Raw genomic sequence first — 57,671 nt, forward strand, 5'->3', positions numbered from 1 at the left:
CCAACGCCATCAAGGTCTTTAACGAGGTGGTCATCCCCCGGGGCTACCGGCCGGCGGGCATCCGCATCGACTCGGGCGATATCGCCTACCTCTCGAAAAAGGCCCGCAAAATGCTCGACGAGGCCGGTCTCACCGACTGCAAGATCGTGGCCAGCAACTCGCTGGACGAGTACATCATCCGCGACCTGATCACCCAGGGGGCCAAGGTGGACTCCTTCGGGGTGGGGGAGAACCTCATCACCAGCAAGTCCGACCCGGTGTTCGGCGGGGTCTACAAGCTGGTGGCCATCCAGGAGGGGGAGCACTACATCCCAAAAATCAAGATCTCCGAGACGGTGGAGAAGATCACCAACCCCGGCTTCAAGCAGGTCTGGCGCTTTTTTGACAAGGACACCCACCAGGCCATCGCCGACTATGTGACCGAGTACGGCGAGGAGGTGGACACCTCGAAGCCCATCACCATCTTCGACCCCAACGCCACCTGGAAAAAGCAGACCCTTGAGAACGTCTACGCGGTGCCGGTGTTGGAACAGGTCTTTGCCGGTGGCAAATCCATCTACACCCCCCTCTCCCTGCAGCAGCTGCAAAACTACTGTCTGGAGCAGGTGGACCACCTCTGGGAAGAGGTCAAGCGCTTTGAAAACCCCCACCGCTACTACGTCGATCTCTCCCCCAGACTGTGGCAGATGAAGCGCGACCTGCTCGAAAAGGTCAACACCTTCTAAATAAAAGCCGTTTAGCCAATGAAAAGAGCCCGCCGGAGCAAGTCGTTCCGGCGGGCTCTTTTTTTAGTTGTCAGCAGGGGGGAGAAGCGACTCGAAGGCCGCCGTCGGCAGGGGCGGGGCGTAGAGGTAGCCCTGGATCAGGTCGCAGCCCGCCTTCCAGAGAAAGGCCGCCTGCCCCTCTTCCTCGATCCCCTCGGCCACCGACTCGATGTCCAGCGCCCTGGCCAGGGAGAGGATGGCGCGAACCACTGCCTGGGAGCGGGGGGAGTCCAGACTGCCGGCGAAAAACTGCCGGTCCAGCTTGAGGGCGTCCACCGGCAGGTCCTTGAGCAGACCCAGGGAGGAGTAGCCCGCCCCGAAGTCGTCCAGCGAACAGCGCATCCCCAGCTGGTGGATGTGCCCGATCAGCTCCTGCGACTTCCCGATTTCCCGGGTGGTGAAGAGGACATTTTCCGTCAGCTCCAGTTCGAGCCGGCGGGCGTCGGCGCCGGTGCGCTGCAGGATGTCGCGGTAGCTGTCCAGAAAGTGGGCGGTCTTCAGGTGCTGGCGGGAGACGTTGACCGATATCGGCACCTCTGCCAGCCCCTGTTCCGCCCACTTTTTGAGCAGCAGGCAGACCTTTTCAAAGACCAGCAGGTCCAGCTGGCGGATCAGCCCGGTGCGCTCGCAGAGGGGGATGAATTCGCCCGGGGGGATCAACCCCCGCCCCGGGTGGACCCAGCGCACCAGGGCCTCGGCCCCTGCCACCTCGGCGCGGCCGTCCCTCTGCCGGTATTTGGGCTGCAGGTAGATGCAGAACTCTTCCCTGGCAAAGGCCTGTTCCAGCTCCTTCAGGCGCTCGATCTCCTCCTCCTGGCGGGCGGCAAAGGCGCCGTCGAAGAGGGCGGCGCTGCTGGGGTACTCCTCGGCCACGGTCCTGCGGGCCAGATTTGCCCGGCGCTCGGCAGCCCCCAAATCGGGGGCGGAGGGGTCGACAAAACAGCCGCCCTGGCTCACCCGCAGGCGGCCCACGGCGGTGTCGATGGCCCCCAGCCGGGCGGAGAAGCCCTCCATCCTGGCAGCCAGCTGCTCCTGGGGGCCGCGCGTCAACAGGTAGAAGGTGTCCCCCTCGCCGCGGGCCGCCAACTCGCCCTCGCCCAGCTGCTGCAAAAGGGCGCGGTGCACCTGGCGGAGGAGGTCGTCGCCGCTCTCCTCGCCCTTGACCTCGTTGACCAGGCGAAAGTCCTTTAAGTTCAGGGCGATCACCGCCCAGCCCTCCGCCGGGCGCTGGCGGACGAGCCGCTCCCCCTCCCAGAGGAAGCGGGCGTTGTTGTACCCCCCGGTGACCGGGTCGGAAAAGGCGATCCGCCTCATCTGGGCGCGCGCCCGGCCCTGGTAGATGATCCCGACCGCGCTCAACAGCGCCAGCAGGGCGGCTGCGCCCACGGCAAAGCCGATGGCCTGCCGGGCGTGGAGATCCACCTCCGCGGCGATGAGGTTGCGGGGGATGAGGGTGGCCACATACAGCTCGTAATCGCCGATGGGCCGGTAGTCCAGCCAAATCTCCTCCCCGTCGGCGGTGGAGAGGAGGGCGTTGCCCGCCCGGCCCTGCTGCAGGTCCTCCTGCATCTCCTGCGCCCACCCCTCTGTCTCGGAGTAGTGGGTGGCGCCGATGGAGGCGGAAAAGGGCCGCTGGACGGGGGAGACGAGGACGGTCCCATCGCTGTCGAGGACGCAGGTGCTCCCCTGCCCGTCAAAGCAGTCGTTGTCGACGAGGAGACGCATCTTTGCGTCCGATTTGACGCCGGCCAACACCCCTGTGACCTGCCCGCCGCGGGTGAGGGGGACCAGGTAAAGAAAGCCGTCCTTTTCCGGGAGGGGACAGAAGGTGCGCGCGCCGTTTAGCGCCGACTGAAAGGCGGGCAGTTCGCCCAGGTCGACGGCGTGAGCTTCGGCGAAAGGGGAGTCGCCCGCGGGGCCGACCATCGCCAATTGGTCAAATTTTGCAAGCGAGGCGCGGGCGGGCAGCCCCTCGGGGGAGAGGACGCCCGCCGCCAAGTCCTCGGCGGTGAGGACGAGCTGGCCCATGATGACGTCAATGCGCGAGCGGATGAGTTGAGCGGACTGGTTGGAGACATCCGCCAGGTACTGCTGGGTGCGGCGGTCGACGGCCTGCCGCAGTGCCACCGCGTTCCAGACGGCAATTGTCCCCACCCCTGCCAAGAGGGCGGCCGCCGCGATCAGCGCCCACCGGCGCACCCCCTGCGCGCGTTGTTTTTTCTGTCCCTGCACAGCGCTCCTCCTCTCGGCTGCAGAACGGAAGATGGCTTCGTTAGGCGATAAAAGCAAAAGCCTTTATGTGTACGTACACAGAATGATAGAACCGTTTCTACCATTCTAGCAAAGAGGGGGGTATAAAACAAGAACATATTTGTATACGTATCCATATAGCTGGGACTTTTTTTGTGCTATACTAAAAGGGAAATACCGGGAGGGGAGGAAGGGGTTGTGAACGGGAAAACGACGCTGTTCGCCTACCTGCACGGGGCGCTTGTGGGGGAGATCGAGACCGGCCGCATCCGCTGTGGGGAATCGCTGCCGTCGGCCAAAAAGCTCTGCGAGCGCTACCGCGTGGGCATCCGCACGGTGCGGGACGTGTTGGCCGCCCTGCGCGAAGAGGGCTATATCAAGACCGAGGAGCGCCGCTGCGCGGTGGTGATTTACAGAGAGGATGTCAGCCGGGAAAACCAGCGGGCCATCTGCGCCCTGCTGGCGCGGCGCTCCTCGGTGATGGAGATGTACCAGACGCTGGCCGTCCTGGCCCCGCCCATCTTTTCCTTTGGGGCGCGCTGCTGCGGCGAGCGGGTGTTGCGGCAGCTGCAGCGGGGCTATCAAAAGGCGGGTGCCGACTCCCCCAAGGAGAACTGGCGGGCCTCCTCTGCGGCGCTGCACCGGCTGCTCGCCCACTGCGGCAGCCCCCTTTTGGGGGAGCTCTATTCCAGCATGGAGCTGTACACCCAGGTGCCGGTCTTTGAGGGGTACCAAAACCCCTATTTAGAGGCCATTCGCCACGACCCGGCCGGGTTTTCCACAGCCCTTGCCGCCCTGGCGGAGGGGCCGCCGGAGCGGGTGGAGCAGTGCTTTGCCCAGATGTACCAAAACGTCGGGTTGCAGGTGGGGCAGTACTTGCAGGACCTGGCGGCCGACTACCCCCAGGTGGGGGAGGACCCGGCCAGCGCCTTTCGCTGGGATGCGGAGAAGGGACGGGTCTACACCTACACCGAGATCGGGCGGGACCTGCTGGACGGCATCCGCGCCGGGATCTACCCGGATGGCGGCTTTCTGCCCCCGGCCGCCGTCTTGGCGCAGCGCTATGGAGTCTCTCTCTCCACCCTCCGCCAGGCGCTGGAGATGCTGCGCCAGCTGGGGCTGGTGGAGGTGTACAACGGCCGGGGCACCCAAGTCACCCTGGGGCGGATGCAGTTGAGCGAGGAGAGCATCTGCCAGGCGGGCAACCGGCGGGACGCCCTCCTCTACCTGCAGGGGATGCAGTTCATGGTGCTGGTGCTGCCCCGGGTGGCCCATCTGGCCTTTCCCCACGTGGAGAGGGAGGTGGCCCAGCGGGTGACAGAGGCGGCCAAAGGGGGAGGGAAGAGCCCCCTGGCCCCCCTGATCGTCGCGGTCATCGAAGCCGTTCCCCTGGCCTCCCTGCGGCAGATCGTGGAGCAGACCAACCGGCTGCTCCAGCGGGGCGCCTTTCTGTTCTACCTGCAGGGGCGGCGGGCGCAGCGCAATATACGGGCTGCCTTTCACACCTGTGTCGAGGCGGCGGACGCCCTGCAGGCGGGGGACGAGGCGGTGTTCGTCCAGAAGCTGACAGACAGTTATCGCTTGATCCTCGAACGGGCCCGGCAGCGGTTCATCGAGGCGGGCCTTCCGGGCGCCGCCGAGATCGTCCTGCCCTGAAGCGGCGGCAAAAAAAGAGAGGCGGCGTCGGCCACCTCTCTTTTTTCGTGTGATCTGCCGCTCACAGCTGCAAAATCATCAGTTTTTCGGCGCAGAAGCTGCCGTCGCGAAAGCGAAAGGACCGCTCCCTCAGGCCGTAGTCCTCAAAGCCAAAGCGCTCGTACAGGGCGCTAGCCCGCCGGTTTTCGGCCACCACCTCCAGCTCGATCTGCAGGTAGCCGGCGGCGCGGGCGGCCGCGATGACGAGCGGCAGCAGGGCAGAGCCGATGCCCTGCCCCCAAAACGCCTCCTTGACCGAAATGCCGAATTCCGCCCGGTGGCGGTACTTGTCCAGCCGGGCGACGGGGGCGAGGCCGGCGTTGGCGGCCAGTTCGCCCTCCACAAAAGCGACTGCCATCAGGGCGAGGGGGTCCTCCCCCTGCCGGCGCAGGAGGGCGGCCTCCTCCGCGATGGTCTGGGTGATCTCGTCGGGGTAGCGGGCCATGAACCCGGTCTCCGCCGACGTCTGGCGGAGGTGGGCCAGCACGGCCGCGGCGTCCTCCGCCTGGGGGGAGCGCAACAGGCACTCCCGGCAGTCTTTTAGGAAAATCGTCTGCGGGGTGATGAGCACGGCTTTCTACCTCCTCAAAAAGGGAATGTTGGCCATAGACCGGCGATCGGGGCGGGCGAGCCCTCCTCCGCGCGCTGTGGGGACTACGCGGCGAAGGGAAGCTCCCCTTTCCGAGGAGCGTGTTTTTGCCGGTACAAAAAGACGCCCCTGCGGGCGGCAGGGACGCTTTGAAGCAGATTCAGCAGGGGGGCTGGCGGAGGGAGGCCGCCAACAGGTCTTTGGCGGCCGCCACGCTGGAGCAGGACTCGGCCGTTCCCAGCAGGTAGGCGAGGGCGTCGTTCCACTCGTCGAGGGGATAGCGGTCGTCCGGGATCTGCAGCAGGTAGGGAATGACCTGTTGCCTGGTGGCACCTCGCCGCAGTTCAGACAGGTAGGTGCCGCAAAACTCCGCAGCGGTGTCCAAAAGCCCCATCGACGCCATTTGCCAACGCCTCCTTCAAGATGTTTTTTCCAGTACAGGAACAATTGCCCTGTAATAAAATGCGATTTTATCCACTCTAAAAAGTATATACCACTATTAAATCACAAGTTTTAGTAATTGTAAAGAGTATCTCTTTTCCAATTGGGTTAACAACTCGCCGCCATTTCGATACCCTGTTAAAGAAGGAGTGATAAGGTGGAGAAGGTAGATTACGCCGGCCTCGGCAGGCGCATCCGCTATTTCAGAAAGCGGCGGGGGCTGACCCAGGAGGAGCTGGCCAACCTGGTGGAGTTGACCCAGAAACACATCAGCAATATCGAGTGCGCCCACTCCATCCCCACACTTCAGACCTTTGTCAAAATCAGCAACTGCCTGCAGGTGCCGCCGGACCTGCTGTTGGGCGATTCTCTGGCCTTTTCTTACTCCGGCCGGGCGGAGGAGGTGGCCTCCCTCATCCGGAGTTGTTCTCGCCGCCAGTTGGCGGAGGTGGAGCAGTACATCTTCTACATCCTCCAAAAATGACAGGGCAAAGAAAAAAGCCCCTCTCCGACCCGCTGTGGGGAGAGGGGCTTTTTTGTGTGTCACCCGCCGCCGATCAGGCAGATGCCGATGGCGGCAGGGCGCCGATCTTCACTGGCAAAACACCGGCTTTACCGGCGACGGCGCAGGATCGCCGCCGCGCCGCCCGCCAGCAGAAGGGCGGTGAGGAGGGGCAGGGGAGTGCTGTCCCCGGTATAGGGGCTCCCGCCGCCGGCAGAGGGGGTGGGAGGAGTGGGGGCAGGCGTCGGCTGCTGTTCGCGCGCCTGAAAGGTCACCGCCACCCGGGCCCCTTCCCTGCCCACCGTCACCCGCAGTTGCAGACCGTCTTCCCCCGCCAGGGTCTGTCCGTCAAGCTTCCAGCTCTCCAACTGGTAGCCGGCGGCGGGCAGAGCGGTGAAAAGCACCACCGTCCCCTCGGGGAGCGCGGTGCCGCTCTCCACCGGCTGGCCGTCAGCGGCGGCGGTGAGCCGCCCGTTGGTGGGCTGTTCAAAGAGGAGGGCGCCCTCGGCGGGAGGGGTCTCCTCCGCCTTTTGGGCCAACACGTAGTAGCTGAAGTGGTCGGTCTCAAAACAGGCAAACCCGTCTTTGACCTCAACGGGGTAGGGGACCCGCGCGCCGGTGGGTTCGACCCGGTAGACCGCCAGGCGGTCGGCGTCGTACCCGTCGGGGATGGGGATGCGCACTGCCACCTTGCCCGACGGCTGGATCTTGCTGCCGTCGCAGAGGAGGGAGATGTCAAAGGCGGTGTATCGGTCGGCCACCTCGTCGAGGGCGCTCTGCACCAGCGGCCAGTCCTCCGCCTCTTCTTGCAGCCGTTCGGCCTGCAGGGTCACCGCCGAGGGGGAGACCCCTTCGGGGATGGCCGCGGGCGGGCAGTGAAGCTGCACTTCGGTGCCGGTGTCCTTTAAGTCCAGGGGCTGTTTGGCAAAGGTGATCACCAGCTGGGTGTCGGCGCGCAACTGGGAGAGGGAGAAGTGGTTCCCCTCGAAGGGCACCGGCTCGCCGTCGGCGGTGACCGATTGCAGCGCCCACCCGTCGGCGGGCTGGGCGGTGTAGGTGATGGACTGGTTCCAGCCCACCGTCTGCACCCCGGCAGGGAAGAGGGTCCCTTCCCCCACAACCTGGGCGGTGAGGTGTAGGTCGGGGGCGTGAACGGCCCAGACGGCCTCCTCGCCCGGCCGGTAGTCGGCCGGCCCCTCTTCGGCAAAGGCAAACCACCCCTGCTGCGGCGCGTCGCCCTGGTAGGTGATGGCCGCGTCCCCGTCGGTCCAGCCGCCCTTGAGGGTGACCGCCGCCGCCCCGGAGGGGGCGGGCTCCCAGCTCTGGCCGACGGTGAGGGGGGCGGACAGGGTCAAGTCGGTGACGCCGGAGATGGCGTCGACGGAGACGGCGGCCCCCTCGATGGAAAGGGAGGCGCGCCCGGTGGCGATGGCGGTGCCCGTCTCCTCCACATAGCCCTGGGCGTAGATGGCGCCCCCGTCGGGGAAGGTGATGCCGTCGACGATGCGCACGTCGGCATTCTCGCACTGCACTGCCGCCACCCCGTCGCCGCTGTAACAGCCGCCGCTCACCAGCTGGCGAACGGTGCAGTGTTGCAGGGTGACCGAGGTGTTGCCCGCTGAGACGCTCTTGCTGGAGAGGCCCAGGGGCCCGCCGATGGCGGCGGTGATGGTGCTGTTTCGGATGTCCAACTTGGCGGTGCCGGAGATGTCCACCGAGCCGCCCCCGTTGAAGAGAAAGCCGCCGCCGAGGATGTTGCCGCCGTAGTCCCCGTTGTAGAGGGGGAAGTCGCTGTCGGAGATGGTGACCGAGGTGTTTTGGGAGCAGGCCGAGGCGGTGGCCGTGTCGCAGTGGCCGCCGCCGTAGACGTCCCCGTGGAGGGTGGAGCCTCGAATGGCGATGGAGACCTGGCCGGCGTCGGCGTTGCAGTCGCTGTCCGACGCCATCCCGCCGCCCATGATCTCCCGCTCCGGCAGGTCGGTGCCGAGGATCTCGATTTTGACCGAACCCACCGACACGTCCGCCCCCTGCACATTGGCATAGCCGCCGCCCCAGAGGTAGTCGTCGCTGTGAAAGACGGTGTCGGCATGGTCAAAGGTGACGGCGGCCTGGCCGGTGACCCGGGCCTCGCCCCCGGGCTGGTCTGCCGTTCCCCCGCCCAGCAGCCAGCCGATGCTGCCGCCGCGCACCGTGACCTCGGTGGAGGGGACGGTGCGGTCGAGCCCGCCGCCATAGAGGTAGCGGACCTTGGCGCGGTTGACCGTCAGGGGAACGCCGTTGGCAAAAAAGCGATATGCCCCCAGGGTGTGGTTTTGCCCGTCGCCGCTGTCCAGGGTGAGGGAGGTGATCCCCCGGTCGGCGGGGACCACCAGGTCCCCCTCTTCCCCCAAGTCCTCACTCAGCAGCAGGGTCAAATCCCCCGTGTTTTCGCCGAGGGAGGCGAAGGCCTCGCCCACGGTGGGGAAATCGCCCCCTGCCCCGATGTGTAGGACACTCGTCCCCTGGGCAAAGGGGACGGCGGCCAGCATGGCGACAGCCAGCAGCAGGGAGAGGGCCCAGCAACCCAATCGCTTGTTCACAGCAGTTACCTCGCGGCAGAGAAACCTGCCTCTTTCTGTGCGGTCACGCACATTTTTCCTTGTATATATTTGTGACTTTATTATATGCCTTGTGACAACTTTTTGTCAAACCTTTTCGACAGGGGACAGAGGGAGGCACGCCGGGCAGCGGCAGAGGACACGATGAGCGGAGATAGAGAGCACGTTGGGGGGCGACAGAGACGCGATGAGTGGCAGCAGAGGGCACATCGGTTGGCAGAAGGGGACATGTCGAGAGGAGGAAGAGAAAATGCCGAGCGGCAAGGGAACTCACTGGGCGGAGGAAGGGGGGCGAGGGAAGGAGGGGACACGCCAGGCAGCGGCAGAGGACATGATGAGCGGAGATAGAGAGCGCGCTGGGTGGCGGAAGAGACACGATGAGTGGCGGCAGAGGGCACATCGGCTGGCAGAAGGGAGAGCGCCGGGAGGCCAAAGAGGACATGCCGAATGGCAAGGGAACTCACTAGGCGGAGGAGGGGGAGACCGAGAGATGGAGGGGACACGCCAGGCAGCGGCAGAGGACACGATGAGCGGAGATAGAGAGCGCGCTGGGAGGCGACAGAGACACGATGAGTGGCAGCAGAGGGCACATCGGCTGGCAGAAGGGAGAGCGCCGGGAGGCAAAAGAGGACATGCCGAACGGCAAGGGAACTCGCTGGGCGGAGGAAGGGGGGTGAGGGAAGGGGGGGACACGCCAGGCAGCGGAGGAGGGGATGTCGGACGGTGGAATGGGACCCGCCGGCAGGAGAAGGGGAGAGGGCCCACCGCCGCCTTTTGGGGCGGGTTTTCGGGGCAAAAAAGGACGCCCCCTCCGACGAGGTCAGAGGGGGCGTCTGCCTTACTGAAAAGCCTTACTTGGTGCCAAAGATCCGGTCGCCGGCGTCGCCGAGGCCGGGGACGATGTAGCTGTTTTCGTTGAGGCGCTCGTCCAGGGCGCCCACGTAGATCTCCACGTCGGGGTGGGCCTCCTGCAGGGCGGCAAGCCCTTCCGGCGCGGCGATGACGCACATAAACTTGACCGAGCGGGGGCCGTACTTCTTCACCAGGTTGATGGCGTCGATGGCCGAGCCGCCGGTGGCCAGCATCGGGTCGAGGACAATCACGTCCCGCTCGCTGATGTCGGTGGGCATCTTGCAGTAGTACTCCACCGGCTTGAGGGTCTCGGGGTCGCGGTAGAGGCCCACGTGGCCGATCTTGGCCGAGGGGACCATGTTGAGGATGCCGTCAACCATCCCCAGGCCGGCCCGGAGAATGGGGACAAAGGCGATTTTCCGCCCGGCGATGATGTGGGCCTTGGCGGTGGCAATGGGGGTCTCGATCTCCACGGCCTTCAGGGGCAGGTCGCGGGTGGCCTCGTAACACATGAGCATGGCGATCTCGCTGATGAGCTCGCGAAACTCCTTGGTGCTGGTGTTCTTGTCCCGCAGCAGGGAAATCTTGTGCTGGATCAGGGGGTGGTCCATGATGAACGGTTCTTTTGCCATTTGAAGATCCTCCTTGTATTTATCCCAGAGGCGGCTTGCGGGGGCTGCCCGGCCGCCGGATGTGCGTCGGTGCAAAGGGAGGGTGGGAAAGGGGGGCTGTCAGCAGCCTCCGCCTTCCCACCCTCTCAGGGCCTATTGTTTTTTCTTGTCCAGCTCGGTGAGCATGTCGACCCGGCGCTGGTGGCGGCCGCCCTCATAGGCGGTGTCGAGAAACACGTCCACCAGTTCGCAGGCCAGGCCAGAGGAAATGACCCGTCCCCCCATGCACAGCACGTTGGCGTCGTTGTGCATGCGGGTGTACTTGGCGCTGTAGTAGTCGGAGCAGCAGGCCGCCCGGATGCCAGGGGTCTTGTTGGCGGCAATGGAAATGCCGATGCCGGTGCCGCAGAACAGCAGGCCCCTCTCGCACTCGCCGGAGGTGATGTGGGCGCAGGTCTCGCTGGCGATCACCGGGTAGTCCACGCTCTCCCCGTTGCAGCCGCAGTCGATGTACTCGATGCCGCGCTCGTCCAAATGCTTTTTGACTTCTTCTTTCAGGGCGTATCCGCCGTGATCGCAACCGATGGCTAACATATTCACATTCCTCCGTTTGATTTTTGCCGCTCCTGCCGCTCGCGCTGGGCCTGGGAGAGGCGTATGTAGTGCAGGGCCAGCGCCGCCCCGTCCCCCGCCCGCCGCCGATTTTCCGGCGCGGCGGCACAGGTGGCCACGGCGCTTCCCCTGGTGGAGAGCAGGTGGGGGGGCGCCAGGCGCACCCGCACGTTTCCATTGTGAATAGTATAGCACATCCGGCCGCCGTCTCCAAGTAGGAAAATGGGCATTTTTTCATCGCTGCAAAACCGCAGCGCCTCCTCGGCGGCCACCGCCTCGTCCTCGCTCACCCGCTTCAGCGCGCCGCTGCCGTCGGCGAAAAAGGTGGCGGTGTAGACCTGGTTTCGCCGGGCGTCCATGCAGGGGACCACATAGCCCCGCTCGTGGGCCAGGTTGTAGGCGGTCGCCTCCAGGGTGGAGACCCCCACGCAGGAAAGCCCGGCCCCGGCGCAGAGGCCCTTGATGGCCGCCGCGCCGATGCGCAGCCCGGTGAAGCTGCCCGGCCCGTGGGTCACCGCCAACAGATCGACCGACCCCAGGTCAATCTTGGCCGCCTGGAGCATCCCGTCGATCATGGGCAGCAGGGTCTCGCTGTGGGTCAGTTTGGTGTTGACAAAGCTCTCGGCCAGGATGACCCCCTCCTCCACCACCGCGCAGGAGGCGGATTTGGCCGAACAGTCCAGCCCTAAGATCCGCATCAGCTCTCCCTCCTCTTGTCGATTTGCAGGTTTTCCACCGTGATCCGCCGGCAGTCCTCGCCCTCCGGCTCGATGGTCACGGTGATGGTCTCCGGGGGGAGGATGGCCTCTACGTTCTCGCTCCACTCCACCGCCAGGATGCTGTCCCCCCGCTCCAGGTAGTCAAAAAAGCCGGTGGTCTCCACGTCGTCGATGTCCAGCACCCGGTACATGTCAAAGTGGTAGAGGTTGACCGGCCCCCGGTACTCGTTGACGATGGCAAAGGTGGGGGAGCTGATCTCCCCGCGCACCCCCAGCCCGGCGGCCAGCCCCCGGGTGAAGGCGGTCTTGCCCGCCCCCATCCCGCCCCGGTAGGCCACCACGTCCCCCGGGCGGAGGTGGGCGGCCAGCCGGGCGGCAAAGGCCTCGGTCTCGGCCACGCTGTGGGAAAGGTAGGATGTCATCTGTGCGTTTCCCTCCTTAAAACAGGCCGGTGATCCGGCCGTCCTCGTCGATGTCGATCTGGCAGGCGGCGGGCCGCGGCGGCAGCCCGGGCATGGTCATGATGTCCCCCGCCAGGGCCACCAGGAACCCCGCCCCCGAGGAGAGGCGCACCTCTTTGACCTGCAGGGTGAAGCCCCGGGGCCGACCCAGTTTTTTGGGGTCGTCCGAGAGGGAGTACTGGGTCTTGGCGATGCAGACGGGCAGGTCGTCCCGCCCCAGCTGCTCGATCTGTCGCATCTGCTGCCGGGCGGCGGAGGTGTACTCCACCCCGGCGGCGCCGTAGATCTCCCGGGCGATGGCGCCGATCTTCTCCTCGATGGGGAGGGCCGCGTCGTAGAGGGGGGCAAACCGCCCCGGCTCCTCGCAGGCCCGGCAGACCAGCTGTGCCAGCTCCACCCCGCCCGCGCCGCCCTGAGAGAAGACGTCCGACAGGGCGTAGGGCACCCCCATCTCGTCGAGACAGCGGGCCACCTCGACCACCTCGCTGTCAAAGTCGCCGGCAAAGTGGTTGATGGCCGCCACCACCGGCACCCCGTACTTGCGCATGTTTTCCAGGTGGGCCTGCAAGTTGGGCAGCCCCGCCCGCACCGCGCCCGGGTCTTCCAGGGCCAGATCGCCCTTTTTCACCCCGCCGTTGTACTTGAGGGCCCGCACCGTGGCCACCACCACGATGGCGCTGGGGGCGAGGCCCGCGGCCCGGCACTTGATGTCCAAGAACTTCTCGGCCCCCAGGTCAGAGCCAAAGCCCGCCTCGGTGATGCAGTAGTCCCCCAGTTTGAGGGCCAGGCGGGTGGCCCGCACCGAGTTGCAGCCATGGGCGATGTTGGCAAAGGGACCCCCGTGGAGGATGGCGGGGCTGCCCTCCAGCGTCTGCACCAGGTTGGGGTTGATGGCGTCTTTGAGCAGGCAGGTCACCGCGCCGCTGATTTCCAGGTCCCGCACGTACACCGGCTCTTTTTCATAGGTGTAGCCTACCAGGATCCGGCCGATGCGCTCTTTCAGATCCTTCAGGTCGTCGGCCAGGCAGAGGATGGCCATGATCTCGCTGGCCACCGAGATGAGGAACCCGTCCTGCCGGGGCACCCCCGACAGGGGGCCGCCCAGCCCCACCACGATGTTTCGCAGGGCGCGGTCGTTCATGTCCATGGCCCGCTTGAAGGTGATGCGCCGGGGGTCGATCCCCAGGGGGTTGCCCTGCTGAATGTGGTTGTCCACCGCCGCGCAGATCAGGTTGTTGGCCGCGGTGATGGCGTGCATGTCGCCGGTGAAGTGGAGGTTGATGTCCTCCATCGGCACCACCTGGGCATAGCCGCCCCCGGCGGCCCCGCCCTTCACCCCGAACACCGGGCCCAGAGAGGGTTCCCGCAGGGCGATGACGCAGTTTTTGCCCAGCTTCTGCATGGCCTCGCCCAGCCCCACGGTGGTGGTGGTCTTTCCCTCCCCCGCGGGGGTGGGGTTGATGGCGGTCACCAGCACCAGCTTGCCGTCGGGCCGGTCGCGCAGCCGGTCGATCAGGGGTTGGCCCAACTTGGCCTTGTAGTGGCCGTAGGGCTCCAGCTCCTCCTCCTTGATGCCCAGTTCCCCGGCCAGCCGGACAATGGGCTTCATCTCGCATTCCAGGGCGATCTCGATGTCGCTTTTCACAGTGCGTTTCCCCCTTCTCACCCGCCCGGCTCCCACCGGCAGGGCGGCAAATCTTCATAAAGTATACCACAATTCCGCCTTGAATAAAACGGCGCAGTAGTATACAATATACCAAATAGCGGCCACGGCTTGGGCCGCCCTCTTTTTGTAGCTCCCGCCGGGGTGTGCCCGGCAATTTGACCGCCCTCTCCGCACCGTCTTTCAATATAAAGGAGCCCTGCTTTGAAAAAAGTGATTCGCTCGGTCCACCAGTACATCAAGGACACCGACAAAATACTCTGGCTGCTCTGCATTGCCTGCAGCGCCATGTCTGTGATCACCCTCTGCTCGCAGATGTTTTACGGCTTCATCACCAGCAAGGTGGTCATCACCCAGTCCCTGGCCACCGGCATCGGCATTGTCATGGCCATCATCATCTCCAAGATGGACTACCACATCGGCGCCACCTTTTGGAAGTGGCACGTCGTCCTCTGTGTGGGACTGGTGCTGGCCACCTTTATCTTCGGCATCCAAAACCCCGGCGCCGACGACAAGGCCTGGCTGCCCCTGCCCTTTGGCATGACCCTGCAGCCCACCGAGCTGCTCAAGCTCTCCTTCATCTTCACCTTCGGGATGCACCTGGAGTCGGTGGGGGAGAACATCAACCAGTACAAAAACGTCCTCCTGCTCTGCCTGCACGGGATCGCCCCGGTGGGGCTGGTGGTGCTGCAGGGGGACGACGGCACCGCCCTCTCCTTTGTGGTGATTTTTTTGGCCATGCTCTTTTCCGCAGGCATCTCCTGGCGGTATGTGGCGGCCGGCTTTGTGGCCGCGGGGGTGGGCATCCCCATCCTCTGGAACTTCGTCATGAGCGAGAACCAGAAACAGCGATTTCTCATCCTGGCCGACCTCTCGGCCGACGCCAAGAACATCGGCTACCAGCAGTCCCAGGGGCTCATCGCCATCGGCACCGGGCAGACCTTTGGCACCGGGCTCTTCTCAAACGTCGTCCCGCGGGAGGTGCCCTACGCCCGCAACGACTTCATCTTCTCCTACATCGGGCAGACCCTAGGCTTTGTCGGCTGCCTGCTGGTGATCGCGGTGCTGCTGGCGGTCACCGGCAAGGTGCTGGCCACCGCCGGCCGCAGCGCCGACCGGCTGGGCTACTTCCTCTGCGTGGGGATTTTCGCCATCCTCCTCTTTCAGATCCTCGCCAACATCGGCATGTGCCTGGGGATCATGCCGGTCATCGGCCTCACCCTGCCGTTTCTCTCGGCCGGCGGCACCTCGGTCATCATGCTCTACATGGCCATCGGGCTGGTGCTCAGCGTTTATATGAACAACAAGCAAGAAATCTTTTCCTAATGGGACAGGGTTCGACGGCATTTGTACAAGCTGTCAGAATTTTAAAGAAAAGTTTTGACAAATCGCCCAAAGCTGTGCTATGCTTGTATCAGCAATCAACCACGTTCGTACCGAAAAAGGGATGTGAGCGGGGGCCGCAGCGCCCCCTTCGCAGAGCGCCGACACGGGCCGTGTCGGCGCTCTTTTTGTGGGCATTTGGCGGCTTTGCCGCCGCGCTGCCAGGTGGGGATGTGGTGTAAGACCAAGCGGGTGGCGGGCCCCTTTGCGGCCCCCGCCCCAGACCGGCGAGCAGGGGAACTGCCCCGCCCGCCAGCAGAAAGGAACCACATGAACGAGATCCCCTTTGACCAACTGGGCCTCACCCCCGAACTCCTCCGCGCCGTGGAGGAGATGGGCTTCACCACCGCCACCGACATCCAGAGCGGCACCATCCCCCTCATCCGCGAGGGGAAGGACGTCATCGGCCGCTCCCAGACCGGCACCGGCAAGACCGCGGCCTTCGCCATCCCCGCCATCGAGATGATCGAAAAGCTCGACAGCCGCCACCAGGTGCAGGTGCTGCTGCTCTGCCCCACCCGCGAGCTGGCCATGCAGGCCGCCGAGGAGGTGCAGAAGCTCTCCAAATACCGCAGCGGGGTCAAGACGGTGGCCGTCTACGGCGGCGCGCCCATCGACCGGCAGATCGCCCGCCTGGGCCAGGGCGCCAACTTCGTCATCGGCACCCCCGGCCGGGTGATGGACCACATCCGCCGCAAGACCCTCAAACTGGACACCCTCAAGCTGGTGATCCTCGACGAGGCCGACGAGATGCTCAACATGGGCTTTCGGGAGGACATCGAGACCATCCTCTCCTTTGCGCCGGAGGAGCGCCAGACCGTCCTCTTCTCGGCCACCATGCCCCCGGCCATCCTCGCCATCACCAAGCAGTACCAAAGAGAGCCCGAGATGGTGCAGATCAACCGCCAGCAGGTGACCATCGACGCCATCGAGCAGGCCTCGTTCGAGGTGCCCATGGGCCGCAAGATGGACGCCCTCAACCTGGTTTTGCGGGCCTACGCCCCCAAGTCGGCCATCGTCTTTTGCAACACCAAGAGCATGGTCGACGAGCTCACCGCCTACCTGAACGACCACGGCTTCTCCGCCGCCGGCCTGCACGGCGACATGAAGCAGAGTCAGCGCACCCAGGTGATGGACGGGTTCAAGCGCCGCAAGACCGCCCTTTTGGTGGCCACCGATGTGGCCGCCCGCGGCATCGACGTGGACGACCTGGACATGGTGCTCAACTACGACATCCCCCAGAACAGCGAGTACTACGTCCACCGCATCGGCCGCACCGGCCGCGCCGGGAAAGAGGGCAGGGCCTTTACCCTGGTCTCGGGCCGCAAACAGGTTTGGCAGCTGCGGGACATCGCCCGCCAGACCCGCTCCACTATCGAGCCCCGCCCCATCCCCACCCCGGAAGAGATCGCCGAGACCCGCCGCGCCCGCGCCTTTGAGAAGATGTTGCAGAAGCTGCGCGCCGCCGAGGTCTACCGCTACGCCGACATGGCCCAGGAGCTCTGCGACGAGGGCTTCTCGATGGACCAGGTGGCGGCCATGGCCCTGGAGATGCTCTTCGGCAAGGAAAAACACCTCATCCCCCAGATGGTCAAGACCCCCGTGCGGGGGGAGCGGCTGCCCCGGGGTGCGGGGGTGCGCATCGGCCTGAGCATCGGCCGGGAGCAGCACATCGCCCCCAACTTCATCGTCGGCGCCATCGCCGAGCGCACCGACATCACCGGCCGCGAGATCGGCAAGATCGAGATCTACGACCGCAAGACGGTGGTAGAACTGCCCGCCGACAAGGCGGAGGAGGCCATTCGCGCCATCGACGGCACCAAGATCGCCGGGCGGATCGTCAAGGCCTTCCCCTACACCCCGAAGGAGGGCGAGTTTGCAGCCCCCCGCCCCCGCGGACCACGCCCCTACCGGGCCGACAAGGACCGCCCCCGCCGCCCCGGCCGCTTCCCCAAGCCGGGCAAGAAACCCTTCTAACACCAAATCGCAAAGAGGCCGGATGCACCAGTGGCATCCGGCCTCTTTTTTGGTTGCGGCCCTATATCGCTTTGGCAAAGAAAATCTCCATCGCCTCGCTGGGCAGCAAGAGGGCGCCGGCACCGGTGTAGCCGCGGCGGCGGTGGAGGCGCTGCGCCCCCTCGCTGGAGAGGGGGAAGGTGGACGCCCGGCCCCTTTCATCTGTTCCTCCCAGTGGGCGAGCAGCGCCGTTCCGACCCCGCGGCCCCGCCACCACAGACAACAGGTTCAAAAAGGGGGTGTTGTCCCAAAGGAGGTCCCCCCCGCAGCCAGCCGGTGATCTCGCCGCCCTCCCGGGCAGCCATCGCCCGCCCCAGGGCAGGCGACATTTTCAGTTCCCCCCGTTCGACGTGCCGGTCACAGGAGGGGAGAGGGGGGCTTTTCCCTCCCGATATGCCAGTTGCGGAGGGAGAGAAAAGGGGAGGGGCCGCCTACCTGTCCGCCCCGACTTCCGTGTGCGCGTTCTCCTCAAGTATCCAGTGCCAAGAGGAATTTCTCTGCCGTCTGGATGGCCGTCACCCGCCCAAGACCGGCAGCGTCTTTCGTTCCCCTGCCCAATGCGCCGGTCGCGGGAGGGAGGAGGGGGAAACCCCACCTGCCCTTCCTCTCCGACCTCCACGTGCAGGTTCTCCTCAAGTATCCAGTGCCAGGCGCAGTTTCTCCGCCACCTGGGTGGCCATCACCCGCCCCAAGGCCGGGTAAAGTTTTCCTGCCCTCTAGGCGACCGTCGCCCGCCCCAGCGTCGGCAACGTCTTAAGCTTCCCCCAACCGATGTGGCGGTCACGGGAAGGGAGAATGAAAATTCTCCTCGCACGGGCATCCCGACTTCGATTGTGTGCTTTCTCCTTCAAAGGCCTATGGCTAGGCGGCAGTGGTTTTCCATCTCCAGACAGCCACCGCCCGCCCCAAGACCGGCAGCGTCTCCAGTTCCACCTGTTCAATCTGCCGGCCGCAGGAAGGGAGAAAGGGCGCTCCCTCTCCCCCTGCTCAGCGCGCCGTTTGCAGGAGGCAAGGAAGGGGGAGTCCCCCTACCCAATATGTTCGGTCGCGGGAAGAGAGAAAGAAAAATTCCTCCCGCTCGCTCTAAGCCCCATCCGTGTTCCCCCTTAAAGCCCCAGGGCCAGCCGGTATTCCCCCACCACCTGGGCGGCGTTCTCCGCCACCGAGGCGGTGCCGTCGGTGCGCAGGACCGGGCAGGGCAGGGTGGCCGCCCACGCCTCGTGCACCCGCAGGCAGGGGGAGCCGTCGCTGTCGTAGCGGGCCACGTTGTCGAGAAAGCGCTGGTGCTCTTCAAACATGTCGCCCCCGGGCAGGATGCGCACCCCAAAGAGGGCCAGTTCCCGCCGGTGGGCCCGCTCCACCCGCACCGGGGCCGGGGCGGTGTTGAGCACCGCCAGGTCAAACAGGGGCACAAAGGGCTGGTTGTAGCTGTCCATCGAGCCCGAAATCACAAAGTGGGGGTGCTGGGAGAGGTCGCCCATCAGCAGGGCGATCCGCTCCTCCCGCGGGCGGGTGCGGGTAAAGGGCACCTCGGTGTCCCACCGCCAGAGGTAGTCGTCCAAGTCAAAGTGTGCAAACCCCAGCTGGGCGGCCACTGCCCGGCCCAGGGTGGTGGTCCCCGAGCCGGGGGAACCGAATACGATGATGCCCCTTGCCATCTGTCTCTCCTCCTCATTTCCGGGCCGCCGGGGGCGGCCGGTGCTGCTGCCAGTATAGCACATCCGCCGCCCCGGTCATAGACTGGCCGGAAAGGAGGGGAGCATGTATGCAACCTGTGACAAATGACATCCACTATACCGAGGGGTTTGCCGACCCGTCCCCCTGGCCCGACCTGGAGATCTGCGCCCCCAACAGCCGCTGGGCGTCCCTCCTGGCCGAGGACTACGCCGGGGCCGCCGGGGAACTGACCGCCTCGCTGCAATATATCTACCACCACGCCGCTGCCAAGGACTGCCCCGACATCTCCCGCGCGCTGGAGAAGATTTCCATCGTCGAGATGATGCACATGGAGAAGTTGGCCGGGGCCATCCGCGCCCTGGGGGGCGACCCGACCTACTGCGCCGGCGGCCGCCCCTGGTGCGCCGCGGAGGTGCAGTACGGCGGCAGCCTGGGGGAGTACCTCCACGCCGACCTGGCCGGCGAGTACGCCGCCATCCGGAATTACCGCCGCCACATCGCCCAAATCGGCGATGAGAGCGTCTGCAGACTGCTGGCGCGCATCGTCAAGGACGAGGAGGTACACCTTCGCGTCTTTCGCCAGCTCATCGAGAAGTACGGCCTCTGATTGGCGCGCAAAAAAAGAGAGGGGGGAGGGCCCGCGGGCCCTCCCCCCTCTCTTTTGGCTTGCACACCCTGCCACAGGGTGCAAAGGTCAAATGAATTTGTCCAGTTCCGCCTCCACCTGGGGCATCTTCTTCACCTTGGGGGCGCGGATCGGCTTGCCCCGGGCAATCACCATCGCCACCTCCCGCAGGGCGGTCAGATCTTCCAGCGGGTTTTTCGCGGTGACGATCATGTCGGCGCACTTGCCCGGCTCCAGGGTGCCCAGGCGGTCCCCCAGCCCCGCCAGCTCGGCGTTTTTCTTGGTGGCGGTGGAGAGGGCGAAGGCCTTCGACACCCCGCAGTACTTGTGAAAGTAGTTGACTTCCCGCCACATGTCGTAGTGGGTGATGTAGGGGCAGCCGGTGTCGGTGCCCAGCCCCACCGGGATACCGGCCTTCAGGCAGGCGCGGGCGCACTCCACGATCCCCTCAAAGACCACTGCGCCGTTGTACTGCTCCATCTCCGACACCCCGCTCACCGCCCGGTCGAAGAGGGCGTAGGGCAGCGCGGGGGAGAGGGTCGCGATCTGGCAGGCCCCCCGCTCTTTGAAGAGGGCGAGGATCGCCTCGTCCGGCTTGGCCCCGTGCTCGATGGTGTCCACCCCGTTTTCCAGGGCCACCCGCACCCCCTCGGGGCTCTCCACGTGGGCGGCCACCTTCAGGCCGTGGCGGTGCGCCTCGTCGCAGGCGGCCTTCACGTATTCCGGCGGCATCTTTAGCTCCCCCGGCTCGCCCTTCTTTTTGGCGTCCAGCACCCCGCCGGTGATCATCAGCTTGATGATGTCCGGCTTTTCGGCGGCGATTTTTGCCACGTAGTCCCGCGCCTCGTCGGCGCTGTGGGCCTCGTAGGCCAGCGACCCGGCCATGTGCCCCCCCGGCACCGAGACCGCCATGTTGGCCGCCAGGATGCGGGGCCCCACGATTTCCCCCGCGTCGATGCGGTCGCGGATGGCGCTGTCGCAGTCCAGCACCCCGCCCATGGTGCGGATGGTGGTCACCCCGCTCATGAGCTGGGTGCGGGCATAGCCCTCGCACATCTTCCGCAGCACCGCCTTCATCAGCCCGTTGCTGGTCATCAGCTTCACCATCTTCACGTTGTCCTGCTGCTTCTTTTTGGGCTTGCCGTTGGCCGGCAGGTGCACGTGCATGTTGATGAGCCCCGGCATCAGGTACTGCCCCGCCAGGTCAATTATCTCATACCCGGTCAGCTCGCCCCCCTCCGGCTCGATGGCGGCGATCATCTCACCGTCGGTCTTGACCACCAGCCCCGCCTGGGGCTCCATCTCCTCGCTGCCGTCCAGCAGGATACCGCCTGTGTACGCGTATTTCATCTGCCTGTGCTCCTCTCTCCCGGGGCGGGACACTGTGTCCGCCCCTAGTCCTCCAAACAGGCCCGCAGCCGGGCCACCAGTTTCGCCTTCTCCTCCGGCGGCAGGAAGGCCGCCTCGGCGCTGTTGATGTTCATCAAAATCAAGTCCCGGTCGCAAAAGCCCATCTGGCGGCAGTACTCGTACTCCCGCTCCAAGCTGGTGCCCAGCACCGTCAGGTTGTCGGTGTTCACCGTCACCTTTACCCCCTGGTCGTAGAGCACCTTCAGCGGGTGCCGTCCGTCCTCCGGCAGGTCGTAGGAGATGATGCTGCTCACCGGGCACATCTCCAGCGTCACCCCGCGGGCCTTGACGATTTCCGCCAAGTCGGGCCGCTGGGCCACCTGGTAGCCGTGGCCGATGCGGGGAGTGCCAAAGGGCAGGCACTGGGGCACCTCGAATTCCGAGTGGCAGGTGGCCGGCACCCCCAGCTCCCGCGCCAGATCGAAGATATCGGCGTAGTCGGCCAGGTGCTCCTCGTACCCCGCCAGATCGACCCCCACCACCTTGCTGCCCGCGGCGATGAACTCGGCCGCCAGCCGCACCGTCTCCAGGTTTTCATCCCGGTTTGCCTCGGCCGGCTCCAATTTCCCCATGGCGCACAGCAAAATGCCCACCGCGATTTCCGGGCAGGCGGCCTCTCCGTCGGCCACCCCCTGTAACACCGCCTCGATGGCGTCGCGCTGGGTCAGCCCCTTTTCCAGGTGAAACTGGGGGGCGAAGCGCAGTTCGGCGTAGCAGACCCCCTCGCCCGCCAGCCGGGCAATCAGGTCGGCCGTCACCTGGCGCAGGGCGGGAGCGGTCTGCATCACTGCCAGGGGCAGGTCGAACTCCTTGAAATCGGTGCCGTTCTCCCCGGGCTGGATGACCATCCGCCGGGTGACCTCCTCCAAAGTCAGCTCCCCCTCGGGCAGGCCCTGGTCCTTGGCCAGCTGCCAGGCGGTGGCCGGCGGGACCGAGCCGTCGATGTGCAGGTGCAGTTCAATTTTGGGAAAGGTTTTCAATTCGTCGTCCTCCTTGCGCGGGCGGGGGCCCGCCGATTGGTCTGTCCTGAATTCATGCTACCCCCCTTGGCTGGTTTTGTCAACGAGTCGTTTGAGGGGATGTTGGCTTATTTTTCCTCTATTTTTGACAAGATTTTCTGAAATTGCTAAACTGACAGCATAGTTTTTTGCCTTCTGCTCCGTGCGGCGGGACGATTTCCCGCCCGGCGGCCCGCTCACAGACAGGGGCAAAAGAGAATACGCGATTGGGGGAAACAGGACAATGGACGACAAGATCAGCCTTCTCATTGTAGAGGACGAACCCGCAGAGCAGGCGGCTTTTGCGGAGTGTTTGCAAAACGAGCGCCAGATCGAGCTGGTGGGCATCACCGGCAGCGAGACAGAGGCGCTGGCCCTGGTGGACAGCCACCGGCCCGACGTGGTGGTCCTCGACTTGGAGCTGCAGGAGGGCGACGGCCTGAACCTGACGCCCGTTCTCACCGACCCGAGCCGGTCCTACTCCCCCTATGTCCTGGTGACCACCCGGACGGAAAACCGCCACACCCTCGACATGCTGCGGGACGCCGGGGTCGGCTTTATCTACGACAAGAATATCGACCGCTACGGCCCCGACCAGGTGCTGCGCGGCGTCAAGCGGATGGGCGGCTTTCTCAAGGGCCGCCGTCTGGGCCGGTCGGGGGAGTCCGCCGCTTCCCAGTCGGCGAAGGAGCTGCGCCAAAAGCGGCTGCTGGAAGAGCTCAACTGCGAGATGGAGGACATGGGCCTTCGCCGGAGGCAGAAGAGCTGCCGCTGCCTGGTGTGGGCGGTCTACTGCCAGTTGGAGAGCGGGGAGCCCCTCTCCCTCACCAAGGAGCTCTACCCCATGGTGGCGCAGCAGCTGCACTGCAAGCCGGAAAATGTGGAGCGCAACATCCGCTCCGCCATCCACAAGGTGTGGGACGTGAGCAACCGCAATCTCGATTTGGTGTACGAGCGCTTTCCCCGCCTGGTCGACGAGAATGGCGACTACCCCACCAACGGCGAACTGATCGAGGCCTTTGTGGTGCGGATGCGGCGCAAGCACGTGCGGTAAAAAAATGTCGCTTTGTGGAGAAAATGCCCTTCTTTGCCACTCGCTGGGTGTCAAGCGCCCCCACTTGGCGGGGGTAATATAGACGCAAACGGCGGGCGGGAAAAAGGTAGGGAAGGCCTGCTCCCCGCCCGCCGGGACAATGCTCTGTGCCGGCCTGTGTGCGCAGAGCAGAAGGCCGCCCGCGGGGCTCTGATGGGGAGGAGGGACAGCTTCATCTGCCTGCCCTTTTCCCGGGAGAAGGGGGGCGCACGGCTGTTTTTAGCGGGGGCTGCGCCGCCCCCTCTCCGCCGGAGGGCCCTCATCCCGCTCCATAGACGGTTTGACCCCCGCGAACGCGCGGAAAACAAGTCGCCTGCGGAGGGGCGGGAAGGGAAAGGGGAAAAGCCTCCCCTCCCTTCCCAGGGGCAAAGAAATTGCCCTTGCAGGGAGGGGGGAGCCCCCGTCCTCTCCTTCTTGGTCAGGGAGTCTTCGTTTGCTGCCCCACAGGCTATTTTTGGGGGAGAAGGCCAACTGCGGTGCGGAGAAGGGGGAGATGGATTTTGATTGGGAGGAGGGAGGGCTTTATCCGCCTGCCCTTTTCTCGGGAGAAGGACAGCACGCGGCTGCTCTAGACGAATGGGGCCGTGCCGCCCCTTCCCCGCTGGAGGGCCCCCGTCCCCCCCTTTGTCGGGGAGCCCCTATTGCCGCTCCATAGACGGTTTGACCCCCGCGAACGCGCGGGAAACAGGCCGCCTGCGGAGGGGTGGGGGACTGGAAGGGAGCCCCCCGCCCCCGGTTGGAAACCCCTTTATCCGCCACCCCACAGACCATATCTATGAGTGCACGGGGAGAGAATAGCCGCTGTCTGTGGGCAAGGGCGATATTGTTGGGGAAAAGGGGGTATCGGCTCTGTTCCCGTGGACGCCGCTGGGCCGACAGGGCTGCCCATCCCACCCCGCATACCGGCTGGATACCGCGGACAGGGGGCAGGATAGGCGCGCCCCCCGCCCCCCGTTTGCGGCAAAGAGGAGAAGGGACACACAGGTTGCAAACCCGCCCTGCGGGGCGCTGCAAGAGAGGAAAACAAGAAACGGAGAGAGGAAACGATGGAGAAAAAGACGAGGCTTATGATCGTGGAGGACGAGGTCGAGGAGCAAAACGCCTTTGTCGAATACCTGAAGGGACAGGAGGAAATCGACCTGGTGGGGGTCACCGGCAGCGCCGCCGAGGCGCTCAAGTGGAATGACCGCTACCGCCCTGACGTGGTGATACTGGACTTGGAGTTGAGCGAGGGGGAGGGCAGCGGGCTGGACCTGGCCCCCGCCCTCGCCGCGCCTGAGCGGCCCCACAACCCCTACGTCATGGTGACGACCAAGGTCACCGACAAGAGCACCCAGGCCTATCTGCGAAACTACGTCGGCTTCATCTACGAAAAGCGGCTGCAAAACTATGGCCCCGAGCAGGTCATCGGCACAGTCAAGCGGATGGGCAGCTTTCTGCGCGGCCAGCGGCTGCGGCGGGGCGGCAGTCTGCCGGCCATGCCCGCCCCAGGGGCGGAGGAGTCCCTGGAGGAGCGGTTGCTCGACGAGATTTTTCGCGAGCTGGAGTGCATGGGGCTGCGCCGCGGGCTGATGGCCGCCCGGTGCACGGCCTGGGCCACCCTCTTTCACTACAAGTACAAGGGGGACGACAAGCAGCTTTTCACCAAAAACCTCTACCCGGACGTGGGCGAGCAGGTGGGCTGCAAGTGGCGCAGTGTGGAGCGCAATATTCGCAACGCCATCAAAATTGCCTGGATGCCCGCCAACTATGAGCAGACCAGCGCCCGCTTTCCCCACTTGGTGAAGGCCAACGGGACCATTCCGACAAATGCCCAATTTTTGGATGCGTTTGTCGTCCGGCTGCGAGAGCGCCACTGACAGGGCGCAGATGGACAGGTTCAAAAAACAGCAGAAAAGCATCTCTTTTTAAAGAGGCTTAATACCCACAAGGGGCTGCGGAGGGAGTTGTCTCTCTCCACAGCCCCTTGTATTTGCTTTCAAGCAAATACTCGTTTCAGGTTATAAAATCACGTCTGCCAACAGAGAATCTTTCGACAAAAAGTGCGTCGAGGAGCAATTAACAAAAAGTTTACAATCAAGCCATTTCCCGCTTTTCGCTCATTTTGGTTTCGTCACATATCGACATGAGACGACATATCCGGCCGACCTATATCGAAGTTGGCGCCCTTCTAACCGTGATAGATTGCGCGTGGAGAGTCTCCAAGCGACAACGGAAGAAGGGAGGGCGTGACTGTGAGCTGGTTGGAAGCGTTCCTGGACTGGATCAAGTGGTGGCACTAATAGTCGGTGCGAGTGGGGGAAAAGGGGATGAATCAATCCCCTTTTTCTCATAAGTTTTCGCTATGATAGGCATGATGATGCCCCTATATAATTTTGAAAGAGGAGAAAGAAATCATGCTGAAATTCATTCTAGCGATTAAATTTGTCACCATTTTCGCACAGACAAACTTGCTGTACTACGAACTAGAAAAGATACCTATAACCAGGCGCAGGAAAATTATTGAAACTATCTTCGTTTCTCTATTATCAACAGCGGCAGTAGCTTTAATTGGCGATTTCACATTATCACCTTTGGTGGGGTTAGCCTTTGTAGCAATCATCAGTATTTATCATTCTCGAACAAAGCATCAGACAGTTATTACATCGATATTTTGCATTTTAAGTTTATATGCTATTTCTACTGTTATCAGTGCTCTCGCAAGTGATGCAATAATGCTTAGCTTATTTTTCATCCAATCGGGATATAACAAAGAATTTATAGCTATTTGCGCGATTGTTCTTAGACTTATTGCATTTGGTGTAGTTCTAAAATTTTCTTTTCCGAAGTCTACCAATAGAACTACTGCAAAGCACTTTTCAAAACGTTTTAACCTAATTTCTTCGGGAATTTGTATTACTTTATTTTCGATGATTGCTATTGTAAAAATTGACCACAGTATTTTAGCCGAGTATGCAGAGGTTATTATTGTTGGCTACTCTGCTCTTGTTGTGATAATTGCAGCAATTAGAATGACTGAAGTTAGAGAAAACGAAATCAACAAGGAGCTAGAGCGCCGCGAAGCTGTGCACAGAGACCATCAAGAAAAGGAGATTCTCCCGGCCATCAGTGTCAGCTTTGTCAAAATGAGGATGGCGCTCAGCGAGTACGACACCGAACTCGCCGAGAGCTTTGCGCCCGATGAGACCGAGATATTGCAGCTGGCCGGCGAGCGGGCCGAAGAGATCCGCGACAGGCTCATCAACGGCTATGTGCCACCGGAAACCGGCAGCTCAACCCTCAACAACACCCTGCAAACGCATGCGGCAATGGCTGCCAAAGACCACGTCTTTTATCGGGTCGTCGTCTTTACGACAGTCGAGCCCCTGCTGCGGTTTATGAAGTTGCGCGAGGTGGTCCGCCTGGTGGGCGACCTCTCGAGAAATGCCATCCGCGCGGCTGCCGCTGCCGCCAACGGTCACGGCGCGGTAGAGGTCTACCTCGGTCTCAACGAGTATGGGGACTATGAAATCTGCATCTACGACAACGGCCCGGATTTTCCGCCGCACATCCTGGCGGCCCTGGGAGAGTACGGCAACACCACCAAGGGCAAAGACCATGGATTTGGTCTGGCGGATACGCTCAAGCTCCTTGACGACTACGGCGGTGACTTCCGCGTGGAAAAGTTGGAGGGCGACCCGGAGTTCACCAAGTGCGTTCGGGTCACCCTTCCGAAAAAGCGTTTTCAGAAAAAGAGCAGGGGTGGAGCGGTTCTGGCGATCAAGTAGACGCGTCTTGCCACCCGGGCGCATCTTGGCCCAACGGCCCGCCCTTCGGCGAAGACCGGGCGGCCAATGACAACCAGGGGGAAGGGGATAGACACCCCGCCCCACAAAAACAAAGAGGAAGTGCAAGCGATATGAAGATCTACACGGTAAACCAGACGGAAATTTGTATAGAGGGCATCACCCGCGCCACCTACGGCCTGACAGGACAGACAGTGGAGATCCGCGATATTTCCCTCGAGCGTCAAAAGGTCGAGGCGTTGGCCGAACAGTGCAACCGCCTGGATGTAAGCGAATGCCACCTGCGCGACATCGTGGAGGACTTCTATGGTTTGCCCCTCTAGTAAAGGGGCTTTTTTTATTGGAAAACGCGCCAAAAGGGCGTGAAAAGGAGAGAGTTCCCCACTTTGTCCCCCCACCGCGCGGCCCCGCGGCGGGGGAGAGGAGCGCAGGCCCGCCTGTTTTTCCATTTCTGTCGGGGCTGTTCGACCTGTGAAAAGCGAAGACCCGGGGGAGGCGCGTATGCCCTCTACCGGGTCTTTCTTTTCCCCTGCGGCAGCTGTTTGCGCGCCTGCGCCATCCCCTTTTCCCGCGCCCGCCGGCGTGGCCTGTCCCTCTCTTTTCCCGCCCCTTGTCACCGCGTGCGCCCTGCTTTTTGCTGTCCGTTTTCCCGCGGGGGGAGAGGGGGGGGGATGCCGGTGTCCCCACCCGCTGGCAAGCGTCAAGGGGCGACGTTTTGCGCCGTGTGAAAGGCGAGGGGAAAAGCCGCCCCTGTTCGGACAGGGAAAAGAGGGGGGAGCACACCGTCCATATTCTGCCCTGTTTCCCCCCACAAAAAAACCGGGAGAGGCGCGCAACGGCCCTCCCGGCCCCGTATTTCCCCCACTGGAGCTGTTTGTGCGCCTGTGCCCTCTCCCTCTTTTCTCCCTGTCCATTCCCACTGTGAGGGAAAAAAGGAGTGTGGCAGCAGCGCCCCGCCCACGCCGCCCAAAGTCAGCATTCCCACTGTGAGGGGAGAAAAAGGAGTGTGTGGGGGGCGGCCCAAGGGATCGCTGGCCTTCCGATTTGTTTGCCTTTGCCCTGCCTGGAGCCGCCCTCTTTTGACAGCTGGCGCAGAAGAGGAAAACTGGCCCTGTTCGCTTCTCCTGTTTGCCCCCCTTTTTTTCCATCCAGTCCCCTACAAGGGGGGGGGGATGGGTGGAAAAGGGCGCGGATGAAACGCCCTCGGCAAGGCGGCCTGCTTTGCCGGAAGGGGGCGAAATTGCATTATGAGCGGCAGGGAGAGAACGAGTGCCTGTTCGGGCGGAGATGGGGACAGAGGAAGAGAACGATAGAGAGTATCCGGCCGCAAAGGCCCTCGGCAAGGCGGCCTGCTTCCGGCCCGCTCTCGCTCCTCCTCTTCGCGCGTGCAGTGGGCGGGGGAAAAGCCGACCCCCGCTCGGTCGGGGGAGAAGAGGCAGCTGTGCTGGCGCCGGGCGCTCGGCGGAAAAAGCCCCCCTGCCCGAACGGGGGAAGAGGGGTCTGCTCTCCCTGCCCGAACGGGGGAGGGGGGCCTGCTCCCCCTGCCTAAAAAAGAGGCCCGGAAAGGGGGAATCCCCCCTCCCGGGCCTCTTGCTCTCTCTATCGCACGAACCAGCGGTTGCCGCAGTTTTGGCAGACCGCCTCGGTGTGCACTGTATTTTTGACTTTTTGGTTGGTCACCGCGGGGATGATGAGGATCAGTCCAAAGGTGCAGATGGCCAGCAAAATCCAGAAAAACCAGCCGATGCACCCCCGGTTCTTGATGGTGGTGTGGTTGACGGCTTGCACGGTGACGCGCTCGCTCCCACAGCGGGGACAGTACACGATGGCTCCCTCCTTCTTCATCGTCCTCCCGGCGGCCCTGCGCCCTCGACCGGGTGCCTTCACACTAGCACAGCGCCGGAGAAAATGCAAGGGCGGCGGCCGCGTTTTGCCCCCTCCGCGAAAATGTTCACAATTTGTACATTGATTTGCCGGCGGTTGTGCGCTATCCTGTTTTTAGCACTCGTGTGCAAGGAGTGCTAATTTTGCGAGAGGTGATTGAGACCATGGCAAAAAAACAGTTTAAGGCCGAGTCCAAACGGCTCCTCGACTTGATGATCCACTCCATCTACTCCAACCGGGAAATCTTTCTGCGGGAGCTCGTCTCCAACGCGTCCGACGCGATCGACAAGCTGTGCTACCGCAGCCTGACCGACGAGGGGGTCGGCCTCTCCCGGGGGGATTTTGAGATCCGCATCACCCCCGACAGGGAGGGGCGCACCCTCACCGTGTCCGACAACGGCGTCGGCATGGACAAAAAGTCCCTGGAGGAAAACCTGGGCACCATCGCCCGCAGCGGCTCGCTGCAGTTCAAGCAGGACATCGCGGGGCAGGAGGGGGCCGACGACACCGACATCATCGGCCAGTTCGGCGTGGGCTTCTACTCGGCCTTTATCGTCAGCGACAAGGTCACCGTCATCTCCCGCGCCTACGGCGAGGAGACCGGCTACAAGTGGCAGTCCTCCGGCGCCGACGGCTACACCATTGTCGAGTGTGAGCGCTCCGCCCCCGGCACCGACGTCATCATGCACCTGAAGCCCGACACCGAGGACGAGCAGTTCGGCGAGTTTTTGGAGGAGTACCGCCTGCGCCAGCTGGTGAAAAAGTACTCCGACTACATCCGCTGGCCCATCAAGATGCTCTGCCACAAGACCCGCCCGGTGGAAAAGCCCGAGGGGGAGGAGGCCGACGACCAGGCCCCGGCCTACGAGAGCTACGAGGAGGACGAGACCCTCAACAGCATGGTCCCCATCTGGCACAAGCCCAAGGGCGAGGTCGGCGAGGAGGACTACGCCAACTTCTACAAGGAGAAGTTCGGCGACTACCAGGACCCGCTCAAGAGCATCCGCGTCAGCGCCGAGGGGCTGACCGCCTCCTACGAGGCGCTGCTCTTTATCCCCGCCCGCACCCCCTACAACTACTATTCGGCCGACTATGAGAAGGGGCTGCAACTCTATTCCAGCGGGGTGCTCATCATGGAGAAGTGCGCCGACTTGCTGCCCGAGCACTTCCGCTTTGTGCAGGGGGTGGTGGACAGCCAGGACATCTCGCTGAACATTTCCCGGGAAATGCTGCAACAGGACCGCCAGGTGCGCACCATTGCCCAGAGCTTGGAGAAGAAGATCAAGCGGGAGCTGTCCAAGCTGATGGAGGAGGACCGGGAGAAGTACGAGGCCTTCTTCGCCCAGTTCGGCCTGCAACTCAAATACGGGGTGGTGGGCGAGTACGGCGCCCACAAGGACCTGCTGGCCGACCTGCTGCTGTTCTACTCCTCCACCGAGGGCAAGCCGGTCACCCTCAAAGAGTACGTCTCCCGGATGAAGGAGGGGCAGGAGCACATCTACTACGCCTGCGCCGACTCGGTGGAGAAGGCCGCCAACCTGCCCCAGACCGAGTATGTGCGGAACAAGGGGTGGGAGGTGCTCTACCTCACCGACGAGGTGGACGAGTTTGTGATGCAGATCCTCCACGAGCAGGACGGGCACGAGCTCAAGAGCGTCAGCGACGCCGACACCGTCAGCGAGGAGGAGAAGAAGGCCGCCGAGGAGGAGACCAAGGCCCACGGCGAGCTTCTGGACTTCCTCAAAGAGGCGCTCAAGGACAAGGTCAGCGACGTGCGCATCTCCCCCAAACTGGGCAGCCACCCGGTGAGCCTCACCAGCGAGGGCGGCGTCACCCTGGAGATGGAGAAGTACTTCGCCCAGATGAAGATGGACGAGGCGCCCAAGGCCCAGCGGGTGCTGGAGCTGGGGGCCAGCCACCCCGTCTTCGCCAAGTTGGAGGCGGCCTACAAGGGCGACCGGGAGCGCGCCGAAAAGCTGGCGCTGCTGCTCTACGAGCAGGCCTCCCTGATTGCCGGGTTCCCGGTGGAAAACCCCACCGCCTACACCGATTTGGTCTGCGAACTGCTGTAACTTATAATAGAAGAGAGCCGATTGGCCGGACAGCGCCCACAGGGCCTGCCCGGCCAATTGCTTTCCCGCCGCCTTTGTGTTACCATGGGCCAAAAGAGAAGGGGGCGGGGCCTGTGAAGCGGGGCGGTTGTGTCGTGCATTGTGTGCTCTTGCGGGGAGATCGTGTGCTCCACCCCACAAGGACAGCCCGCAAGGGGGCCCGCAGAGAGGGGGGAGAGGGATGATGGCCGATCATTTTCCCCAGGCGGCCCGAGAGGTGATGGAGGACCGCTTTGGGCGGGACACCGTCCTCTCCCTGGCGACGGTGGGGGAGGGGGGCCCCGCGGTGCGGCTGGTCAACGCCTATTACGAGGACGGGGCCTTTTATGTGATTACCCACGCCCTCTCCGGCAAGGTGCGCCAAATCGAGAGAGACCCCGCCGTTGCCGTCTGCGGCCAGTGGTTCACCGCCCGCGGCAGGGGGGAAAACCTGGGCTGGCTGGGCGGGGGGGAGAATGCGGCGCTGGCCGCCCGGCTGCGCCGTGTCTTTGCGGACTGGTACCAAAACGGGCACCTGGACGAGGGCGACCCCAACAGCTGTATCCTGTGCATCCGGCTGGACAGCGGGGTGCTGATGAGCCATGGGACCCGCTACGACATTGATTTTGCGGCCGCTCGGGCGGCCAAAGAGAGGGGATCGGAGAGATGAAGCGCACAATGATGCAGGTGTATGTCAAGGGGAGCGACGAGGCCGTGCCCTTTTACCAGCGGGCCTTTGATGCGGAGCTGATCAGCAGCTATCAAAACGGGGACGGCACCTATTACCACTCGGAACTGGCCTTTGAGGGCCAGGTGTTGGCGGTGGCGGAGCGCAATTCCGCCTATGCCATTGCGGGGGAGGAGGCCGTCACCGGCAATGTGATGCAGTTTTGCCTCGACTACGGCGAGGGCGGGGAGGAGCGGGTCACAAGGGCCTACAACACCCTGCGGGAGGGGGCGACCCTCCTCATCCCCCTGGGGCCCTGCGAGTACAGCCCCCTGATGGCCGACCTCATCGACCGCTACGGCGTTCGCTGGTGCCTGTTTGTGTAAGAGAAGCCCCCTGCAAAAGAGAGAGCGGGCGGGGACCGAAACTGCATTCGGTCCCCGCCCGCTCTCCTGCGGTGTTGCCCTATCTTCTGCGGCTCCCCATGCCGACGGCGCCCAACACGGTGACGCCGATGCCGCACAGGGCGGTGCAGATGCCCAGCACAAAGGCCACCACTGAAAGTCCCTTTCTCATTCTTTTTCACCCCCTTGACCGGCCGCCCGACGGGGGGCCAGGTTGTACTGATAAAAGGTGTCGAAAGCCCCCATCAAGGGGCCGGAACGGCGGTCGTCGCGGCGCAGGTACCGGTGGGCCAACACCCCCACAAAGAGCAGGGTGCCGACCATGCAGACGATCATGTCCTGCATGGTGTCGCCCACCCCGGTGCTGAGAACAAGCTGCGGGTCGGAGCCGTCGATGCAGCTGACGGTGTACTCGCCGATCTCCCACAGGCCCGCCACCGCCATGCTCACTGCGAAGACGAAGAGACAGCACAGCGGCCCGTCCTTTCGGTCGATTTCCCGCCCGGGCTTGAAAAAGTAGAAGCAGCAGAGGGCGAGAAAGGCGACGAACACCCCCGACAGGGTGTGCATGGCCTTGTCGTAGTAGGGGATGTTGTAGTGGGTGATGGTGATGCCGATGGTGTGGGCCAAAAAGATGAACAGGTAGACCCAGAAGTTGAGCTGGTGGCAGGTCTTGAGCCGGAAGATGCGAAAGACGAGGGTGGGCAGCAGGAGCAGTGGCAGCCCCAGCAGCGACTTTTGAAAGAGGTAGCTGTCCCCGTCGCGCAGCAGGTAGGTAAAGGCAAACCCCAGGTGCAGCGCCACGATCGCCGCCACAAAGATGCGGTTGACGAGGGCAAAGGTCTGTTCGCGCTTGCGCAAAAAATCCCAACCTTTTCGTGTGAGTTTTGGCCGCCGGACGGCGGCATTTCCCATTCAGTATAGCAGGGAACGGGGGAAAATCCACTGGGATTTTGTAAATTTTCCCGGCTGGGGAGGATGGGAAGGGGCAGAGTGCCTCGAAGGCACTGCGGGACGCGCGGTCTGGAAAAAGGGGTCGGGGCGGATCGATGGGGGCGGCAAACGCATCCGACCTCGATTGTGCAGTCCCCGAGAAAAAGGGCGGGGGGACCTGCCGGTCCGCCCCGCCCGATTGGCTTATCTATCTAGTCGCCAAAGCTGATGCCCAGGGCCCTGGCGGCGGAAATCTCCTCGCAGTCCACCGGCACGGTCTTGAGCTTGCCGGCCACCTCGCTTAGGGGGACCGGCACCACCTTGCCGTCTTGCAGCCCCACCATGTTGCCGTACTTCTTTTCAATAATCAGTCGGCCCGCCGCCGCGCCAAAGCGGGTCGAGAGCACCTTGTCGTAGGCGCAGGGGCTGCCGCCGCGCTGGAAGTGGCCGGGGATGGTGACCCGGATCTCCTGCCCGGTGCGCTCTTCCAGCTCCCGCGCCAGCCGGTAGGAGACGGAGGGGTCACTCATCTGGGCGCGGGCGGCCTTGAACTCCTTTTTCGAGAGCTTGGCCTCCTCCTTGGAGAGGGCGCCCTCGGCCACCGCGAGGATGGAAAAGCGCTTGCCCGCCTGGTTGCGCCGCTCGATGACCTTGGCGATCTTGTCCACGCTGTAGGGGATCTCGGGCAGCAAGATGACGTCGGCCCCGCCGGCGATCCCCGCATAGAGGGTCAGCCAGCCCACCTTGTGGCCCATGACCTCGACGATGAAGACCCGCCCGTGGGAGGTGGCGGTGGTGTGGATGCAGTCGAGCACGTTGGTGGCGATCTCCATGGCGCTGTGAAAGCCAAAGGTCATCTCGGTGCCCCAGAGGTCGTTGTCGATGGTCTTGGGCAGGGTGACCACGTTGAGCCCCTCCTCCGAGAGGAGGTTGGCGCTCTTGTGGGTGCCGTTGCCGCCCAGGATGACCAGGCAATCCAGCTTCATCTTCTTGTAGGTCTCTTTCATGCGGGCGACCTTGTCCACGTCGTTCTCCACCACCCGCATCCGCTTGAAGGGCTGGCGGGAGGTGCCGAGGATGGTGCCCCCCTGTACCAGGATGCCCGAGAAGTCGGAGGGTTTCATCAGGTGGTAGTCGCCCTCGATCAGGCCGCGGTAGCCGTCGCGGATGCCGTAGATCTCCACCTCTTTGCCGTACTCCTCGTACAGGGTCTTGGCGACCCCGCGCAGGGCGGCGTTGAGCCCCTGGCAATCCCCGCCAGAGGTGAGCATGCCGATTCGTTTCACGTTCCTTGCCCCTTTCCGTCCGCCCGGCTCTCCCGGCCCGCCGGGCGCAGTTTACTGTGAATCCAGTATAGGGCAATTTTTCCCAAAAGGCAACGAAAATACCCGGTTGCGGCCAATCAAAGGGGGGCTTTGTCGCCGTTTCCCACAGGGGCGGGGCGCGGCGGGGGAGAGACGCGTCATTTTTCTTGCTTGTCTGCCAAAAATATGGTATAACCAGTGTTCAGATGGTGCGCGCAGGCGCGGCAAGGGGGAGAGCACATGCAGTTGACCGAGGGGGAGATGCCCCAGTTCACAGAGCTGCTGCTGGAGATATCCGGCGGCCTGTTGGCCTACGGGGCCGAGGTCTACCGGGTGGAGGAGTCGCTTCAGTACATCGGCGCGGCCTACGGCCTGGCGGGGGCCGATGTGTTTGCCATCCCCTCCCACGTCATCCTCACCCTGCGGCTGGCGGACGGCAGCGCCCACACCCAGAGCAAGCGGATCTTTGACCGGGCCACCGACCTGGACAAGGTGGACCGGCTGAACGCCCTCTGCCGCCGCATCTGCCGCGACCGGCCCGGTTGCGCCGAGATCCGGCGGGAGCTGGACGAGCTGCGCGCCCGCCCCACCTACCCCCTGCTCTGGCAGGTGGCGGGCTACGGAGTGGCGGCCTGCGCCTTCGCCCTCTTCTTCGGCGGCTCGCCCTGGGACGCGGCCTGCGCCTTCTTTGTGGGTGCGCCGCTGAAGCTCTTGAGCGAGGGGATGCGGCGGCTGCGGGGCAACGCCTTTTTCAGCAACCTGGTCTGCGCCCTCTTCGGGGCCGCCTCGGCCCACCTGCTGGCCCTGGCCTTCCCCGCCCTGCACCCGGACGCCATCATCATCGGGATGCTGATGACCCTGGTGCCGGGGATCGTGTTCACCAACGCCATGCGCGATTTCATGGCCGGCGACTGCATCGCCGGGATGATCAAGCTGACCGAGGCCATCCTCATCGGGGCGGGGATCGCGGTGGGGGTCTCGGTCTCGCTGGCCGTATTGCGGCCTCTGTTGGGGGTGGCGGCGTGAACGGGAGCTATCTGCAGTGCCTATACGTGTTCATCGCCTGTTTGGGCTTTGGGGTGATTTTCAACCTGCGGGGGAAAAACCTCTTTTTGGCGGCCCTGGGGGCCACTTTGGGCTGGTTTGTCTACCTGCTGTGCACCGGGGCGGGGATGGACGACACCCTCTGCTACTTTGTGGCCACGGTGGCCATCGCCCTCTATTCCGAGGGGATGGCCCGGCTGCACAAGTCGCCGGTGACCATCTATCTGGTGGTCTCCTTCCTCCCCCTGGTGCCGGGCAGCAAGATCTACTACACCATGGAGTACGGGATGGCGGGGGACACCGCCCGCTTTTTGCAGACCGGGCTGGAGACCTGCAAGATCGCCGGGGCCATTGTCGCGGGCATCGCCCTGGTCTCCTCGGTGGCGCGGCTGACCACCTCGTTTTGGCGGGGGTGGCGGCGGAGGCGGGGCCAGCCGGCCCAGCCCCGCTAGAGAGGGGGAAGAGCGGGTGCAGCAGCTGATTTACCGGATGCCCCGGCGGGGGGCACAGCCCCAAAAGGCCGCCCCCAAACGGCGGGTGGGGCCTGCTTTTGCCGCCCTTTCGGCCCTCTATATCGCGGCCCTCTGGCTGCTCTTCTGCGCCGGGGAGGGGGCCTTTTGCCGCTGGACAGAGGGGCTGGCCGCCACCTGGGGGGAGGGGTCGGCCCTGGGCGGGCTCTTGGCCGGGGTGCCGGCGCTGCTGGGGGCCCTGGCGCTGGGGGGATACCTCCTCTTTTCCCTGCTGGTGCTGGCGGGGCACCCCCGCGCCCACCGCTGGCTGCAGGGGGTGGGCGCGGCCCTCTGCCTGCTGGGGGGCTGCGCTATCCTTCCCTTTGGAGCGGGCGGCGGACGGGCTCTCTTTCTCCCGCTGGTGCAGAGTGGGGTGCTCCTCTGCTTTCTGGGCAGTTACGCCCACATTGCCCGCAAGAAGAGCCGCCGCGCCGCCCGGGGCCGCTGATGGGGTCGGATGCGGGGTCGGATACAACAGAAAAAGGGGCGGGGAAGCCAAACGGCTTCCCCGCCCCTTTGCAGTCTGTGTCCCTACAATTCTTTTTTGATTTTTTCCAGGGCGGCCTTTTCCAGCCGCGAGATCTGCGCCTGGGAGATGCCGATCTCCTCGGCCACCTCCATCTGGGTCTTGCCCCCCAAAAACCGCAGCGAGATGATTTTCTTCTCCCGCTCGCTCAAAGCCTGAATGGCCGAGCGCATCGAGATCTCGCTCTGCCAGTCGGTGGCGTCGCTGTAATCGCCCACCTGGTCGATGACGAAGAGCATGTCCCCCCCGTCCTGATACATGGGCTCGTAGAGGGAGACCGGGTCGACGATGGCCTCCAGGGCGATGACCACGTCGCTGACCTCCATCCCCAGGGCGGCCGCCAACTCGGTGGTGGTGGGCTCCCGCCGGTGTTCCGCAATAAAGGCCTCCTTGGCCTTCATGGCCTTGTAGGCCACATCCCGCAGCGAGCGGGAGACCCGGATGGGGTTGTTGTCCCGCAGGTAGCGGCGGATCTCGCCGATGATCATCGGCACCGCATAGGTGGAAAAGCGCACCTGATGGCTGGTGTCGAAGTTGTCGATGGCCTTGATCAGGCCGATGCAGCCCACCTGAAAGAGGTCGTCCAGGTTTTCCCCCCGGCTGGAGAAGCGCTTGATGACGCTGAGCACCAGCCGCAGGTTGCCCGAAATCAACTGTTCCCGGGCCGATTGGGAGCCGCTCTCCCGATAGCGGCGGATCAGCTCTTGGTTTTCCGCCTCCTTGAGGACCTTCAACTGCGCGGTGTTGACCCCGCAGATTTCCACTTTGCCACTGTACAAAATGCCCACACGCCCTTTTCTCTTTACGTACAGTGACAGTATGGGCCCGCAAACTCGCCCCCATGCGCCGGGGCGGGTTGGGAAAGGTTGACAGGGGAAGAGGGCGGCGCGCGTATCGGAAGCAGCGCTGCCAAACGCGGTAGAAAATGCTCAAGCAAACGAAAAAACGGGGGACACCACGAGCTTGCGATCCGGTGCAACAACTGCCCAGACGAGGGGAGCTCGAAGAAGATACAGGAACGAATTGCCCAACCGCGCAGTCAGGTGGACATTGTGGAGGAATTGTGCAGAAATCGAAAAGAGGTGCTGGACAAAATAGAGCTGCTGCATTTGTGAAAATCCTGGGCGCAGGCGGTACAGGGAGGGTGAGGTGCCTTCTAATCTCTGCCGGTAACGGGGCTGATTTCGAGGTCGCAAACAGTCCGGCACTGTCGGAGAGATCGCCCCCATTTGGCAATCGAGGCGGCGCAGAGCGAGAAAAAGCCACCGCGGAAATTCTCTGCGGTGGCTTTTGCGTGAATCTCTCTACTCCCCGAACACCTGCTTTTTGTAGCGCAGGCCGGTGGGGGTGGTGGCGACGCCGCCCTTGGCGGTCTCCCGCAGGGCCTCGGGGAGCATCCGCCCCACCTTGTACATGGCGCTGACCACCTCGTCAAAGGGGATCATGGAGCGGATCCCCGCCATCACTAAGTCGGCCGAGAGGAGGGCGTTGGCCACCCCCGAGGCATTGCGCTTGGCGCAGGGGATCTCCACCAGGCCGGCCACCGGGTCGCAGACCAGGCCCATCACGTTTTTCAGGGCGATGGCCGCCGCGTCCAGGCACTGCTGGGGGCTGCCGCCCTGCATCTCGGCCAGGGCGGCGGCCGCCATGGCGGAGGCGGAGCCGCACTCGGCCTGACAGCCCCCCTCGGCCCCCGATACGGTGGCGTTTTTGGAGATGATCATCCCGATGTAGGCGGCGGTGGCAAAGCTCTCCAGCAGGGCCTCCTCGCTCGCGTCCAGCGTCTCGGCGGCGGCGAAGAGGGCGCCGGGGACGATGCCGCAGCTGCCGGCGGTGGGGCAGGCCACGATGGGGCCCATGGAGGTGTTGACCTCAAAGCAGGAGAGGGCGTAACTCATGGCCCGGGCCACCGTGTCCCCGCTCAGGGGGGAACCCTCGCCGCTGTACCGGTAGAGGCGGCTGGCGTCCCCCCCGGTGAGCCCACTGACCGAGGGCACGGGGTTGTGCAGGGTGGAGTGGCAGGCGGAGTACATGACGTTGCGCCGCTTTTTCAGCCGCTTGAAGACCTCCTCCCGGCTGCACTCGCTCACCTGCATCTCGTGGCTGACGGCCACGTCGCAGATGCGCAGGTCATTCTTCTGGCAGTGATCGGCCAGTTCAAAGCCGTATTTGAACATCGCTTGCGCCCTCCCTTAAAAGCTCTTGATGGCCAGCACGTCCACCATCTTGTCGATGGCGCGGATGCGCTGGATGATCTCTTCGTCCACCGGGCTGTCCACCTCGATGATGGCGGTGGCCAGCTTGCCCTTCTGGCTGCGGGAGAGGTTGATGGAGACGATGTTGATCCCCGCGTCGGAGATGGCCGAGACCACGTTTTTGATGACCCCCACCTTGTCCTGGTGCTTGGTGACGATGGCCGCGTACTCGCCCGAGATGCTGGTGGCAAAGCCGCCGATGTCCACGATCCGCACCTCGCCGCCGCCCACCGAACAGCCGGTGAGACTGTGCTCCACCCCCTGGTCGTCGGTGAGGACGACCTTGACGGTGTTGGGGTGCACCTCGCCCAGGTCGGTGGGGACAAATTCCACGGCGATCCCCCGGCTCTCGCAGATGTCCAGGGCGTTTTTGATGTCGGGGTCGTAGGTCTGCATCCCCAGGATGCCGGCGGCCAGGGCCCGGTCGGAGCCGTGGCCCTTGTAGGTCTGGGCAAAGGAGCCGTGCAGGTAGAACACCGCCTTGCGGATGTGCTGGCAGAGCATGCCGGCGGCCCGGCCGATGCGCAGGGCCCCCGCCGTGTGCGAGCTGGAGGGGCCGATCATCACCGGCCCCAGCACGTCAAAGAGGCTGGAGGAGGAAGAACTCATAGAGATACCGCCTTTCTCATGTCTGGCGGGCCGGTCCGCCCGCCGCAAAAAAGGGGCGCACGCCGCGCCCGGAAACCACCTTTATTATGGGGCAAAGGGCGCGGGAAAGTCAATTGCCCACCCGCCAAAAAGGGCCCCCAAAAACTGTTCATAGCGCGCGGACAACCTCGGATGCTGTCTTTTTTGCAGGAAGGGGACGGGCTTTGTCGAATAGAGCGGGCGCGGGGGGGCATACACTGTGAGGAGAGACCGCGCACCGAGACGGTTTGCGCGGGGGAGGAGGAGACCGGCGATGGTGAGCAGTTTTTACGATCTGCGAGACAAGGACGTGGTCAACATCAAAGACGGGGTCAAACTGGGCGAGGTGTGCGATCTGGAGTTTGACGGCGAGAGCGCCCAGATCACCGCCATCGTCCTCTTCGGCAAACTGAAGTTCTTCGGGCTGTTGGGCCGAGAGCCCGACATCGTGATCAAGTGGGAGGAGATCCAGACCATCGGCAAGGACACCGTGCTGGTGGACTACCTGGAAAAGCCCGAGATCCGCAAGAAAAAAGGGGCCCTGCTGGACAAATTTTTTGGCTAGATGGGCTTGTCACCTGCCGGAGGGTATGCTATAATACTTCGGTAAAACACACGCTGGGCCTGTGCGGAAGGTTGCGGGGAACGACCCCGTGAGACCGCGCCATAAACCCGGCGGAGGAAACAAAACCTAGGAGGAAAGAAATCATGGCAGTAGTATCTATGAAACAGCTTTTGGAGGCCGGTGTTCACTTCGGCCACCAGACCAGAAGATGGAACCCCAAAATGGCTCCTTACATCTTCACCGAGAGAAACGGCATCTACATCATCGACCTGCAGAAGACCGTCAAAAAGCTCGACGACGCCTACAACTTTGTCCGCAGTGTCGCCGAAGAGGGCAAGTCCGTCCTGTTTGTCGGCACCAAGAAGCAGGCCCAGGAGTCTGTGAAGGACGAGGCCACCCGCGCGGGCTGCCACTACGTCAACGCCCGTTGGCTGGGCGGTATGCTGACCAACTTCCGCACCATCCGCAAGCGCATCGACCGGCTGTACCAGCTCAACAAGATGAAAGAGGACGGCACCTTTGACCTGCTGCCCAAGAAAGAGGTCACCAAGCTCAACCTCGAAATCGAGAAGCTGGAGAAGTTCCTGGGCGGCGTCAAGACCATGGACCGGCTGCCCGGCGCCCTGTTCATCGTCGATCCCCGCAAGGAGAAGATCGCCGTGGCCGAGGCCAAGAAGCTGCACATCCCCATCGTTGCCATCGTCGACACCAACTGCGACCCCGACGACATCGACTACATCATCCCCGGCAACGACGACGCCATCCGCGCGGTGAAACTGATTTCCGGCGCCATGGCCAACGCCTACCTGGAAGGCCGTCAGGGCGAGCAGATGGAAGAGGCCGCCGAGGCCGAGGAAGCCGCTGAGTAGTCAGCCCCCATACGCCGAGAAATGCCCGCGCAGGTTGCACGGGCATTTGTGCGATATATTCGCCCCACAAACGAGCATATTTGATAATTCGCATATAGGAGGAAGTACAATGGCATTTACTGCAAAAGACGTAAAAGAGCTGCGCGAGAAGACCGGCTGCGGCATGATGGACTGCAAGAAGGCCCTCACCGAGGCCGACGGCGACATGGAGAAGGCCGTCGAGCTGCTGCGCGAAAAGGGTCTGGCCGCCGCCGCCAAGAAATCCAGCCGGGTCGCCGCCGACGGGCTGGTCTACGCCTATGTCGACGAGGCCGCCAAGGTGGGCGCCCTGGTCGAGGTCAACAGCGAGACCGACTTCGTGGCCAAGAACGCCGACTTCAAGGACTTCGTGGACACCTGCGCCAAGACCGTCATCAAGGAGGCCCCCGCCGACGTGGCCGCCCTGCTGGCCTGCAAAGCCGCCGGCAGCGAGGACACCGTCGAGGCCCTGCTGCGCGACAAGATCCTCACCATCGGCGAGAACCTGATCGTCCGCCGCTTCGCCCGCTTTGAGGGCGAGGTCGTCACCTACATCCACGGTGGCGGCACCCACGGCGTCATGGTGCTCTTCGACACCGACGTGGCCGGCAAAGAGGGCTTTGCCGCCTACGGCAAGGACGTGGCCATGCAGATCGCCGCGGCCAACCCCACCTATGTCTCCAAGGACGAGGTCCCCTCCGACGAGATCGAGAAGGAGAAGGAGATCCTCCGGGTGCAGGCTCTCAACGAGGGCAAACCCGAGGCCATCGTCGACAAGATGGTCAACGGCCGCATCAACAAGTACTACAAAGAGGTCTGCCTGCTGGAGCAGCCCTTTGTCAAGGACCAGGACCTGACCGTCGCCAAGTACACCGCCCAGGTGGCAAAAGAGCTGGGCGGCAACATCTCCATCGTCAAGTTCGCCCGCTTTGAAAAGGGCGAGGGCATCGAGAAGAGAGAGGACGATCTGGCTGCCGAAGTCGCCAAGATGGTGAAATAAGCGGGACCGACCGTTTCAAGAGGGCCCGGGGCAATCTGCCCCGGGCCCTTTTTGCGCGCCGGGACGCAGGTGGGGGAGAGGGGACGGATGGGGTGTAACCGCGCGCAGATTGAAATGTGGGCGCCCTCCTTCTGGTGGACAAACCGCGACAAACCGCGTCAAATCGCACCCAGCGCGGGCGCGTGGATTGCAATAAATTGATAAAGAGAAGGTGGTTTGGTGGGCAACGGTCGCACCCCATACGGGTGTGTGGGTTTGAATGACTGCCGCGGCGAGGTCAAAGAACTCGCGGCACCGTCGCACCCTGTGCGGGGACGTAGATTGAAATGCCGCGAGGATTGGCGGACGCGGAAGCCCCCCTGGGCCGCCCCCGCATGGATGCGTGGATGAAAGTCTGCTTTTCGCCGTTTTGTCGAGTCTGTTCTGGAGTCGTCCCCACGCGGGAGCACGGTTTGAAATGCAGGAGCGATCCCGCAATTCTGGAGCATATCGCCCCTCACGCAGAGCGAGTGGACTGAAATCCGCCCGGCGGGGGCCTCTGAAGCGCTGGTCTGGCCTCGCTCCCACGCGGAGAGATATGAACCGAAATGGTTGCAGCCATGGCCAGACCCTGACATCAGAAGGCAATCCCCCAAGCAGGTGTGTGGATTGAAATGCCGAAAATGGAAAGCGCGCCGGGAAACGGGAAGGCCGTCTCCCGCGCGGGTGCGCAAATCGAAATTTGCAAAACAACAAAATCGGTGCGAAGGCCATCCCGTCCTCCCCCAAGTGGGGAGAGAAATTGCAGCGATGTCATCGAGACTCATGCCTGTACTGTCCTTGTCGCCTACATAGATGCGCAAATCAAAATCGCCATGAGAAGGGGTGCGGTCAGGCCTATGGCGCCGCACTCTGTGCGGGTTTTGCCGGCCGCGAAACCGCGGGGGAGGGGGGATGCAGGGCAAGGCAAGGTAAGACACCTGCTTCAAGTGCTGCGGCGAGGGGCCGCCTGTTCAAGAGGGGCGGTGCAGGCCGGCCGCGCGGGGGACTGTCTTTTCGCAATTTGGGAGACGACTCCAGAGAGGGCGGGGAGTGCGCACCACCCTGCAACCGCTTGCCGTAAAAATTTCGCCCGGTTTTTTGTGCGCTGCGACAAGGGCTTTTGTATTGACAAGCTCCGCCCTTTGCTTTACTCTGAAAACAGGTGAAAAATGTCCCAGACATCCCTTGCCCATTGCGGTGGAATTTGGTTCCGCCGCTCTTTTTAAGGAGGAAAAAAGTATGCATCAGTACAGCCAATACCCCGACGAGAGCCTCTACATTGCCGGCCCCGAGTGCTTCTACACCGGCGGTTCCAACTCCCTGGCGGCCATGCGCAAAGAGTCCGAGTTCTACGGCTTCCAGGTGGCCCTGCCCAACGACAAGAAGCTCGATTGGTCGGACACCGAGCCCCGCGACAACGCCCGCTCCATCTTCCAAAACTGCGCCGACAGCATGGCTGTCTCCACCGCCATCCTCGCTGATTTGGAGTCCTTCCGCGGAACCGAGCCCGACGGCGGCACCATCTACGAGATCGGCATGGCCTATGCCCGCGGCCTGCGCTGCTACGCCTACACCCGAGACCTGCGCCCGGTGGTGCACAAGTACCAGAGAGCGGCCCTGAAGGAGGACGGCAAGGTCTACGACCTGGACGGCCGGGTCCTCCCCCACATGGACATCCCCTTTGCCCCCTGCATCGTCGGCTCCTGCAAAATCGTCGAGGGCAAGTACACCGACTGCCTGAAGGCCCTGCGCACCGACCTGGACGAAGAGCGCAAGCACAAGGCCAAACGCCAGACCCCCGCTGTGGACCACAGCGCCGAGGTCACCCTGGAAAAGGGCGACAAGCCGGTCGTCTACCTGGCCGGGCCCGAGCGGTACGACCCCGACGCCGCCGAGAAGTACGCCGCCATGAAGAAGCTCTGCGAGGAGCGGGGCCTGGTGGCCATCACCCCCCTCGACGCCGCCCCCGGCGTGGCCGAAGTGGAGTCCGACGACCCCTACACCAAGGCCTACAACCTCTTTGACCGCTGGCAGCAGCACGTGCGCAACTGCGACATCATCATCGCCGACCTGAGCGACTACCACGGCTTTGAGCCCAACAGCGACGTGGCCTTTGAGTGCGGCATGGCCTGGCAGCTGGGAAAAAAGTGCTTTGCCTACATGCACGACGCCACCTGGATGCGCCAGCGCATCGCCCACTACGGCGAGGACAAGGACAACCGCGACATCTATGGCAACGACGTGGAGAACTTCAACTACCCGGTCAACCTGATGTTCTCCGGCTCGATGCCCGTCTACGGCGGCAAGTTTGAAGAGATCATCGACCAGGTGATGGAAGAGCTGAACAAGTAGCACATATCCTCCCGGGCCCCCTCTGCAAAGAGGGGACCCTTTTTTGTTGCCCAGGGCGAGGGGAAACGGCTGCTTTTTAAATGGGGGGCGGAAGGTGCTCTGTCGGAGGGGAAACCGGACGGCCCTCCCCTCTCCTGTGCCGGGGTGAGCCGCAGACTGAACGGTGTGGTAGAGGTCGTAGGGGATGGGCTCCCTTCTTCCGTGCCGGGGAGGGCCGCGGAGGGAGAGCCGCATGCCGTGACGGGTAGATCCCGCCCTCTCCTCCCCTGTACAAGAGGCGAGTCAAGTCCGCGCGAGGGGCGAGTCAAGTCTGTGCAAGGGACGGGGGAGGAGGTGGGATGCGCTTTCAGGTGGGCCCCCTTTCCCGCTTTTCGCGGGGGCGGAGAGGGAGCTGCTCCACTGCCCGCCTGCCCTTCCCCTCTTCTGTGCAGGGGGCAGGAAAGGAAACGGTGGACACCCCCGCCGCCTGCCGCCGGTAGGCTTTTTTCTCCCTCTGCGCGTGGGTGGGGATGGGGGCTTGGTCATGAGGGAAGATGCTGCCCGCTGGCGGACTGTTTCCCCCTTTTTATACGTGGGACAGTCGGAAGGGGATTGCCCTCTGCGCCGCTGAAAATCCTTCTGTTTCGCCACATGGGGACAAAATCGGGCTGCAACGGGGGCCGCTTGTTGACGGGTAGGTGGTTCCTCTTTTTTGTGTGGAGGAAAGGGCGAAGAGGGAATTGCGCTCTTTGCAACGGAAAATCGTTCCCTCTACACGGGCAAAGAGAGCGAAAGCGCTGCCCGCGGAGAGATACGGCGTTCTCTCTTCTCCACACGGGTCGAAAAAGAAGATAAAAGCAGCCGCTGTTGTCGATTGGGCCGTCTTCCCCTCCCTGCGCAGGGGGAGGGGAAAGGGCTGAAAAGGCATCGCCGCCTTGTACCGGCGGGCAGATCCCCTTTTCCCTCTGCACAGGGGCGAAGAGCGGACAAGAGAAGGGAAGGGCATCGTTGCCTGCTGGCAGATGGACGGTTTTCCTCTTTCTGCGGGGGGGAAGGAGGGAGCCCCATCGACATTGCTGGGCAGGCTGTGTCTCCTTTCTGCGCAGGGCTGGGAAAGGGGGCAACGGCGCTGCCACCGCCCGACAGATGGGCCCTTTTGGCAGGGGGGGCGAGGAGGGACTGCGAAGAGCGCCGCCACCCGCCAAATGGCCCGCCCGCTCCCGCTTGCACAGGGGAGGCTGGTTTGTGAAGGGACCACCGGCTGTCGGGCAGGCCCTCCACTCCCTGTGAAAGGGCGAGGGGGCCCCTTCCCCCCGCAAAAAAACCGCCCCGCCCCGGCCGCGCTGGCATATCCGGCCAAGCCGCCCAATAGAATGGAAGTAAAGCATTGACTTTAGGAGGTTTTTCGCTATGGAGCTCAAAAAGGCCACCCGTTCCTACCAGCTCAGCCAAGTGATATTGGATAAAACATTTGAACAGACCGTGGAGAGCGAGTTCATCCTGCCCGACTATCTGGCCGAAATTGTCCGGATCGTCAAGTGCATGGGCACCCCCCACATCGTCTCCAAGCAGAAGGCGGACCAGAAGATCATCCTCGACGGCTACGTCCACTTCCACCTGCTCTACACCTCGGAGGACGGCGCCAAGCTCTACAGCTTCGAGCAGTCCATCCCCTTCACCAAACAGATCGACGCCAAGGTGGCGGTGGAGGACGCGCTGGTGGAGACCGCTGTCAAGGGCGAGTACATCAACTGCCGGGCCACCAACCCCCGCGCCATCTCGGTGCGCAGCTCGGTCTCCATCCGCGTCAAGGCGGTGGGGAAGGCCGAGCAGACCGTCCTCTCGGACGTCAGCGGTATGGGGGTGCAGATGAAGAAGGAGCGCTTCTCCGCCACCGTCCCCGCCGCCTCGGGGCAGAAGGCCTTCAGCCTGGAGGACGAGACCGACCTGTCCCTCTCCAGCCCGCCGGAGGCGGTGTTGGGGGTGGACAGCTACCTCTCCATCGACGACTACAAGGTCATCACCGGCAAGGTCATCCTCAAGGGCGAGTGCCGCAACCACGTCAGCTACCTGCTGCAGAACAACCAGGTGGAGAGCGCCGACTACACCATCCCCGTCAGCCAGATCGTGGACATCGACAACTGCAGCGCCGACATGGCCTTCTCGGTGCGGGCGGCGGTGCTGGACTGCAAGGCGGAGCTCAAACAGAACATCGAGGGGGAGAACACCGTCCTCTCCACCCAGATGGTCTGCGAGGCCTCGGTGGTCTGCTACCGGCAAGAGGAGATCGAGACCATCCGCGACCTCTTCTCCACCACCTTTGAGAGCGAGTACAAGACCCGGCCCTTCACCGCCAGTTCGGTGTCCATCCTCCCCAAGCAGGCCTTCACCGTCACCCGCCAGGTCAAGCTGGACGGCCCGGCCCTGACCACCGTCTACGACGTCTGGGGGGAGGTCAACCTCCTCACCCAGAAGATGGAGGAGGGGGTGCTGGTGGCCGCCGGCAACGTCAAGGCCACCGTCATTGGGGCCGACGGGGAGGGGACCCTCCACTTTTCTGAAAAGAACGTGGACTTCGAAACCCGCATCCCCGCCCCCGGGGACGGCCAGAACCAGACGGCCGACCTGACCGTCAAGCTGGCCGGCAGCAGTGCCTCCCTCGCCCCGGACGGCGGGGCCGAACTCCGCTTTGATATGGAAGGGGAGGCGGTGCTCACCTCCACCTTCACCGGCAACGTGGTGGAGGACCTGTCGGTGGACGAGGAGTCGCCCAAGGAGACCGACAAGAACATCGCCCTCACCATCTACTACTGCGACAGGGGGGAGGACGTCTGGCAGATCGCCAAGCGCTACAACACCTCGGTGGAGGGAATCGTGCAGGAAAACAGCCTGGAGGGAGACACCGTGCCCGAAAAGCGGACGCTGCTCATCCCGATCGTGTCCGAATAGGAAAGTGGGGGTAAAAAAATGAACGACATCTATCAAGACATCGCCCGCCGCACAGGGGGTTGCATCTACGTGGGGGTGGTGGGCCCGGTGCGCACCGGCAAATCCACCTTCATCAAGCGGATGATGGAGACCATGGTCATCCCCAACATCGGCGACGACTCCATCCGCCAGCGGGCGGTGGACGAACTGCCCCAGTCGGCGGCCGGCAAGATGATCATGACCACCGAGCCCAAGTTCATCCCCGAGGAGCCGGTGGAGGTGCTGCTGGACGGCGGCTCCCACTTCAAGGTGCGGATGGTGGACAGCGTGGGCTTTGTGGTGCAGTCGAGCATCGGCTACACCGACGGCGAGGGCTCCCGGCTGGTGGACTCCCCCTGGTCGGACACCCCCATGCCCTTTGAGAAGGCCGCCGAGATCGGCACCGAAAAGGTCATTCAGGAGCACGCCACCGTGGGGGTGGTGGTGACCACCGACGGCTCTATCTGCGAGATCCCCCGCGAGGACTACGCCGAGGCCGAGACCCGGGTCATCAAGGAGCTCAAGGAGCTGGGCAAGCCCTTTGTGGTCATCCTCAACTCGGCCCACCCGGGGGACGAGCGCACCCTCCACCTGCGCGACTACCTGCAGGAGCGCCACCAGGTGCCGGTGCTCCCCCTCAACTGCCTGGAGCTGTCGGCCGCCGACATCACCGGCGTCCTCAAGGGGCTGCTGCACGAGTTCCCGGTCAAGGAGATCTCCATCCAGATGCCCCGCTGGATCAACACCCTGGAAAAGGACCACTGGCTCAAGTCGGCGGTCTTCGGCAAGATCACCGAGCTCTTCGGCGAGGTGGACCGCATCTCCCAAATCGACGAGACTGCCCAAAAGCTCTACGACTGCCCCCAGATCTCCAACGTCAACGTCAAGTCCATCGACCTGGGCACCGGCGCGGCCAGCCTGAACATCGGCCTGGAGAGCGACCTGTTCTACAAGATCATCGCCGAGAACACCGGGCTGGACCTAAACGACGAATCCGATTTGATGCCCTGCATCGTCTCCCTGGCCAAGGCCAAGGCCGAGTACGACAAGATCAAGGACGCCATGGCCGAGGTGGAGGCCACCGGCTACGGCATCGTCATGCCCACCATCGACGAGCTCTCGCTGGAGGAGCCGGAGATCGTCAAGCAGGGCGGGCGCTACGGGGTCCGCCTCAAGGCGTCGGCCCCCTCCATCCACATGATGAAGGCCAACATCACCACCGAGGTCTCGCCCATCGTCGGCAGCGAGAAGCAGTCGGAGGAGCTGGTGATGTACCTGCTCAAGGAGTTCGAGGAGAGCCCGGGCAAGATCTGGGAGTCCAACATCTTCGGCAAGAGCCTGCACGACCTGGTCAACGAGGGGCTGCACAACAAGCTCTACCGAATGCCCATGGACGCCCGTACCAAGATCCAGGAGACGGTGGAGCGGGTCATCAACGAAGGCTGCTCGGGGCTCATCTGCATCATCATCTAGAGGGCCCCAGGGACGTGAAAAACGGGTGGCCGTGAGGGCGCCGGGCGCGGGTAGACCGCTCCGGCGCCCTCTCTTTTTGCCCGGCCGCCGGCACAGGGGGAGGGGCAGATCCCCTCCCTTCTCCATAAAACGGGGATGCGTTTTGGTCAAAACGCTCGATTGACAACCCCACCGCCGGGACAGTATGATACAATTGTAGTTTTTTGTCGGGAGGTGTCGAGCGTGGAAAGGGAACGCAAACGGCGGGGGCTGAGCATCAAGTACAAGGTCTTTTTATTGGCTTTTTGCCTGCCCGCCTCGGTTGCCATGTTGGCGGTCTGGGCCCTTTTCGGCAACGCCCAGCACGCCCTGGAGGCCACCCTCTTTGAGATGCAGGAGAGCGCCAGCGAACAGCTGGCCCAGTCGGTGGCCAGCTACTGCCTGGCCACCGACCGGCTGCTGCACGGCCTGGCCGACGACAGCGCCATCATCGCCTCGCTGGAGCTGCCGGCCGACCAGATGGACCAGCAGACCCAGAGAGAGGTGCGGCTGAAGCTGCTGGACCGATGGAGCAACCAGTCCAGCGGGGCGGCGGCCGCCGACCCCAACTCGGCCGTCTCCTACATCGGCAGCACCTACAGCTTTGCCATCAACGCCTATGTGGTGGGCTTCAACGGGCTGTCGGCCAACACCCTGGCGGCCGATCACTACCAGCTCGACTCGCTGCAGGGGGAGAGCTGGTTTCAGGAGATGGTGGCCGCCGACGGGGCCGTCTGCACCAGCGGCACCTATAAAGACGAGAGCGGCGGCGGGGTCTTTCGCTACTACCTCTTCAAGGGGCGGCTGGTCAAGGACCACATCACCGGCGAGCCGGTGGGGGTGGTCTTCTTCAAGATCAGCGAGGCCAAGTACGCCGAGGCCATGGGCTCGGCCCACAACCAGAACCGCCAGGCCTATATCCTGGACGGGGAGGACCGGGTGATCTCCAGCTGGTACAAGCCCGACATTGGCCAGCGCCTGGGGGAGCTGCAGGGCTGGACCGGGGAGAGCGTCAAGGAGGAGGGGTACGGCGTGGCCCGCACCGCCGCCGGGGACGAGGTGATGGTGGTGCGCGTGCCGGTGGAGGGAACGGGCTTCACCTTTGTGGAGCTGATCCCCCTCTCCCAGCTGGTGGGGCCGGTGCGCTCCCTGCGCTTTTATGCCTTTTTGCTGCTGGGGGCCATCGTCCTCCTCATCGCCCTGGCCGACCTCCTCTTCACCCGCTGGATGACCAGCCCCATCCTGGCCCTCAAGGGGACCATGGACCGCTTCTCCCAGGGGGAGCTGGACGTCCGCGTCCAGACCGACCGGGGGGACGAATTGGGGCAGCTGGCCCTCTCCTTTGACCACATGGCCCAGCGCACCCAATCCCTCATCCGCTCCATCGAGGACAAGGAGCGCCTCAAGCGCAAGGCCGAGCTGGACTTTTTGCAGGCCCAGATCAACCCCCACTTCATCTACAACACCCTCTCTTCGGTCCGCTTCATGGTGGCCATGGGCAAAAACGACGAGGCCGAGGAGATGCTCATCCGCTTTGTGAAGATGATGCGCTATATCACCGACAAGACCGACAAGCTGGTCCCCCTGACAGAGGAGGTGGAGCAGATCCAAAACTACGCCGAGATCCTCCGCTACCGCTACCCGGACAGCTTCTCCATCGCCTACGACATCGACCCGGCGGCGGGGGCGCGGCAGATCCCCTCCTTCATCCTGCAGCCCACCATCGAAAACGCCGTCTACCACAACCTGCAGACCGGCGGCCCGCCCTGCAAGATCCGGGTGCGGGCCCGCTACCGGGCGGGGGTGCTGCGCATCACCGTCACCGACAACGGCCAGGGCATCGACAAGGAGCGGCTGCAGCGCATCAAGAGCTTCTCCATCAAGATGGACGACAGCGTGGGCATCGCCAACATCCACAGCCGGCTGGAGCTGGTCTACGGCAGCGGCAGCTATTTGAAGGTGCGCTCCCAAAAGGGGCTGGGGACCAGCGTGCTCTACCACATCGAAGAGGGGGAGGGACCCGCGTGAAGATTTTGATTGCCGACGACGAAGCGCCCATCCGCGACTGGTTTGCCTATGTGCTCACCCAGAAGGTCCCCGGGCTGAAGGCCCAGGTCGAGACCGCCGCCGGCGGGCTGGAGGCGTTGGAGAAGATGGAAAAGGACCCGCCGGACGTGGTCTTTGCCGACATCAAGATGCCCGGGCTCGACGGCATCGGCCTCATCGAGCGGGCCAAGGAGCGCTTTCCCCGCACCGTCTTTGTCATCCTCACCAACCACGCCGAGTTCACCTTTGCCAAGCGGGCGGTGGGGCTGGGGGTCTATGACTACCTGCTCAAGAGCGAGATCACCGCCGAGAAGGTGGCCCAGACCCTGGCGGACATCCAGAAGAGCTTCTTCACCGCCGCCCCTCGGCCCGCTGGGGAGGCGCTCGAGCGCATCGAGGAGCCGGAGGGGGTGGACTGGCCCGCCCTGGCACGCCGCCTGGGGGCGGACGGGTCCGGCTGCTACCGGGCGGTGGCGGTGCGGGGGACAGACAGGGGGGCGGCGCTGCAGCGGCAGCTGCCCGACACCCCCCTGACCCCCGTCCTCTGGGGGGAGTGCTGGGAGGCCCTCCTCCCCGTGGCGGCGGCCGGGTTTTCCGGGTGGGAGCCCCCCTTCGCCGCCGGCCTCTCGGCCCCCCACGCCGGGGCGGAGGGGCTGCAGGACGCCCTGCGGGAGGCAGCTCTGGCCCTGGACATGGCCTTTCTCAGCGGCCGCCCCGGCCTCTACCGATTCGGCGATTCCCAGGAGCCGCCCCAGTTGAGCGGCGCCCTGCACGCCCTGCGCAAGCGGCTCTCCACCGAGATCGCCTACGGGGGCGTCTCCGCCATCCGGAGCGACCTGTCCCAGTTCCTCACCCGCTGCGCCCAGGCGGGCCCGGCCCGGGTGGACTGGGTGCGCAAAAACAGCCACCGGCTGCTGGCGCAGATGGAGGACCGCTACCTGCAGGAGCTGCGGGAGATCGAGCCCGACGCCCGCCGGGTGGGCAAGCCGGTGCGCTCGCTGGGGGACTTTCGCGCCCAGATGGAGGAGATGCTCGCCGCCGTGGAGGAGCGGCAGGGGGAGCGGGACGCCCCCGCCATCGACACCGCCGTGCGCTATATCGAGCGCCACTACGGCGACTGCGCCCTCTCCCTGACCAAGCTCGCCGGCAGCGTCCACCTCTCGCCCGAGTACTTCTGCCGCCTCTTCAAGCAAAAGACGGGAGTCAGCTACAGCACCTATCTCACCACCTACCGCCTCACCCGGGCCAGGGAGCTCATCTGCACCACCGATTTGAAGATGGCCGAGGTGGCCCGGCAGGTGGGGTATGAAAACCCCAGCTACTTCTCCCGCCTCTACAAAAAGCACATGGGCCTCTCCCCCGAGCAGGAGCGGCGGGCCGCCCCGCCGGCGGGTCAAAATTGAAACAGAATGTCAAAATCGTACAAGCTGACAGATTCCCCCCTTTGGGAATCTGTCAATTTTTTATGCTTTGGTGGCAAAATCCTCCATCGACAGGGGAAGCGACAAAATCTTACAATAGAGACAGGCAAGAAACGGCGGGGGAGAGAGCATCCCCGCCAACCAAACAAGCAAAGGAGCGAGAAGGAATGAAACGAGAAGGCAAAAAGCGGCTGTTGGCCCTCCTGCTGGCCGGCGCCATGGCCCTGTCCCTCACCGCCTGCGGCGGGGGGGACGACAAGGGAGACAGCGGCAGCGACAAGCCCGGCAAAAACATCAAGGTCGGGCTGGTCATCGGCCCCAACGGCCTGGGCGACAAGAACATGAACGACATGGCCTACGAGGGGCTGGTCAAGGCCCAGGAGGAGCTGGGCATCACCATGGACTACGCCTCCCCCGCCTCCAAGAGCGACTACGACCAGGTGCAGCGGATGTACGCCGAGAGCGGCGAGTACGACCTGATCGTCCTGGTGGGGGTCGACCAGAAAGACGGCATCACCAAGGTCGCGGCCGAGTTCCCCGACCAGAAGTTCAGTTGGCTCGACGGCACCATCGAGCTGCCCAACGTCAACTCCATCTCCACCATCTGGCCCCAGCAGACCTTCCTCTGCGGCTGCCTGGCGGGGCTTGCCACCAACAGCGACATGCCCCTGGCCAACAAGGACAAGAGCGTGGTCGGCTGCCTGCTGGGCGAAGAGCAGCCCTTCCTGGTGGAGGGCACCGTGGGCTTTGAGGCGGGGGTGCGCTACACCAACCCCAACGCCACCGTCCTGCAGGCCACCGTCGGCTCCTTCACCGACCCCGGCAAGGCCAAGGAGATGGCCCTGACCATGTACGACAAGGGCGCCGACTTCATCCAGCACATCGCCGGCGGCTCCGGCCTGGGCGTCTTCAACGCCGCGGTCGAGGCCAACCGCTACGCCTTCGGCGTGGGCTCCAACCAAAATGATGTCGAGCCCGACCACATCGTCGCCACCTCCCTGAAGGACGTGCGCAACATCATCTACGGCGAGGTCAAAAAACTCATCGACGGCACCTGGAAGCCCGGCCTGAGCGAGATCGGCATCATCGGCGGCGGCACCGGCTACACCACCGAGGGCTCCAACATCAAGGTCCCCCAGGAGATCATCGACCAGGTCGACGCCATCAAAAAGCAGATGGAAGAGGGCAAGCTGATCCCTCCGGGGCAGAAGTCCGAGCTGGAAAACTGGCTGAAGCAGAACGTCTATCAGCCCGCCAAGTGAGATTTGACACCTGATTGAGCAGACGGGGCTGCGGCGGCGCGAGTACCGCGCGGCCCCGATCTGTGTGAGAGAGAGGGAGTGAGCGAGGGTTGTGCCAGTACGACATTGAAATGACCCACATCACCAAACAGTACCCCCTGGTGCTCGCCGTCGACGACGTGAGTTTCCGGGTCCGCCGGGGCGAGGTCCACGCCCTGGTGGGTGAAAACGGGGCGGGCAAGACCACCCTGATGAAGATCCTCTACGGCATGACCTCCAAAAACGGGGGGGAGATCGCCATCGGCGGCAAGCCGGTCAACTTCAAAAAGCCGGGCGACGCCATCGCCGCCGGCATCGGCATGGTCCACCAGCACTTTCAGCTGACCCCAGTGCTTTCGGTGGCCGAAAACGTGGTGGTGGGGGAGGAGCGCCAGTCCTGGTGGAACTTCAACCGCAAAAAGGCCATCGCCGCGGTCAACGAGATCATCCGTGAATACGGCTTCAAGATCGACGCCGGCAAGCGGGTGGGCGACCTGTCGGTGGGGGAGCAGCAGCGGGTGGAGATCATCAAGGCCCTCTACCGGGGGGCGCAGATCCTCATCCTCGACGAGCCCACCGCCGTCCTCACCCCGCAGGAGGTGGACGAGCTCTTCAAGGTCATCGACCGGATGCGCTCGCTGGGCAAGACGGTCATCATCATCACCCACAAGCTCAAAGAGGCCATCGCCATCTCCGACGCCGCGTCGGTGATGCGCGACGGGAAGATGGTCAAGGCCGACGTCCCCATCGCCGAGTGCTCCACCGACCTGCTGGCCAAGTGGATGGTGGGGCGGGACATCGAGCTGGACAGCACCCGCCGCGCCCAGCAGTTCGGCGAGACGGTGCTGGAGGTCAAGGGCCTCTGCTGTTCCGACCGGCACGGCCCGGTGCTCAAGGACATCGACCTGCGCATCCGCGCCGGCGAGATCCTGGGCATCGCCGGGGTCGAGGGCAACGGCCAGACCGAGCTCATCGAGGCCCTCACCGGCCTGCGCACCCCCGAGAGCGGCCAGGTGCTGCTGCGGGGCGAACCCCTGACCGGCGGCCCCCTGCACTTTCTGCAAAAGGGGGTGGGCCACGTCCCCGAGGACCGGCTGGCCCGGGGCCTCATCAAGGATTTGAACATCCGCGAGAACCTGATTTTGGGCTACCAGTGGAGCGACCGCTTCGCCGGGCGCTTCTTCCTCAAGATGAACGACATCACCGAGTTCTCCCGCAAGGTCATCAAGGAGTACCGCATCAAGGCCCCCAGCGAGAAGGCCTTTATCGGCGCCCTCTCCGGCGGCAACCAGCAAAAGGTCATCATCGGTCGGGTGTTTGAGGAAAACCCCCAGGTCATCATCGTCGCCCAGCCCACCCGCGGGGTGGACATCGGCGCCATGGAGTACATCCACGAGGTGCTTTTAAACCTGCGGGACGCGGGGGCGGCCATCCTCCTCATCTCGGCGGATCTGGACGAGGTGCGCCGCCTGTCGGACACCCTGGCCGTCCTCTACGAGGGGGAGATCGTCGCCGAGACCCCGGCGGACACCCTCAGCGAACAGGAGATCGGCATGTACATGCTCAGCGGAAAAATGGACGGAGAGGAGGTGCTGGCAGATGGGAAAACCGCTTAACAGATCAAAGCTGGCGCACTCGGCCAACACGGCCATTCAGTCGGTGGGGGCCCTGCTCATCGCCCTGATTTTGGGGGCGGTCATCCTGCTGCTCACCGGCGCCAATCCCCTGGGGGCCTACGGGGCCATCCTCAAGGGCTCGGTGGGGAGCGTGTCGGCCTTTGTCAACACCCTGATCCAGACCACCCCCCTGATGTTCACCGGCCTCTCCTACCTCTTTGCGGCAAAGGCGGGGCTGGTCAACCTGGGGATGGAGGGGCAGATGCTCTTCGGGGCCATGGGCGCGGCGATCGCCGGCGCCTGGGACCTGGGGCTGCCCAAGTTCATCCACCTGCCCCTGGCCATCCTGGTGGGGGTGCTGGCCGGCGGCCTCTACGGCCTGCTGGCGGGGCTGCTCAAGGCCAAGTTCGGGGCCAACGAGTACATCGTCACCCTGATGCTCAACTACGTGGCGACCCTCCTCATGAGCTACCTGGCCAACGGCCCCCTGCGGCCCGAGACCGAGCTCAACGGGGCCACCGCCCCGGTGCTGGAGACCGCCCTGTTCACCAAACTGGTCAAAAACCGGGGCCTGACGGCGGCCCTCTTCATCGCCGTCACCCTCTCGGTGCTGGTGCACTTCTTCCTCGACCGCACCAAGCCCGGCTTTGAGATCCGGGCGGTGGGCCGGGGGCGGCTGGCCTCCGAGACGGCGGGGATCAACATCGCCCGCACCACCATGCTCACCATGTTCATCAGCGGCGGCCTGGCGGCCATGGCCGGGGTCAGCATGGCGCTGGGGGTCAACGGCCGCTACATCGAGGGCTTCTCCCCCGGATACGGCTTCAACGGCATCGCCGTCTCCTCCCTGGCCTCGGGCAACCCCCTGATGGTGGGGGTCTCGGCCCTGGTCTTCGGCGCCCTGCGCGCCGGGGCCATGGTGCTGAACATGACCCAGCGCATCCGCCCCGAATTCGCGGACATGATCCAGGCGCTGGTGGTCATCTTTGTGGCCATGCCCGCCCTCTTCCAGGTCGTTAAGACCCGCGCCAAGAAACCGGACACCGAACCCGCCAAGGCGGCGGACAAAAAGGAGGCGAATTGACCATGGGATTCAGTGCAGTCTCTCTCATCGTCTCCACCCTGCGCATGTCCATCCCCCTGCTCATCGCCGGGATGGGCGCAGTCTACGCCTCCCGCAGCGGGATGATGGCCATGGGGGTGGAGAGCATGATGCTCTTCGGCGCCTTTGGCGGCGTCTTTACCTCCTACTTCACCGGCAACGTGCTGCTGGGCTTTCTCACCGGCATGGTCTGCGGCGCGGCCGTGGGGCTCCTCTTCGGGCTGCTCACCGTCCGCTTTCGGCTCAACCAGGTCATCGCCGGGGTGGGGCTCAACCTCTTCATGGGGGCCATCACCACCGTGCTGATGGAGGTGGTCTGGAAATCCAGCGGTAACTCCCCCCAGGTGGCCAGCCTCACCCAGGCGGTGCGGGTGCCCCTCCTGTCGGACATCCCGGTGGTGGGGACCATCTTCTCCTCCCTCTCCGTCAACTTCTACATCGCCCTGGTGCTGCTGGTCATCACCCAGTACGTGGTCTTTCACACCCCCTTCGGCCTGCGGCTGCGGATGGTGGGCGAAAACCCCACCGCCGCCAACACCCTGGGCATCCCGGTGCGGGGGTACAAGTACACCGCCATGCTCATCTGCGGCGGCTGCGCCGGGCTGGCGGGGGCCTACCTCTCGCTGGACCAGCTGAACATGTTCGTGCAGGAGATGACCGCCGGGCGGGGCTTCATCGTCCTGGTGATGATGGCCCTGGGCAAGTACACCCCGGTGGGCACCGTCCTCGCCGCCCTCCTCTTCGGCTTTGCCGACGCCCTGCAGATCAACCTCCAGCAGGCCTTCGACGTCCCCTCCCAGCTGGTGCAGATGATGCCCTACATCGTCACCATCCTGGTGTTGACCTTCGGCATCAAGCACGTCAAGGGCCCCGCCGGCACCGGCAAGCTGCCGGAAGAATAGAGAACATCCACCCCACACTTGCAAAGGAGCGTGTTTTACAATGGCCTACCTCACCGACTTTATGGAGCGAATCACCGAACTGACCGACATCGAAACCACCAGCTGCCAGTACCCCGACCTGGCCGTCCTCCCCGACGGCCGCCTGGCCGCCTGCTGGCAGCGCTACCACAACAAGCACGACGACATCGTGGCCGCCTTCCTCTCCCGCGAGGGGGAGATCCTCTCCCAGGCGGTGGTCTCGGGGGAGGGGCAGGCCTTCCGCCCCCGGCTCTACGTCCTGAATGGGACGGTCTGGGTCATCTGGTCCGAGTCCTCCGCCGGCAACTGGAAGCTGCTGGCCCGCGCCTTCGGCGAGGAGCTGGGAGAGCCCATCCTCCTCTCCCGCTCCAGCGGCGCCTTCTACCCCTCGGTCACCGACGACGGCCAAAACCTCTACGTGGCCTGGTGCGAGCAGCAGCACGGCGACAGCCACATCTGCTGCCTGCGCTTTGACGGCAGCGCCGCCGCCGAGACCTGGCGGGTCTCCTCCAGCGAGCAGGCCTACCGCCCGGCCGTGGCCTTTGGCGGCGACGGGGTGCTCTACCTGGCCTACGACGTCTTCGACGGCAGCCAGTACCTGCAGGTCGCCCGCGCCTACGCCGGCGGCGCCTGGGGGGAGGAGGCGGTGATTTCCAACGCCCCCGACTGGGCCTCCGACGCCACCGCCGTGTCCACCGACAGCGGGGCCACCGTGGTCTGGCACGGGGTCGGCCCCAGGGGGGAGACCAACTACTACACCTGCGACCTGACCCTGGCGGGCGGCAAGATTGCCGCCGACTGCCGGCAGCTCTCCCACATGCGGGTCTGGTTTGCCTCCGCCTCCCTCTGCCGCAACCGCAAGGGCACCCAGCTGCTGGCCCAGGCCCTGAGCATGCGCTGCTTCCTCATGCGCTGGCGGCAGGAGGACGGCAGCTGGTCGGTGCCGGTGGCCATGGTGCGCGACGAGGCCTCCAACTGCCCGATCCGCCCCCGCGCCTGCGTGGACGAGGAGGACAACATCTTCATCCTCTACCAGCA

47 protein-coding genes (2 of these 47 only partly in view) are annotated in these 57,671 nt (G+C 64.0%); 29 read left to right on the forward strand and 18 right to left on the reverse strand.

Annotated features, from left to right (window positions below; all coding sequences use genetic code 11):
• Positions 1-725, forward strand: the end of a protein-coding gene (locus KQI11_RS07060; protein WP_216401723.1) for a nicotinate phosphoribosyltransferase. Its footprint begins 733 nt before the window's first position; 725 of the gene's 1,458 nt are visible here — the last part of the coding sequence; its start codon lies off the left edge, out of view; it ends in the stop codon at positions 723-725.
• A 63-nt stretch (positions 726-788) separates the two neighbouring features.
• On the opposite strand, the gene KQI11_RS13480 is transcribed toward KQI11_RS07060, so the two are convergent.
• Positions 789-2,996: a putative bifunctional diguanylate cyclase/phosphodiesterase gene (locus KQI11_RS13480; RefSeq protein ID WP_216401615.1), complete on the reverse strand. Its 2,208-nt coding sequence runs from the start codon at positions 2,994-2,996 to the stop codon at positions 789-791.
• Positions 2,997-3,212: 216 nt separating this feature from the next.
• Here KQI11_RS13480 and KQI11_RS07070 point away from each other — a divergent pair, with 216 nt between their 5' ends.
• Positions 3,213-4,670, forward strand: a complete 1,458-nt coding sequence (locus KQI11_RS07070; RefSeq protein WP_216401616.1) for a GntR family transcriptional regulator — start codon at positions 3,213-3,215, stop codon at positions 4,668-4,670.
• A gap of 61 nt (positions 4,671-4,731) precedes the next feature.
• Here KQI11_RS07070 and KQI11_RS07075 read toward each other — a convergent pair whose 3' ends face one another.
• Together KQI11_RS07075 and KQI11_RS07080 are read right to left on the reverse strand one after the other, a co-directional pair.
• The gene (locus KQI11_RS07075; protein ID WP_216401617.1) at positions 4,732-5,280 is read right to left on the reverse strand and encodes a GNAT family N-acetyltransferase; all 549 of its coding nucleotides are present in this window, start codon (positions 5,278-5,280) and stop codon (positions 4,732-4,734) included.
• Positions 5,281-5,458: 178 nt separating this feature from the next.
• Positions 5,459-5,701 (reverse strand): hypothetical protein, encoded by a 243-nt coding sequence (locus tag KQI11_RS07080; protein WP_185916134.1) that lies wholly within the window; start codon positions 5,699-5,701, stop codon positions 5,459-5,461.
• Between the two features lie 195 nt (positions 5,702-5,896).
• On the opposite strand from KQI11_RS07080, the gene KQI11_RS07085 reads away from it, so the two are divergent.
• A complete protein-coding gene (locus tag KQI11_RS07085) occupies positions 5,897-6,223 on the forward strand; it encodes a helix-turn-helix domain-containing protein (protein ID WP_216401618.1) in 327 nt (108 codons plus the stop codon).
• Between the two features lie 128 nt (positions 6,224-6,351).
• Here KQI11_RS07085 and KQI11_RS07090 read toward each other — a convergent pair whose 3' ends face one another.
• The 6 genes from KQI11_RS07090 to KQI11_RS07115 form a co-directional block, all read right to left on the reverse strand.
• The gene (locus KQI11_RS07090) at positions 6,352-8,820 is read right to left on the reverse strand and encodes an InlB B-repeat-containing protein (protein WP_216401619.1); all 2,469 of its coding nucleotides are present in this window, start codon (positions 8,818-8,820) and stop codon (positions 6,352-6,354) included.
• 869 nt (positions 8,821-9,689) lie between these two features.
• A complete protein-coding gene (upp, locus tag KQI11_RS07095; protein WP_021659362.1) occupies positions 9,690-10,322 on the reverse strand; it encodes a uracil phosphoribosyltransferase in 633 nt (210 codons plus the stop codon).
• A 132-nt stretch (positions 10,323-10,454) separates the two neighbouring features.
• A complete protein-coding gene (gene rpiB, locus KQI11_RS07100) occupies positions 10,455-10,895 on the reverse strand; it encodes a ribose 5-phosphate isomerase B (protein WP_021659361.1) in 441 nt (146 codons plus the stop codon).
• A gap of 2 nt (positions 10,896-10,897) precedes the next feature.
• Entirely contained in the window at positions 10,898-11,611 is a 714-nt protein-coding gene (gene tsaB / locus KQI11_RS07105; RefSeq protein WP_216401620.1) for a tRNA (adenosine(37)-N6)-threonylcarbamoyltransferase complex dimerization subunit type 1 TsaB, read from the reverse strand.
• Entirely contained in the window at positions 11,611-12,054 is a 444-nt protein-coding gene (gene tsaE / locus KQI11_RS07110; protein WP_021659359.1) for a tRNA (adenosine(37)-N6)-threonylcarbamoyltransferase complex ATPase subunit type 1 TsaE, read from the reverse strand. Before tsaE ends, tsaB begins: the two co-directional genes overlap by 1 nt.
• Before the next feature lie 16 nt (positions 12,055-12,070).
• On the reverse strand, positions 12,071-13,738 hold the full coding sequence (locus tag KQI11_RS07115; protein WP_216401621.1) for a formate--tetrahydrofolate ligase: 1,668 nt from the start codon (positions 13,736-13,738) through the stop codon (positions 12,071-12,073).
• A 231-nt stretch (positions 13,739-13,969) separates the two neighbouring features.
• Between KQI11_RS07115 and KQI11_RS07120 the strand changes: the two genes are divergently transcribed.
• Both KQI11_RS07120 and KQI11_RS07125 read left to right on the forward strand, forming a co-directional pair.
• Positions 13,970-15,082, forward strand: coding sequence for an FtsW/RodA/SpoVE family cell cycle protein (locus KQI11_RS07120; RefSeq protein WP_021659356.1), 1,113 nt, complete (start codon positions 13,970-13,972; stop codon positions 15,080-15,082).
• A gap of 327 nt (positions 15,083-15,409) precedes the next feature.
• Positions 15,410-17,116, forward strand: a complete 1,707-nt coding sequence (locus tag KQI11_RS07125; RefSeq protein ID WP_185916139.1) for a DEAD/DEAH box helicase — start codon at positions 15,410-15,412, stop codon at positions 17,114-17,116.
• A gap of 1,145 nt (positions 17,117-18,261) precedes the next feature.
• Here the strand turns inward: KQI11_RS07125 and KQI11_RS07130 are convergent.
• Positions 18,262-18,813, reverse strand: a complete 552-nt coding sequence (locus KQI11_RS07130) for a P-loop NTPase family protein (protein ID WP_216401622.1) — start codon at positions 18,811-18,813, stop codon at positions 18,262-18,264.
• Between the two features lie 107 nt (positions 18,814-18,920).
• On the opposite strand from KQI11_RS07130, the gene KQI11_RS07135 reads away from it, so the two are divergent.
• Positions 18,921-19,439 carry a ferritin-like domain-containing protein gene (locus KQI11_RS07135; RefSeq protein ID WP_216401623.1) on the forward strand — a complete coding sequence of 173 codons (519 nt, stop codon included), beginning with the start codon at positions 18,921-18,923 and terminating at the stop codon, positions 19,437-19,439.
• Between the two features lie 87 nt (positions 19,440-19,526).
• Here KQI11_RS07135 and KQI11_RS07140 read toward each other — a convergent pair whose 3' ends face one another.
• Entirely contained in the window at positions 19,527-20,807 is a 1,281-nt protein-coding gene (locus tag KQI11_RS07140) for a metal-dependent hydrolase family protein (protein WP_216401624.1), read from the reverse strand.
• A 44-nt stretch (positions 20,808-20,851) separates the two neighbouring features.
• A complete protein-coding gene (locus KQI11_RS07145; RefSeq protein WP_185916144.1) occupies positions 20,852-21,847 on the reverse strand; it encodes an adenosine deaminase family protein in 996 nt (331 codons plus the stop codon).
• Positions 21,848-22,109: 262 nt separating this feature from the next.
• On the opposite strand from KQI11_RS07145, the gene KQI11_RS07150 reads away from it, so the two are divergent.
• The 4 genes from KQI11_RS07150 to KQI11_RS07165 all read left to right on the forward strand — a co-directional run bounded on the left by KQI11_RS07150 (position 22,110) and on the right by KQI11_RS07165 (position 27,066).
• The gene (locus KQI11_RS07150; protein ID WP_216401625.1) at positions 22,110-22,919 is read left to right on the forward strand and encodes a sporulation initiation factor Spo0A C-terminal domain-containing protein; all 810 of its coding nucleotides are present in this window, start codon (positions 22,110-22,112) and stop codon (positions 22,917-22,919) included.
• A 1,085-nt stretch (positions 22,920-24,004) separates the two neighbouring features.
• Positions 24,005-24,817, forward strand: coding sequence for a sporulation initiation factor Spo0A C-terminal domain-containing protein (locus tag KQI11_RS07155; RefSeq protein WP_216401626.1), 813 nt, complete (start codon positions 24,005-24,007; stop codon positions 24,815-24,817).
• Between the two features lie 537 nt (positions 24,818-25,354).
• Positions 25,355-26,725: an ATP-binding protein gene (locus KQI11_RS07160; RefSeq protein ID WP_216401627.1), complete on the forward strand. Its 1,371-nt coding sequence runs from the start codon at positions 25,355-25,357 to the stop codon at positions 26,723-26,725.
• Positions 26,726-26,856: 131 nt separating this feature from the next.
• Positions 26,857-27,066: a DUF6514 family protein gene (locus KQI11_RS07165; protein ID WP_216401628.1), complete on the forward strand. Its 210-nt coding sequence runs from the start codon at positions 26,857-26,859 to the stop codon at positions 27,064-27,066.
• A gap of 1,276 nt (positions 27,067-28,342) precedes the next feature.
• Here the strand turns inward: KQI11_RS07165 and KQI11_RS07170 are convergent.
• Positions 28,343-28,588: an LITAF-like zinc ribbon domain-containing protein gene (locus KQI11_RS07170; RefSeq protein WP_185916149.1), complete on the reverse strand. Its 246-nt coding sequence runs from the start codon at positions 28,586-28,588 to the stop codon at positions 28,343-28,345.
• 203 nt (positions 28,589-28,791) lie between these two features.
• On the opposite strand from KQI11_RS07170, the gene htpG reads away from it, so the two are divergent.
• The 3 genes from htpG to KQI11_RS07185 all read left to right on the forward strand — a co-directional run bounded on the left by htpG (position 28,792) and on the right by KQI11_RS07185 (position 31,770).
• The gene (gene htpG, locus KQI11_RS07175; RefSeq protein WP_216401629.1) at positions 28,792-30,699 is read left to right on the forward strand and encodes a molecular chaperone HtpG; all 1,908 of its coding nucleotides are present in this window, start codon (positions 28,792-28,794) and stop codon (positions 30,697-30,699) included.
• 220 nt (positions 30,700-30,919) lie between these two features.
• Positions 30,920-31,387, forward strand: coding sequence for a pyridoxamine 5'-phosphate oxidase family protein (locus tag KQI11_RS07180; RefSeq protein WP_353653936.1), 468 nt, complete (start codon positions 30,920-30,922; stop codon positions 31,385-31,387).
• Positions 31,384-31,770: a VOC family protein gene (locus tag KQI11_RS07185; RefSeq protein WP_216401630.1), complete on the forward strand. Its 387-nt coding sequence runs from the start codon at positions 31,384-31,386 to the stop codon at positions 31,768-31,770. The genes KQI11_RS07180 and KQI11_RS07185 overlap by 4 nt, the downstream gene beginning before the upstream one ends.
• A gap of 186 nt (positions 31,771-31,956) precedes the next feature.
• Here the strand turns inward: KQI11_RS07185 and KQI11_RS07190 are convergent, their stop codons facing one another.
• Both KQI11_RS07190 and KQI11_RS07195 read right to left on the reverse strand, forming a co-directional pair.
• Entirely contained in the window at positions 31,957-32,649 is a 693-nt protein-coding gene (locus tag KQI11_RS07190) for a DUF2238 domain-containing protein (RefSeq protein WP_216401631.1), read from the reverse strand.
• A 284-nt stretch (positions 32,650-32,933) separates the two neighbouring features.
• Positions 32,934-34,007, reverse strand: coding sequence for a 6-phosphofructokinase (locus tag KQI11_RS07195; RefSeq protein ID WP_216401632.1), 1,074 nt, complete (start codon positions 34,005-34,007; stop codon positions 32,934-32,936).
• A gap of 258 nt (positions 34,008-34,265) precedes the next feature.
• Between KQI11_RS07195 and KQI11_RS07200 the strand changes: the two genes are divergently transcribed.
• From KQI11_RS07200 to KQI11_RS07210, 3 genes are read left to right on the forward strand one after another with little or no spacing between them, the layout of a single operon-like run.
• Complete coding sequence (locus tag KQI11_RS07200) at positions 34,266-35,051, forward strand: threonine/serine exporter family protein (RefSeq protein ID WP_185916154.1); 786 nt, start codon at positions 34,266-34,268, stop codon at positions 35,049-35,051.
• Positions 35,048-35,521, forward strand: a complete 474-nt coding sequence (locus KQI11_RS07205; protein WP_216401633.1) for a threonine/serine exporter family protein — start codon at positions 35,048-35,050, stop codon at positions 35,519-35,521. The genes KQI11_RS07200 and KQI11_RS07205 overlap by 4 nt, the downstream gene beginning before the upstream one ends.
• Before the next feature lie 16 nt (positions 35,522-35,537).
• Positions 35,538-36,026 (forward strand): hypothetical protein, encoded by a 489-nt coding sequence (locus tag KQI11_RS07210; RefSeq protein ID WP_216401634.1) that lies wholly within the window; start codon positions 35,538-35,540, stop codon positions 36,024-36,026.
• An 83-nt stretch (positions 36,027-36,109) separates the two neighbouring features.
• Here KQI11_RS07210 and sigG read toward each other — a convergent pair whose 3' ends face one another.
• The 3 genes from sigG to sdaAB all read right to left on the reverse strand — a co-directional run bounded on the left by sigG (position 36,110) and on the right by sdaAB (position 38,968).
• Entirely contained in the window at positions 36,110-36,883 is a 774-nt protein-coding gene (gene sigG / locus KQI11_RS07215) for an RNA polymerase sporulation sigma factor SigG (protein ID WP_216401725.1), read from the reverse strand.
• Positions 36,884-37,408: 525 nt separating this feature from the next.
• On the reverse strand, positions 37,409-38,281 hold the full coding sequence (gene sdaAA / locus KQI11_RS07220; protein WP_185916157.1) for an L-serine ammonia-lyase, iron-sulfur-dependent, subunit alpha: 873 nt from the start codon (positions 38,279-38,281) through the stop codon (positions 37,409-37,411).
• A 15-nt stretch (positions 38,282-38,296) separates the two neighbouring features.
• On the reverse strand, positions 38,297-38,968 hold the full coding sequence (gene sdaAB / locus KQI11_RS07225) for an L-serine ammonia-lyase, iron-sulfur-dependent subunit beta (protein WP_059005298.1): 672 nt from the start codon (positions 38,966-38,968) through the stop codon (positions 38,297-38,299).
• Positions 38,969-39,260: 292 nt separating this feature from the next.
• Between sdaAB and KQI11_RS07230 the strand changes: the two genes are divergently transcribed.
• The 13 genes from KQI11_RS07230 to KQI11_RS07290 all read left to right on the forward strand — a co-directional run.
• The gene (locus KQI11_RS07230; protein WP_021659307.1) at positions 39,261-39,551 is read left to right on the forward strand and encodes a YlmC/YmxH family sporulation protein; all 291 of its coding nucleotides are present in this window, start codon (positions 39,261-39,263) and stop codon (positions 39,549-39,551) included.
• Positions 39,552-39,694: 143 nt separating this feature from the next.
• Positions 39,695-40,420 (forward strand): 30S ribosomal protein S2, encoded by a 726-nt coding sequence (rpsB, locus tag KQI11_RS07235; RefSeq protein WP_044992446.1) that lies wholly within the window; start codon positions 39,695-39,697, stop codon positions 40,418-40,420.
• 109 nt (positions 40,421-40,529) lie between these two features.
• Positions 40,530-41,438 carry a translation elongation factor Ts gene (tsf, locus tag KQI11_RS07240; protein ID WP_185916158.1) on the forward strand — a complete coding sequence of 303 codons (909 nt, stop codon included), beginning with the start codon at positions 40,530-40,532 and terminating at the stop codon, positions 41,436-41,438.
• A 1,260-nt stretch (positions 41,439-42,698) separates the two neighbouring features.
• Entirely contained in the window at positions 42,699-43,811 is a 1,113-nt protein-coding gene (locus KQI11_RS07245; protein ID WP_216401635.1) for a nucleoside 2-deoxyribosyltransferase, read from the forward strand.
• Between the two features lie 1,389 nt (positions 43,812-45,200).
• Positions 45,201-46,739, forward strand: a complete 1,539-nt coding sequence (locus tag KQI11_RS07250; protein ID WP_216401636.1) for a DUF3794 and LysM peptidoglycan-binding domain-containing protein — start codon at positions 45,201-45,203, stop codon at positions 46,737-46,739.
• A gap of 18 nt (positions 46,740-46,757) precedes the next feature.
• On the forward strand, positions 46,758-48,230 hold the full coding sequence (gene spoIVA, locus KQI11_RS07255) for a stage IV sporulation protein A (protein ID WP_216401637.1): 1,473 nt from the start codon (positions 46,758-46,760) through the stop codon (positions 48,228-48,230).
• Positions 48,231-48,452: 222 nt separating this feature from the next.
• A complete protein-coding gene (locus KQI11_RS13485) occupies positions 48,453-50,276 on the forward strand; it encodes a cache domain-containing sensor histidine kinase (RefSeq protein WP_216401638.1) in 1,824 nt (607 codons plus the stop codon).
• Positions 50,273-51,697, forward strand: coding sequence for a helix-turn-helix domain-containing protein (locus tag KQI11_RS07265; RefSeq protein WP_216401639.1), 1,425 nt, complete (start codon positions 50,273-50,275; stop codon positions 51,695-51,697). Before KQI11_RS13485 ends, KQI11_RS07265 begins: the two co-directional genes overlap by 4 nt.
• A 185-nt stretch (positions 51,698-51,882) precedes the next feature.
• Positions 51,883-52,977: a BMP family ABC transporter substrate-binding protein gene (locus tag KQI11_RS07270; RefSeq protein WP_185916163.1), complete on the forward strand. Its 1,095-nt coding sequence runs from the start codon at positions 51,883-51,885 to the stop codon at positions 52,975-52,977.
• 89 nt (positions 52,978-53,066) lie between these two features.
• Positions 53,067-54,611 carry an ABC transporter ATP-binding protein gene (locus KQI11_RS07275; protein ID WP_243164439.1) on the forward strand — a complete coding sequence of 515 codons (1,545 nt, stop codon included), beginning with the start codon at positions 53,067-53,069 and terminating at the stop codon, positions 54,609-54,611.
• Positions 54,595-55,695 (forward strand): ABC transporter permease, encoded by a 1,101-nt coding sequence (locus KQI11_RS07280; protein ID WP_185916164.1) that lies wholly within the window; start codon positions 54,595-54,597, stop codon positions 55,693-55,695. Before KQI11_RS07275 ends, KQI11_RS07280 begins: the two co-directional genes overlap by 17 nt.
• A gap of 2 nt (positions 55,696-55,697) precedes the next feature.
• A complete protein-coding gene (locus KQI11_RS07285) occupies positions 55,698-56,615 on the forward strand; it encodes an ABC transporter permease (protein ID WP_185916165.1) in 918 nt (305 codons plus the stop codon).
• 40 nt (positions 56,616-56,655) lie between these two features.
• Positions 56,656-57,671 carry the 5' end (the start) of a CehA/McbA family metallohydrolase gene (locus tag KQI11_RS07290; RefSeq protein WP_185916166.1) on the forward strand. It continues 1,222 nt past the right edge of the window, so only the first 1,016 of its 2,238 coding nucleotides appear in the window; it begins with the start codon at positions 56,656-56,658; its stop codon lies off the right edge, out of view.

Origin of the sequence: Acetanaerobacterium sp. MSJ-12 (genome assembly GCF_018917875.1) — a bacterium.
Classification (GTDB): Bacteria; Bacillota; Clostridia; order Oscillospirales; family Ruminococcaceae; genus Bittarella; species Bittarella massiliensis.

What these genes read in the sequence shown, in the direction of transcription:
- KQI11_RS07200 (WP_185916154.1), top strand. Translation starts at nt 34,266, where the DNA reads ATGCAGTTGACCGAGGGGGAGATGCCCCAGTTCACAGAGCTGCTGCTG.
- KQI11_RS07185 (WP_216401630.1), top strand. Translation starts at nt 31,384, where the DNA reads ATGAAGCGCACAATGATGCAGGTGTATGTCAAGGGGAGCGACGAGGCC.
- KQI11_RS07170 (WP_185916149.1), bottom strand. Translation starts at nt 28,588, where the DNA reads ATGAAGAAGGAGGGAGCCATCGTGTACTGTCCCCGCTGTGGGAGCGAG.
- tsaB (WP_216401620.1), bottom strand. Translation starts at nt 11,611, where the DNA reads ATGCGGATCTTAGGGCTGGACTGTTCGGCCAAATCCGCCTCCTGCGCG.
- KQI11_RS07150 (WP_216401625.1), top strand. Translation starts at nt 22,110, where the DNA reads ATGGACGACAAGATCAGCCTTCTCATTGTAGAGGACGAACCCGCAGAG.
- KQI11_RS07230 (WP_021659307.1), top strand. Translation starts at nt 39,261, where the DNA reads ATGGTGAGCAGTTTTTACGATCTGCGAGACAAGGACGTGGTCAACATC.
- upp (WP_021659362.1), bottom strand. Translation starts at nt 10,322, where the DNA reads ATGGCAAAAGAACCGTTCATCATGGACCACCCCCTGATCCAGCACAAG.
- sdaAA (WP_185916157.1), bottom strand. Translation starts at nt 38,281, where the DNA reads ATGTTCAAATACGGCTTTGAACTGGCCGATCACTGCCAGAAGAATGAC.
- KQI11_RS07270 (WP_185916163.1), top strand. Translation starts at nt 51,883, where the DNA reads ATGAAACGAGAAGGCAAAAAGCGGCTGTTGGCCCTCCTGCTGGCCGGC.
- KQI11_RS07125 (WP_185916139.1), top strand. Translation starts at nt 15,410, where the DNA reads ATGAACGAGATCCCCTTTGACCAACTGGGCCTCACCCCCGAACTCCTC.
- KQI11_RS07140 (WP_216401624.1), bottom strand. Translation starts at nt 20,807, where the DNA reads ATGAAATACGCGTACACAGGCGGTATCCTGCTGGACGGCAGCGAGGAG.
- KQI11_RS07250 (WP_216401636.1), top strand. Translation starts at nt 45,201, where the DNA reads ATGGAGCTCAAAAAGGCCACCCGTTCCTACCAGCTCAGCCAAGTGATA.
- sdaAB (WP_059005298.1), bottom strand. Translation starts at nt 38,968, where the DNA reads ATGAGTTCTTCCTCCTCCAGCCTCTTTGACGTGCTGGGGCCGGTGATG.
- rpiB (WP_021659361.1), bottom strand. Translation starts at nt 10,895, where the DNA reads ATGTTAGCCATCGGTTGCGATCACGGCGGATACGCCCTGAAAGAAGAA.
- KQI11_RS07135 (WP_216401623.1), top strand. Translation starts at nt 18,921, where the DNA reads ATGCAACCTGTGACAAATGACATCCACTATACCGAGGGGTTTGCCGAC.
- tsf (WP_185916158.1), top strand. Translation starts at nt 40,530, where the DNA reads ATGGCATTTACTGCAAAAGACGTAAAAGAGCTGCGCGAGAAGACCGGC.
- htpG (WP_216401629.1), top strand. Translation starts at nt 28,792, where the DNA reads ATGGCAAAAAAACAGTTTAAGGCCGAGTCCAAACGGCTCCTCGACTTG.
- KQI11_RS07280 (WP_185916164.1), top strand. Translation starts at nt 54,595, where the DNA reads ATGGGAAAACCGCTTAACAGATCAAAGCTGGCGCACTCGGCCAACACG.
- KQI11_RS07080 (WP_185916134.1), bottom strand. Translation starts at nt 5,701, where the DNA reads ATGGCGTCGATGGGGCTTTTGGACACCGCTGCGGAGTTTTGCGGCACC.
- rpsB (WP_044992446.1), top strand. Translation starts at nt 39,695, where the DNA reads ATGGCAGTAGTATCTATGAAACAGCTTTTGGAGGCCGGTGTTCACTTC.
- KQI11_RS07165 (WP_216401628.1), top strand. Translation starts at nt 26,857, where the DNA reads ATGAAGATCTACACGGTAAACCAGACGGAAATTTGTATAGAGGGCATC.
- KQI11_RS07285 (WP_185916165.1), top strand. Translation starts at nt 55,698, where the DNA reads ATGGGATTCAGTGCAGTCTCTCTCATCGTCTCCACCCTGCGCATGTCC.
- tsaE (WP_021659359.1), bottom strand. Translation starts at nt 12,054, where the DNA reads ATGACATCCTACCTTTCCCACAGCGTGGCCGAGACCGAGGCCTTTGCC.
- spoIVA (WP_216401637.1), top strand. Translation starts at nt 46,758, where the DNA reads ATGAACGACATCTATCAAGACATCGCCCGCCGCACAGGGGGTTGCATC.
- KQI11_RS07130 (WP_216401622.1), bottom strand. Translation starts at nt 18,813, where the DNA reads ATGGCAAGGGGCATCATCGTATTCGGTTCCCCCGGCTCGGGGACCACC.
- KQI11_RS07160 (WP_216401627.1), top strand. Translation starts at nt 25,355, where the DNA reads ATGCTGAAATTCATTCTAGCGATTAAATTTGTCACCATTTTCGCACAG.
- KQI11_RS07155 (WP_216401626.1), top strand. Translation starts at nt 24,005, where the DNA reads ATGGAGAAAAAGACGAGGCTTATGATCGTGGAGGACGAGGTCGAGGAG.
- KQI11_RS07180 (WP_353653936.1), top strand. Translation starts at nt 30,920, where the DNA reads ATGATGGCCGATCATTTTCCCCAGGCGGCCCGAGAGGTGATGGAGGAC.
- KQI11_RS07245 (WP_216401635.1), top strand. Translation starts at nt 42,699, where the DNA reads ATGCATCAGTACAGCCAATACCCCGACGAGAGCCTCTACATTGCCGGC.